Source organism: Gracilibacillus orientalis (genome assembly GCF_900114645.1).
GTDB lineage: Bacteria > Bacillota > Bacilli > Bacillales > Amphibacillaceae > Gracilibacillus > Gracilibacillus orientalis.
Genome location: NZ_FOTR01000002.1, coordinates 57,672 through 115,342 on the forward strand (window position 1 = coordinate 57,672; position 57,671 = coordinate 115,342).

At 37.2% G+C, this 57,671-nt stretch carries 47 protein-coding genes and 2 pseudogenes (2 of these 49 cut by a window edge); 13 read left to right on the forward strand and 36 right to left on the reverse strand.

The features are described 5' to 3' along the window. On the forward strand, positions 1–237 hold the 3' end of the coding sequence (locus BM121_RS03775) for a family 8 glycosyl hydrolase (RefSeq protein ID WP_091481381.1). The gene continues 903 nt to the left of window position 1, outside the view; 237 of the gene's 1,140 nt are visible here — the last part of the coding sequence; the start codon falls outside the window, past its left edge; its stop codon occupies positions 235–237. A gap of 220 nt (positions 238–457) precedes the next feature. Here BM121_RS03775 and xylB read toward each other — a convergent pair whose 3' ends face one another. Both xylB and xylA read right to left on the reverse strand, forming a co-directional pair. Next, on the reverse strand, positions 458–1,957 hold the full coding sequence (gene xylB, locus BM121_RS03780) for a xylulokinase (protein WP_091481383.1): 1,500 nt from the start codon (positions 1,955–1,957) through the stop codon (positions 458–460). A 120-nt stretch (positions 1,958–2,077) separates the two neighbouring features. Continuing rightward, positions 2,078–3,403, reverse strand: coding sequence for a xylose isomerase (gene xylA / locus BM121_RS03785; RefSeq protein ID WP_091481386.1), 1,326 nt, complete (start codon positions 3,401–3,403; stop codon positions 2,078–2,080). A 163-nt stretch (positions 3,404–3,566) separates the two neighbouring features. Between xylA and BM121_RS03790 the strand changes: the two genes are divergently transcribed. Both BM121_RS03790 and BM121_RS03795 read left to right on the forward strand, forming a co-directional pair. Further along, positions 3,567–4,742 (forward strand): ROK family transcriptional regulator, encoded by a 1,176-nt coding sequence (locus BM121_RS03790; protein WP_091481388.1) that lies wholly within the window; start codon positions 3,567–3,569, stop codon positions 4,740–4,742. Between the two features lie 182 nt (positions 4,743–4,924). Further along, on the forward strand, positions 4,925–5,797 hold the full coding sequence (locus BM121_RS03795) for a superoxide dismutase (protein WP_091481391.1): 873 nt from the start codon (positions 4,925–4,927) through the stop codon (positions 5,795–5,797). Between the two features lie 596 nt (positions 5,798–6,393). Here BM121_RS03795 and BM121_RS03805 read toward each other — a convergent pair. From BM121_RS03805 to BM121_RS03840, 8 genes are all read right to left on the reverse strand, one after another. Beyond that, entirely contained in the window at positions 6,394–7,899 is a 1,506-nt protein-coding gene (locus BM121_RS03805; RefSeq protein WP_091481396.1) for a GH39 family glycosyl hydrolase, read from the reverse strand. Further along, complete coding sequence (locus BM121_RS03810) at positions 7,896–8,540, reverse strand: bifunctional 4-hydroxy-2-oxoglutarate aldolase/2-dehydro-3-deoxy-phosphogluconate aldolase (RefSeq protein ID WP_091481398.1); 645 nt, start codon at positions 8,538–8,540, stop codon at positions 7,896–7,898. Before BM121_RS03810 ends, BM121_RS03805 begins: the two co-directional genes overlap by 4 nt. 11 nt (positions 8,541–8,551) lie before the next feature. Continuing rightward, positions 8,552–9,508, reverse strand: a complete 957-nt coding sequence (locus BM121_RS03815; protein ID WP_091481401.1) for a sugar kinase — start codon at positions 9,506–9,508, stop codon at positions 8,552–8,554. A 2-nt stretch (positions 9,509–9,510) separates the two neighbouring features. Next, a complete protein-coding gene (locus tag BM121_RS03820) occupies positions 9,511–10,356 on the reverse strand; it encodes an SDR family oxidoreductase (RefSeq protein ID WP_091481403.1) in 846 nt (281 codons plus the stop codon). Further along, entirely contained in the window at positions 10,325–11,431 is a 1,107-nt protein-coding gene (gene uxuA / locus BM121_RS03825) for a mannonate dehydratase (protein WP_091481406.1), read from the reverse strand. Before uxuA ends, BM121_RS03820 begins: the two co-directional genes overlap by 32 nt. Positions 11,432–11,448: 17 nt before the next feature. After that, positions 11,449–13,494, reverse strand: coding sequence for an alpha-glucuronidase family glycosyl hydrolase (locus BM121_RS03830; RefSeq protein ID WP_091481409.1), 2,046 nt, complete (start codon positions 13,492–13,494; stop codon positions 11,449–11,451). 17 nt (positions 13,495–13,511) lie between these two features. Beyond that, positions 13,512–14,189 carry a GntR family transcriptional regulator gene (locus BM121_RS03835; RefSeq protein ID WP_091481412.1) on the reverse strand — a complete coding sequence of 226 codons (678 nt, stop codon included), beginning with the start codon at positions 14,187–14,189 and terminating at the stop codon, positions 13,512–13,514. A gap of 76 nt (positions 14,190–14,265) precedes the next feature. Continuing rightward, on the reverse strand, positions 14,266–14,751 hold the full coding sequence (locus BM121_RS03840; RefSeq protein WP_091481414.1) for a hypothetical protein: 486 nt from the start codon (positions 14,749–14,751) through the stop codon (positions 14,266–14,268). A gap of 468 nt (positions 14,752–15,219) precedes the next feature. Here BM121_RS03840 and BM121_RS03845 point away from each other — a divergent pair, with 468 nt between their 5' ends. Beyond that, the gene (locus tag BM121_RS03845; RefSeq protein ID WP_091481417.1) at positions 15,220–15,570 is read left to right on the forward strand and encodes a VOC family protein; all 351 of its coding nucleotides are present in this window, start codon (positions 15,220–15,222) and stop codon (positions 15,568–15,570) included. A gap of 149 nt (positions 15,571–15,719) precedes the next feature. On the opposite strand, the pseudogene BM121_RS03850 reads toward BM121_RS03845, so the two are convergent. Together BM121_RS03850 and BM121_RS03855 are read right to left on the reverse strand one after the other, a co-directional pair. Further along, positions 15,720–16,282: pseudogene (locus BM121_RS03850) on the reverse strand (YdeI/OmpD-associated family protein); the annotation flags it as partial. Positions 16,283–16,608: 326 nt separating this feature from the next. After that, positions 16,609–17,127: a DoxX family protein gene (locus tag BM121_RS03855; RefSeq protein WP_091481420.1), complete on the reverse strand. Its 519-nt coding sequence runs from the start codon at positions 17,125–17,127 to the stop codon at positions 16,609–16,611. Positions 17,128–17,371: 244 nt separating this feature from the next. Between BM121_RS03855 and BM121_RS03860 the strand changes: the two are divergent. Beyond that, positions 17,372–18,292 (forward strand): annotated as a pseudogene (locus BM121_RS03860) (aldo/keto reductase). Positions 18,293–18,386: 94 nt separating this feature from the next. Here BM121_RS03860 and BM121_RS03865 read toward each other — a convergent pair. The 5 genes from BM121_RS03865 to BM121_RS03885 all read right to left on the reverse strand — a co-directional run bounded on the left by BM121_RS03865 (position 18,387) and on the right by BM121_RS03885 (position 23,398). Then, a complete protein-coding gene (locus BM121_RS03865) occupies positions 18,387–18,869 on the reverse strand; it encodes a hypothetical protein (RefSeq protein WP_139220244.1) in 483 nt (160 codons plus the stop codon). A 286-nt stretch (positions 18,870–19,155) separates the two neighbouring features. Then, entirely contained in the window at positions 19,156–19,977 is an 822-nt protein-coding gene (locus tag BM121_RS03870) for a sugar phosphate isomerase/epimerase family protein (protein WP_091481425.1), read from the reverse strand. Then, the gene (locus BM121_RS03875; protein ID WP_091481428.1) at positions 19,974–21,152 is read right to left on the reverse strand and encodes a dihydrodipicolinate synthase family protein; all 1,179 of its coding nucleotides are present in this window, start codon (positions 21,150–21,152) and stop codon (positions 19,974–19,976) included. The genes BM121_RS03870 and BM121_RS03875 overlap by 4 nt, the downstream gene beginning before the upstream one ends. Before the next feature lie 12 nt (positions 21,153–21,164). After that, on the reverse strand, positions 21,165–22,316 hold the full coding sequence (locus tag BM121_RS03880; RefSeq protein ID WP_091481430.1) for a Gfo/Idh/MocA family protein: 1,152 nt from the start codon (positions 22,314–22,316) through the stop codon (positions 21,165–21,167). A 248-nt stretch (positions 22,317–22,564) separates the two neighbouring features. Beyond that, positions 22,565–23,398 (reverse strand): helix-turn-helix transcriptional regulator, encoded by an 834-nt coding sequence (locus BM121_RS03885; protein WP_091481432.1) that lies wholly within the window; start codon positions 23,396–23,398, stop codon positions 22,565–22,567. Positions 23,399–23,540: 142 nt separating this feature from the next. Here BM121_RS03885 and BM121_RS03890 point away from each other — a divergent pair, with 142 nt between their 5' ends. Further along, positions 23,541–24,722, forward strand: coding sequence for a Gfo/Idh/MocA family protein (locus BM121_RS03890; RefSeq protein WP_091481433.1), 1,182 nt, complete (start codon positions 23,541–23,543; stop codon positions 24,720–24,722). An 82-nt stretch (positions 24,723–24,804) separates the two neighbouring features. On the opposite strand, the gene dhaM is transcribed toward BM121_RS03890, so the two are convergent. The 11 genes from dhaM to BM121_RS03945 all read right to left on the reverse strand — a co-directional run bounded on the left by dhaM (position 24,805) and on the right by BM121_RS03945 (position 37,522). Next, positions 24,805–25,194, reverse strand: a complete 390-nt coding sequence (dhaM, locus tag BM121_RS03895) for a dihydroxyacetone kinase phosphoryl donor subunit DhaM (protein WP_091481435.1) — start codon at positions 25,192–25,194, stop codon at positions 24,805–24,807. A 2-nt stretch (positions 25,195–25,196) separates the two neighbouring features. Beyond that, a complete protein-coding gene (dhaL, locus tag BM121_RS03900; RefSeq protein WP_091481437.1) occupies positions 25,197–25,817 on the reverse strand; it encodes a dihydroxyacetone kinase subunit DhaL in 621 nt (206 codons plus the stop codon). A 27-nt stretch (positions 25,818–25,844) separates the two neighbouring features. Further along, the gene (gene dhaK, locus BM121_RS03905) at positions 25,845–26,837 is read right to left on the reverse strand and encodes a dihydroxyacetone kinase subunit DhaK (RefSeq protein ID WP_091481438.1); all 993 of its coding nucleotides are present in this window, start codon (positions 26,835–26,837) and stop codon (positions 25,845–25,847) included. A gap of 128 nt (positions 26,838–26,965) precedes the next feature. Further along, positions 26,966–28,618 carry a glycerol-3-phosphate dehydrogenase/oxidase gene (locus BM121_RS03910; RefSeq protein ID WP_091481440.1) on the reverse strand — a complete coding sequence of 551 codons (1,653 nt, stop codon included), beginning with the start codon at positions 28,616–28,618 and terminating at the stop codon, positions 26,966–26,968. Positions 28,619–28,638: 20 nt separating this feature from the next. Further along, positions 28,639–30,132 carry a glycerol kinase GlpK gene (gene glpK, locus BM121_RS03915; protein ID WP_091481441.1) on the reverse strand — a complete coding sequence of 498 codons (1,494 nt, stop codon included), beginning with the start codon at positions 30,130–30,132 and terminating at the stop codon, positions 28,639–28,641. A gap of 27 nt (positions 30,133–30,159) precedes the next feature. Further along, positions 30,160–31,002 (reverse strand): MIP/aquaporin family protein, encoded by an 843-nt coding sequence (locus BM121_RS03920; protein ID WP_091481443.1) that lies wholly within the window; start codon positions 31,000–31,002, stop codon positions 30,160–30,162. 291 nt (positions 31,003–31,293) lie between these two features. Beyond that, complete coding sequence (locus tag BM121_RS03925; RefSeq protein ID WP_091481444.1) at positions 31,294–33,678, reverse strand: glycoside hydrolase family 31 protein; 2,385 nt, start codon at positions 33,676–33,678, stop codon at positions 31,294–31,296. Positions 33,679–33,700: 22 nt separating this feature from the next. Next, a complete protein-coding gene (locus tag BM121_RS03930) occupies positions 33,701–35,005 on the reverse strand; it encodes a TRAP transporter large permease (RefSeq protein WP_091481446.1) in 1,305 nt (434 codons plus the stop codon). A 1-nt stretch (position 35,006) separates the two neighbouring features. After that, complete coding sequence (locus BM121_RS03935) at positions 35,007–35,495, reverse strand: TRAP transporter small permease (protein WP_245780728.1); 489 nt, start codon at positions 35,493–35,495, stop codon at positions 35,007–35,009. A 129-nt stretch (positions 35,496–35,624) separates the two neighbouring features. Further along, entirely contained in the window at positions 35,625–36,635 is a 1,011-nt protein-coding gene (locus tag BM121_RS03940) for a TRAP transporter substrate-binding protein (RefSeq protein ID WP_175495315.1), read from the reverse strand. A 344-nt stretch (positions 36,636–36,979) separates the two neighbouring features. Then, positions 36,980–37,522 carry a glycerol-3-phosphate responsive antiterminator gene (locus tag BM121_RS03945; protein ID WP_091481449.1) on the reverse strand — a complete coding sequence of 181 codons (543 nt, stop codon included), beginning with the start codon at positions 37,520–37,522 and terminating at the stop codon, positions 36,980–36,982. A gap of 370 nt (positions 37,523–37,892) precedes the next feature. Here BM121_RS03945 and ppc point away from each other — a divergent pair, with 370 nt between their 5' ends. The 4 genes from ppc to BM121_RS03965 all read left to right on the forward strand — a co-directional run bounded on the left by ppc (position 37,893) and on the right by BM121_RS03965 (position 43,942). Next, positions 37,893–40,646, forward strand: coding sequence for a phosphoenolpyruvate carboxylase (ppc, locus tag BM121_RS03950; protein WP_091481451.1), 2,754 nt, complete (start codon positions 37,893–37,895; stop codon positions 40,644–40,646). Between the two features lie 198 nt (positions 40,647–40,844). Further along, on the forward strand, positions 40,845–41,126 hold the full coding sequence (locus BM121_RS03955; protein WP_091481453.1) for a spore morphogenesis/germination protein YwcE: 282 nt from the start codon (positions 40,845–40,847) through the stop codon (positions 41,124–41,126). A gap of 670 nt (positions 41,127–41,796) precedes the next feature. After that, positions 41,797–42,927 carry a glycerate kinase gene (locus BM121_RS03960; RefSeq protein WP_091481456.1) on the forward strand — a complete coding sequence of 377 codons (1,131 nt, stop codon included), beginning with the start codon at positions 41,797–41,799 and terminating at the stop codon, positions 42,925–42,927. Between the two features lie 64 nt (positions 42,928–42,991). Further along, positions 42,992–43,942 carry a ribose-phosphate diphosphokinase gene (locus BM121_RS03965; RefSeq protein ID WP_091481458.1) on the forward strand — a complete coding sequence of 317 codons (951 nt, stop codon included), beginning with the start codon at positions 42,992–42,994 and terminating at the stop codon, positions 43,940–43,942. 73 nt (positions 43,943–44,015) lie between these two features. Here the strand turns inward: BM121_RS03965 and BM121_RS03970 are convergent, their stop codons facing one another. Continuing rightward, positions 44,016–44,297: a hypothetical protein gene (locus BM121_RS03970; protein WP_091481460.1), complete on the reverse strand. Its 282-nt coding sequence runs from the start codon at positions 44,295–44,297 to the stop codon at positions 44,016–44,018. Between the two features lie 239 nt (positions 44,298–44,536). On the opposite strand from BM121_RS03970, the gene BM121_RS03975 reads away from it, so the two are divergent. From BM121_RS03975 to BM121_RS03985, 3 genes are read left to right on the forward strand one after another with little or no spacing between them, the layout of a single operon-like run. Continuing rightward, positions 44,537–45,292, forward strand: coding sequence for an ABC transporter permease (locus BM121_RS03975; RefSeq protein WP_091481463.1), 756 nt, complete (start codon positions 44,537–44,539; stop codon positions 45,290–45,292). A 20-nt stretch (positions 45,293–45,312) separates the two neighbouring features. Then, positions 45,313–46,086, forward strand: a complete 774-nt coding sequence (locus BM121_RS03980) for an ABC transporter ATP-binding protein (RefSeq protein ID WP_091481465.1) — start codon at positions 45,313–45,315, stop codon at positions 46,084–46,086. Between the two features lie 23 nt (positions 46,087–46,109). After that, complete coding sequence (locus BM121_RS03985) at positions 46,110–47,180, forward strand: ABC transporter substrate-binding protein (RefSeq protein WP_091481468.1); 1,071 nt, start codon at positions 46,110–46,112, stop codon at positions 47,178–47,180. 278 nt (positions 47,181–47,458) lie between these two features. Here the strand turns inward: BM121_RS03985 and BM121_RS03990 are convergent, their stop codons facing one another. The 7 genes from BM121_RS03990 to BM121_RS04020 form a co-directional block, all read right to left on the reverse strand. Further along, on the reverse strand, positions 47,459–49,252 hold the full coding sequence (locus BM121_RS03990) for a DUF2264 domain-containing protein (protein ID WP_245780729.1): 1,794 nt from the start codon (positions 49,250–49,252) through the stop codon (positions 47,459–47,461). Next, positions 49,252–50,967: a heparinase II/III domain-containing protein gene (locus BM121_RS03995; RefSeq protein ID WP_091481473.1), complete on the reverse strand. Its 1,716-nt coding sequence runs from the start codon at positions 50,965–50,967 to the stop codon at positions 49,252–49,254. Before BM121_RS03995 ends, BM121_RS03990 begins: the two co-directional genes overlap by 1 nt. Continuing rightward, on the reverse strand, positions 50,964–52,571 hold the full coding sequence (locus BM121_RS04000; protein WP_091481476.1) for a response regulator transcription factor: 1,608 nt from the start codon (positions 52,569–52,571) through the stop codon (positions 50,964–50,966). Before BM121_RS04000 ends, BM121_RS03995 begins: the two co-directional genes overlap by 4 nt. After that, entirely contained in the window at positions 52,549–54,369 is a 1,821-nt protein-coding gene (locus tag BM121_RS04005) for a sensor histidine kinase (protein ID WP_091481479.1), read from the reverse strand. The genes BM121_RS04000 and BM121_RS04005 overlap by 23 nt, the downstream gene beginning before the upstream one ends. Before the next feature lie 93 nt (positions 54,370–54,462). Further along, the gene (locus tag BM121_RS04010; RefSeq protein WP_091481483.1) at positions 54,463–55,875 is read right to left on the reverse strand and encodes an ABC transporter substrate-binding protein; all 1,413 of its coding nucleotides are present in this window, start codon (positions 55,873–55,875) and stop codon (positions 54,463–54,465) included. A gap of 195 nt (positions 55,876–56,070) precedes the next feature. Continuing rightward, positions 56,071–56,910, reverse strand: a complete 840-nt coding sequence (locus BM121_RS04015) for a carbohydrate ABC transporter permease (RefSeq protein WP_091481486.1) — start codon at positions 56,908–56,910, stop codon at positions 56,071–56,073. Positions 56,911–56,928: 18 nt separating this feature from the next. After that, positions 56,929–57,671: the 3' portion of a carbohydrate ABC transporter permease gene (locus tag BM121_RS04020; RefSeq protein WP_091482397.1), read on the reverse strand. It continues 157 nt past the right edge of the window; 743 of the gene's 900 nt are visible here — the last part of the coding sequence; its start codon lies off the right edge, out of view — the gene reads right to left on this strand; the stop codon is at positions 56,929–56,931.

The following is a 57,671-nucleotide window of genomic DNA, read 5'->3' on the forward strand; positions in this document are numbered from 1 at the left end:
AGAAGATATACAATTGATGGAGAACCTTTTGACGAAAAAGCTCTTCACCCGGTTGGGCTGATAGCTACCAACGCCATGGCATCTTTAGCTACAAGTGGTAATCATGCAAAAAAATGTGTCGACCTTTTCTGGAACACCCCTGTCAGAACCGGAAAGAGAAGATACTATGATAACTGCTTATACTTTTTCAGTCTATTAGCACTAAGCGGGAACTTCAAAATCTGGTTTCCAGAATAATTAGCTCAGCATGCTCTGTTTACTTCCTGCCCTCTACTTATTAGTAATGCGTTTATGAACATGTAACTTCACTGTGCTGGAAAGAGGTCGGGGGCAGGAGTACTCGATTATGAGACAAAACACGGACATCAAGTTGGATGTCCGTGTTTTGTTCCTTGGAAAAATGAATATATCCAAGGAAGAGAAGTATTACTAATCTCTCTTAAACTATGTTTGTTGTTTATTTTCTAAAGTCCATCAAATCTTGATTTAGTTGCTTCGTTTGTTGGTAGACATCTTTATAGAGTTTAAATAACACTTTATATTGTTCCACGTTTTCTGGATTTGGCTGATATGTTTCGGCATCTTCTAAAATGGTATCAGCACATTCTTTTAACGACGTATACCACCCTGATCCATAGGCAGCAAGCATCGCTGCACCCATTCCAGGACCTTGTTCACTCTTTAATTTTACGATGTTAGCATCAAAAATATCTGCTTGCATTTGAAGCCAATCAGGATTCTTTGCACCACCACCGATAGAATAGATCGTATCGATTTGCTTTCCATTTTCTCTAAAGATCGCAATCGATTCATTTAGAGAGAAGGTAATCCCCTCTAAAACAGAACGAGCAAAATCTTTCAATGTATGAGAACTGTCCATACCAATAAAGCTTCCACGAATTTGCGAATCAGCATGTGGCGTACGTTCACCTACAAGATAAGGCGTAAATAGTAAACCATTAGCACCAGCAGGTACATCGCCTACACCGTCTAACAGCTCTTCGAAACTTTTTTCCGCTGCGAATGTTTGTTTAAACCAGTTTAAGCTATGACCAGCAGCTAAGGTAACCCCCATGGCATAGTACGCATCCTGTTCACCGTGGTTGAAATAGTGTACTTTTCCTTTATAGTCTTTATCACCTGTTGGCTCATAGGAAAGAACAACTCCAGATGTACCAATACTTGCAAAAGTTTTACCTTCAGATAAAATACCTGAACCAATCGCTCCACAGGCATTATCCGCTCCACCAGCAAACACATCTGTATCTGCCGATAACCCTGTCTCACCTGCAACTGCTGACGTGATTTTCCCAACATTTTGATCTGAATCAACTAGTGGCGGGCAAATCGAAACGTCTAAGTCAAGCAGGTCACAAATTTCTTTGCTCCACTCTTTTTTTGCAATGTCTAATAAACTTGTACCTGCAGCATCGGAATAATCCATATGCACTTGCTCTGTTAAACGATAGCGCACGTAATCTTTCGGTAAAACAAAGGTTTTCGCTTTCGCAAAAATTTCAGGCTCATGCTCTTTCACCCATAACATTTTTGGTAAGGTGAAACCTTCCAACGCCATGTTTTTCGTAATATCAATAAACTTTTCTTTTCCAACTTTTTGATAAATTTCTTCACATTGTGCTGTCGTACGCGTATCATTCCAGAGAATCGCGTTGCGTAGCACCTGATTATTCTGATCAAGTAAAACTAATCCATGCATTTGTCCAGAGAAGCTTAAGCCTTCAATGTCGGAAATATTTCCGTCAAATTGTTGGACAAGCTCTTTTAAACCAGCAACTGTTTGTTCTACCCAGTCTTCCGGCTTTTGCTCGGAATAACCGGTTTTCTCTTGAATTAGTGGATAGTCCTTGGAAACTTCCTGAACTACTTCACCAGTTTTATTAACTAATAACAGCTTAACTGCACTCGTGCCAAGATCGACACCGATTACATAACTCACAGCGACACCTCTCTCTTTTACTTTTTTTATCAAAATTCGTAGCCATTTTCATCCTTATAAGCGCAGTTAAAGACTTAGCCATGCATAAGCTTAGCTAAGTCTCCTCCTCACTGCCTTTTCTTATTGATCTGCGTATGCGTTTAACAGATATCTGTTGATGGTTGCTTTGATTACTTCTAAGCGGCCAGATTTGTTTTTGATTTCTTTTAGGTTTAGTGCATGTTCTTCAAGTGATTTGAAGTCTGCTTTACCATCGACGATATCTTTACCGATTCCTTCTTTAAAACTTGCATAACGATCGTCAATGATATTTTCGAATACTTTATCTTCTGCTAATTTGCTAGCTACTTTGTAACCAGCAGCAAAGTGATCCATACCTGCAATATGTGCATGGAACAAGTCGTTTTGTTCGAATGAACCACGACGTACTTTTGCATCAAAGTTTAGACCACCAGCTCCAAGTCCACCATTTTTGATGATTTCATACATAGCTAATGTTATAGAGTAGATATCTGCAGGGAACTCATCTGTATCCCATCCTAATAACGGGTCACCCTGGTTCGCATCAACAGAACCTAATAATCCATTAACACGTGCATAACGAAGCTCGTGTTCGAATGTATGACCAGCAAGTGTTGCATGGTTTGCTTCAATATTTAGCTTGAAGTCATCCTGCAATCCATATTTTAATAAGAATGCATGTGCAGATTGAGAATCAAAATCATATTGATGAGTTGTTGGTTCTTTTGGTTTTGGTTCAATCAAGAATTGTGCATCAAAACCAATTTCTTTCGCGTAATCTACTGCCATGTGGAAGAAACGACCAAGGTTATCTTGCTCTAATCCAAGGTCTGTATTAAGTAGTGTTTCATACCCTTCACGGCCACCCCAGAATACGTAGTTTTCTCCACCAAGCTCTTTACCAATTTCTAATTGTTTCTTAACTTTTGCTGCTGCATATGCAAATACATCTGCATTGCTAGAAGATGCTGCACCATGAACAAAGCGTGGATTTGTAAAATTGTTAGCTGTGTTCCAAAGAAGTTTTACATCACTATCTTTCATGTGATCTTTAATTAGCGCAACAATGGTATCTAGGTTTTGATATGTTTCGCGTAGTGTATTGCCTTCTGGAGCAATATCTACATCGTGGAAACAAAAATATTTAGCACCGATTTTATCAAAGAATTCAAATGCAGCTTCTACTCTTGCTTTAGCACGATCCATTCCATCATACTTGTCCCAATTTCGAATCGCTGTACCTGTACCAAATGGATCTGATAAATCCTCTGTAAATGTGTGCCAGTAAGCTACACCAAAACGAAGAAATTCTTCCATTGTTTGACCGTTAATTTTCTCTTTCGGATTATAAAATTTAAATGCTAGTGGATTAGTTGACTTCGGTCCTTCATATTGAATCTTGCTAACGTTTTCAAACCATGTCATTGATTCATACCTCCAAGTTATATCCATTCAGAATTTTTGATTTCGTGATAATTATAGCAACTCGTTTAAAGTTTGTCTAGTGAATAAACAAAGATCATAGAATTATTTTTGGGATTGTGTTAAAATGAGGTAAATTTATTCGTTGAGGGAAAGAGTGAGCAGATTGAGTCAAACGTGGAATCAGCATGTCGTAAAGAAAGAGAACAAAGCATTAGTTCTTAAAACCATTCAGGGAAAAGCACCAATCTCACGAGCAGCTATTGCTAATGTAACCGGCTTAAACAAAGGAACTGTTTCATCACTTGTAAGTGAACTAATAGATGAAAAATTAATCCATGAATCTGGTACAGGTAAATCCAGCGGTGGCAGACGACCAGTGATGTTACTGTTGAATGAAACTGCTGGGTTTACTATTTCTGTGGACCTCGGTGTTAAAAGCATTTTAGGTGTATTAACAGATCTTCGTGGCAATATTTTATCGGAGAAAAAAATACGTTTCAAAAAGAAAGATTTCGATGACGTTTTGACATTATTATATCAATTAATTGATGAATTAAAAAATGATGCCCCGGAATCTGAATACGGGATTGTCGGTATCGGTATCGGTGTACCAGGTGTTGTTACAACGGAAGGCGAAATTTTATTAGCGCCAAATTTAGGTTGGAAAAAGGTCCCACTCCAACAAATTCTTTTTGACCACTACCATGTCCCTGTTACAGTGGAAAATGAAGCAAATGCTGGGGCATACGGTGAGAAAGTATACGGAGTCGGCCAAATGTCTAATGAGTTAGTCTATGCAAGTATCAGTATCGGTATTGGTGTCGGTTTGATATTGGAAGGTAAATTGTATAAAGGATTAAGAGGTTTCTCTGGTGAGCTCGGTCATATGACAATTGAAAAAGATGGGGCAAATTGCCGTTGTGGAAACAAAGGCTGCTGGGAGCTCTATGCTTCGGAACAAGCCTTATTGGATCAAGCTCAAATAAATGGTTTTGATGACGCTACCGTTGAAAAATTGATCGAAGCTGCTGATCAAGGGGACACTAAAGCAATACAGTTATTAGAAAATGTTGGTGATTATTTAGGTGTTGGTATTACTAATATTATTCATATTTTTAATCCTGAGCAAGTTGTTGTCGGCAACACTTTACGACAAGCAGAAAAATATATTATGCCTGCTATTGAAAAAAGAATTGAGAAAAATGCAATTGGTTTTAACAAGAATGATGTCGTGTTAAACGTGGCAAAACTAAAAAAACATTCTACTGTAATGGGAATCGCTGCCTTTAATATCGAAAAGTTTTTCGAGGAAACTGGAAGAGAGACTGTTCTGACTTAATTTTTCTTGTTATTAGACAGACTTATACATAAGCTGGACACTTAGATTTATTCTCAAGAATCTCAGTTGCTGTATATCAAAAACTCCAAAACACGGTACCATTTCGTTACCACTTTCCATTTAAATGAACGTAGATAATCACCCCATGTAGGCTTTTTACATATGCTACATGGGGTGATGTCATGGATAAAGAATACAAGGAATATCTTGAAGGCATGTTGGATTGGGGAGAAAAGCTCAAACAAACTGTCCAGGGAACTGAGCTTTCAGAAGATGAAAAAATGCATGCAATACAACAGGTGGAAAAATGGCAGGAAAATATTCATCAATTATTTAAGGAAGGGCAAGACGAAGCCTATCAAGATAGAATGTTAGATTTAAGAGCAGCAGGTGAAAATCTGATAACCGAAATCCAAAGTTCGTCCAGTAGGGAGAGTGTGCCGTACGGAAAGCATAAGTTACCACCTTTACCTTATGCATATGATGCACTGGAGCCTTATATTAGTGAACAAATTATGTGGTTACATCATACGAAACATCATCAGTCCTATGTAGATGGATTAAATAAAGCCGAAGAAGCATTATATACCGGCAAAAAAGGCAAAGAACCGATCAAGCATTGGCTAAGAGAACAAGCATTTAACGGTTCTGGCCATTATTTGCATACTATCTTTTGGGATAACATGACACCAAATAGTAAGAAAAAGCCATCTGGTTCATTACTCAAGCAAATCGAAAAAGATTTTGGTTCATGGAATAGTTTTAAAGCGTTATTTACTAAGGTTGCAGAATCAGTGGAAGGTAATGGTTGGGCTGTATTGTTGTGGTCACCGAGAAGTGGCAAACTTGCAATCCAATCATTTGAAAAGCATCAGTTATTTCAAGTACCAGATACCATACCTTTATTAGTATTAGACGTTTGGGAACATGCGTATTACCTGCAGCACTATAATGATAAAGCGTCTTATATAAAGAATTGGTGGAATGTAGTAAATTGGGATAATGTGAATGAGAGATTTAACAAAGCAAAAAATCTTAAATGGCAGTTATTCTAACAAAAAGTCGACGTGATAGCCTTTATTCACGTCGACTTTTTGTTCAAAATAAAAAATATACAATAGTGCATATAAAACATAAACTGCGCAGTAACTTTCATGTGAATTTGCTGCTTTCATTCTGATTAATGGTGAGTGCTAGGAAACGCTACGGCAAGATACTGCGCTTTCCACGGGAACGGCCTCAGCCTCCTCAGAAAACCAAGTACGTTTTCTTGCGGGGTCTTCGGCTCGCGCTGTTCCCGTAGGAGTCTACGTATCTTACCTCCGCTTTGCGTAGTGTTCTGGTTTTTGAAAGAAGTAATACATGGGAATTGGTTTCCGAGTATTTTCACTTTAAAAAGATAGAAACATGTTATCAGCGTAGGCAGAATACGCAGACTCCTGTGGGAACAGCACGGGCTGAAGATCCACTTGGTAAAGTGCTTTTATTTACCAAGTTAGCTGAAGCCTTGCCCACGGAAAGCGCAGTATTCTGCCGGAGCGATGTTCCAGCACTCTCCACGGAAAGATTGGAAGAAAGTCTCACTCCGAAAATTTTTACTATTGCGCAGTTTGTATCTAGTATGAATAAAATTATATTAGATGAACTTCAATTAATACGAATCAATTAAGCTATCATCTAGGCCTAGATATGTTTCTGTTTCATCGTTTACTACTACTATTTCGATTAGCTTCACTTCATTTTTTGTTAATGTAAGATCTAGGGAAAGATCTTCTCCCGTTACATTATGTTGAACTGATTCAAATAAAGGTATAGCGCTTTGCTTTAATGTTTCCACTTGATTTTGGGACGGGAATCGTGGGCGTCCCATCTGCTGCCACACTTTCCATGGATTCGCATACTTTTCACTAATCGAATGACTAGAAACAAAATACTTCCCTTCACCAAGAGGTAAATGAATATCTAATGGACGATTAAACTCTTCCCCTTTCTCCATCACTAAATTCCAGACGATCAATACCATACTCCCATCTTCCTTCTCTGTTACAATCACTTGATCATCTCGATATAACAGTCTACTGCCCAATCGGTTAAAAAAAGCAAATAAATGATAAGTTGGCTTACGTACTTTCCCTAATCCCATCAACCCAAATCCACCATGGAATTGTGCTTTTGGCACATCCGATTCCTCAAAAACATCACTGAATGTCCAATAAGAAAAGGAGTCAACATGGTCTCCGCCTTCACTTAGAATTTTTGCTAAATAAGCAGCATTTAATGTTGTGTCATGGACTGGGTTTATCGGGCTGTACGACGTATTGTATTCTGTTATATGAAAAGGAAGATCCGAAAAATCGGTGTCCATAATCATTTGTCTAACATCTTTAAACTCACGTAACATCTTATCTGGTTCTGTCAGCTCCTGATAATAATGATCCGCTGTTACTTTATGTGGTGGACGTGAAGTATAGGCATGACGTGAAACAAAATCCACTGGCACGTTTTCGTTGTTACAAAATGTAAGAAAGTCTGTAATCCATTCGTCTGAACCACCACAAATAGCAGGTCCACCAACTTGAATGTCACCATGGACAGATTTAATTGCCCTTGCTGTCACTTGATATAACCTAAAGTACTCTTCTTTGTCAGCATCCTTCCAGAAGTTAACAAGGTTCGGTTCGTTCCAGATTTCGAAAGGCCAAGTTAATACTTCCTCCCTACCGTAACGCTCGATGAAGTGCTCAGTTACTGCTTGGATTAAGTCTTCCCATTTGTGATAATCATTTGGTGGTGTTACATTTCCTTCCCAGGCAAAAATAGTTTGATCATCAGAAGCTAATAGCTTGGGCATAAATCCAATTTCAATAAATGGCTTTAATCCGAGTTCCAAGAAAGCATCAAAAATCCGATCAACATATGTAAAGTTATAAAAGGGCTTCTTCTCACCGTCTACTTCGATTTCTCGATAAATCCCGATATCATCATATAACAGCCCGTGACCTCTTATGTAAGAAAAGCCAATATCTTCTTGTACTGTTTTTAAATGATCCAAATATTCCTGTTGTAATGCTAATCCTAAGCGACCTGTCCCGATACACTTTTTCCAATTATCCGGAAATATTTCATCATGTTCTTTGTTCACCTGAATTGTGGTCATACCCCATTCCTCCCTTTTTCCACCGCTTGGACAAATTCTTTTGCTTTATTGGTTAGATCGGATAAATAGCTCTCTGTTATCTGATCCGCCTGCTTTACTAATGTACTTCCTGCTCCTACCGCAACTGCGCCTGCCTGGATATAATCCCTTGTATTATCAATATCAACGCCACCTGTTGGCATTAATGGAATGTGAGGAAGCGGTCCCTTCATATCTTTAAAAAATCCTGGTCCAACGACACTAGCAGGAAAAACTTTAATCATATCAGCCCCTGTTTCATATGCTGTTAAAATTTCGGTCGGCGTAAAAGCACCGGCAACAGACACAGCACCATACCGTTTCGTCATTTCAATCGTTTCTTCTCTTACTGTCGGCGAGAAAATAAACGATGCACCTGCCATTAAGGCTGCACGTGCTGTCACTGCATCCAGTACAGTGCCTGCCCCGACCATTACCTCATCACCTAGTTCATCTTTTACTTTCTCGATAAGCGTTAACACTTTGGGTGTTTCCACTGTAATTTCAAGCGATGTTACTCCTCCATCGCGCAGTGCTTTGGCAATTGGAATAATCGTTTCTGGTGTCGTTTTGCGCATTACTGCTACTACACCACTGTCTAGCATACTTTGTAATACCGTCATTTGTATTCAACCTACCTTTTGACATCGACATTATTTTGTTGGAACATAAACTGATGTAATTCTTCATTATCTGGTAAACCCTCGTAATCACCTTTCACTTGGGTTTGCATGGCTCCAATCGCATTCGCTCGTCGTACTGCATCGGTTAACGACAGATCATTAAGCATACCGGATAAAAATCCAGCCACGAAGCCATCACCAGCTCCAACAGGATCGACTACTTGTTTAACTGGAAAGCCTTCGATATATCCACTTTCATTTTTCGTCTGAAGATATGCTCCCTTTTCCCCGAGCTTAATAATAACTGTTTCACAACCACGAGCTAAAAATTGATCGGCTGCTGGTGCCATATCTGTTTCTTGAAATAAAAAATCAGCTTCCTCTATACCTGGAAGAACAATATCTGATAGCGCCACCATTTCTGTTAAAATGGTTCTTGCTTTTTCTTCAGACCACAGCTTACGGCGTAAATTCGGGTCAAATACCACTTTCACCTTGTGTTTACGGGCTAGCTCCATCATTTTAATCACCGTTTGATAGGCAAAATCACTCAAGGCTGGTGTTATCCCAGTAACATGTAAATACTTTGCATTCTTTAGATAATCTTCATTGATATCATTGGTCTGAATTGTACTTGCTGCAGATCCTTTGCGATAATAACTGACACGGATATCCTCAGGATTACGAATTTCTTTAAAATAAAGACCTGTCGGAAAGTCTGGATCTCGTTTAACTTGGCTGACATCAATTCCTTCCCCACGGACCGTATTTAAAATATACGTTCCAAATTCATCGGTACCGAGCTTACTAATCCAACCTACGTTATGGCCTAGTCGAGCCAGACCAATTGCCACGTTAGTCTCGGCTCCACCTACATTTTTAGCAAAGGTTTCCGCAAAGCGCATCATCGGACTTGATACTGGCGTGAAAACGACCATTGATTCACCTATGGTTATAACATCTTGCATGACTACACCCCACTATATGCCATAAAACCACCATCGACCGGGATACAAGTACCGGTTACAAAGCCACTTGCTTCCTCATCAACTAGCCATAGCAAAGTTCCTAATAAATCTTCCGGCGAGCCTAGTCGTCGCATTGGTGTGTGATCAATTATTTTCTGCATACGTGGTGTTGGCGAGCCATCTTCATTGGTTAGAAGAGGTCTGTTCTGATCTGTTAGAAAGAATCCAGGAGCAATCGCATTGACACGAACATTCGCTTCGGCCATATGAACAGCCAACCATTGCGTAAAGTTGTTGATCGCTGCTTTGGCAGCACTATATGCTGGCACCTTAGTCATTGGACTTGGTGCACTCATCGATGAAATGTTAAGAACGGTTGTTTTTCGTTCCATCATCCGTGTAGAGAAGATCTGCGTCGGAATTAACGAACCGATAAAATTCAAATTAAATACGGAAGAAAAACCTTCTGTCGTCATATCAAAGAAAGTCCGGATCGAGGGATCTGACATTTCTTCTTTTTTAAATTTTTCACTTGCAGTAGTTCCATCTGGATGATTACCACCTGCACCATTTATTAGTACGTCACACGCTCCATATTGTTGGAAAACTTTCTTTTCAGCTGCGAATACCGCATCTCGATCCAGTACATCACAGCCGATCGCCAATGCTTCTCCACCTTGTTCTTTAATATCATCGACTACTTTTTCGGCTTTTTCATAGGTGCGATTTAATACCGCTACTTTCATCCCTTGGCGTGCTAACTCTTTGGCCATTGCTCCACATAACACACCTCCACCTCCGGTAACTACTGCTACTTTATTTTTTAAGTTCGAATGGATTGCTAACATTTGATTCATCCTTTCCTTTGACTAATTGATAGGCATCCCATAATCCCCATATATACATGATGCCAAGTGCTCTGTCGTAAAGTCCATAACCTGGCCTGCTCTGTTCATCCCAAATATGCCGACCATGGTCCGGTCTTGCGTAGCCATTAAAGTCAATAGACCGATAAGCTCTGACAATCTCATCAATACCAATTGAACCCTGATTTGTGCGATGAGATGTCTCAATAAAATCACCGTTTTCAAATAATTTCACATTACGAATATGAGCAAAATGAATGCGATCCTGAAACTCATGAATCATCGAGACGATATCATTATCTCTTCGTACCCCTAATGCACCTGAACATAAGGTAATACCATTATATTTGCTTGGCACCAGGTTCAAAATGTCGCGGAGACGCTGCTGTGTTGTGACAATCCTCGGAAGTCCAAAGATTTCCCATGGTGGATCATCCGGATGAATCGCTAATTTGATATCATATTCCTCACATACTGGAATTACTTTTTGTAAAAAGTATCGTAAATGCTCGATTAAATCATCTTCTGTTACATCTAGATATGCTGCAAATAAATCCTTCAGTTCCTCTAAACGCTCTGGTTCCCATCCTGGCATGGTATAATCATGATTTGCCGATATTTTTTCGACTAATTCAAGTGGATCCATATCAGTAACTTTTGCCTTTTCATAGAAAAGTGCTGTCGATCGATCGGGTAAAGAACCAAATAAATCAGTTCTTACCCAATCAAAAACAGGCATAAAATTATAACAAATCACTTTAACATCTACTGACGCTAAATTTTTGATCGTTTCTATATAATTAGTAATATATTGATCGCGATCCGCTCGCCCTAGTTTAATAGATTCATGAATGTTGACACTCTCCACTACATCTAGATGCAATCCGTAACTCTCTACCTGTTGCTTCACTTCCTGGATACGTGCCTTAGGCCAAATTTCGCCTGGTGGAATATCATGCAATGCCCACACAACGCCTTCCACACCGGGAATTTGTTGAATTTGAGATAAGGTTACACTGTCATTTCCTTCTCCAAACCATCGAAATACCATTCGCATGTTGTCACATCCCTTCTTTAGTAGATGGTTCGTTCATGTTGATCAGAGATACCAGATTTGCGGTAAAAATAGGTATTGATCTGATCACGCCATTCTTTGGCATTTTCCAGTTGCCGCTCTAAACGAGCCTTTACATTCTCAAAACGATCACTATCAACATGTTTACTTAAACCATTCCATTGATCAATAAGCCATTCTACCTGTTCAAAACCTTTGAAATGAGTGTCATAAATATGTTGAATAACCGTCTTCCCACTTTTCAACGTATACTTGTATGGTACATGATGAAAAAATAAAAGAAGTTCGTCTGGAACTTGTTTTAAATCGTTATAAATGGTTTGATGTGGTTCTTGATATTGTTCGATATAACCGGTTCCTGTCTCTTTCGTACGATCAACACCAATACCATCTCGGTCAGCAAAGTGGTAAGTACCCCATTTGGCATATTCATAACCATCAATGTTAGGTCCGTAATGTACGCCAGGTGTTACCATCCAGCCTACTCCAAGTGGTGCGGTATAATTTTCATAGATTTCCCAAGCGTTTAATAGCATATCTTCTATTGTGTTTAGTACTTTTTCGTCCATACCAAATGTCTGTTCAATCCATTCCTGCGCTATTTGTTCTGATGATAACGATGGATTCCAGATCAAACGCCCATACCCGTAGAGGTTGGCTTGTGCTAATGTATTGCCTGTCCAGTTACCATCATCACCAATGTTAGAAACCGCTGCTATCCCACTGTATTTATAATGATGAATATTCCCAGCTACAATTTCTTCTATTGATGTACCTTCTCCCTTTAGATACGTATCGAAGGCAAGGACTTCCTTCCATTGTGGAATTAAATAACATAAATCTATTTGTTGCCCGGTATACTCTTGTGCTACCTGAAATTCGATCATTTGATTCGTATGCGGCATGGCACCCATTAATGGTGATACAGGCTCTCGCACTTGAAAATCCATCGGACCGTTCTTCACTTGTAAAATCACATTTTCATGGAACCGTCCATCCAATGGTTTAAAGTGATCATAAGCTGCTCTTGCCCGATCTGTTGATCGATCACGCCAATCTTGTAAGTGGTTATACACAAAACAGCGCCAGATCACTTTACCTTGAAATGGTTCTAATGCTTCTGCTAACATATTCGAACCATCGGCATGATCACGATCATATGTAAAAGGACCTGGTCTGTTTTCTGAATCGGCCTTAACTACAAAACCACCAAAGTCAGGAATGTAATCATAGATTTCTTTTGCTTTTTCCTTCCACCAATTTTTCACATCCTCTTCAAATGGATCTGCTGTATGTAAATCTCCAATTGTTATCGGACTGGCAAAATTGATACTCAAATAAAGCGTGATACCATATGCACGGAAAATACCAGCTATCGCTTGTATTTCAGGAAGGTATTTTTTCGTAATAAAAAAGGTTTCCTCTTCCCAAACATTTACATTATTTATCGAAATCGCATTGATACCAACCGAAGATAAGAATCTCGCATAATCTTTGATTCTCGTTTTGTCTTCGACGAATTGATTATATTGATAGAAAATCGACCGACCTGAATAACCTCTCTCAATACTGCCATCAAAATTATCCCACTGATTCAACATACGAAATTGATTTTTTGGCTGTTCAACTACACTTAATCGTGTGATATCTTCATGAAGTTGCATCCGTCTTAACAAATGGTGTACCCCATACAACACGGCGACATCAGAATTACCAGCAATGATTAATTGCTTTTCATTTGACACAATGAGGAAGCCTTCATCACTTATATCTGCTAATTTTGATTGCTGATTGTCATCTAAAAGTTGTGCGAGATCACTTTTGTTACCGATTACAATTTTACTATTATTTATATCTTCAGTAATAGTTAAATCCATGTCGAGCATTTGTGGTACAGCTGTATGTACTTCATCTTTTGCAGCCTGTACTTGCAACCCCTCACTTAACACACAAACGTGATCAAACAAATGTTGGTATTGCTCTTTCGTTTTACTGTCTGTTATCGGCTGATACTGTAACCACATATTATATTTTTTGCTATTCATCGCTATTCTCCTTCCCTTTATACAAAAAACTCAGGATTTTGATCTTTGAGCTGATCTTTTTCAATTTCAACTAGCTGTAAATGTTCCATTGCTGCCGTCTCAGCTCTTTCTAGATCTCTATCAGATATTGCTTCAAAAATATTGCGGTGCTGGGCCACAATGATCTTCCAATCATGATTTACAGAAAGACGTAGTAAGCGTAAACGGTCAAATTGAACATTCATTCGCTTGACCATATGCCACGTTCTATGTTTACCACACCCTCTATACATTAACTGATGGAAATCATCATCCAATTCAAATAAGCGTTGATAGGAGCCTTTTTCTAATGAAAATTCTTGTAGTGTTAAATTAGATTCCATTTGCAATAAATCTTCTTTTCCAATTGTTTCAGCTGCTTCTCTTACAATTGCTTTTTCAATATTTTCTCTGACAAATCTCCCTTCCTCAACTAATGCTAGGTCAATTTTAGTCACAATAGTACCAATTTGAGGATAAACACCTAACAATTCTTCTTGATTTAATTGTAGAAAAGCTTCTCTTACTGGTGTTCTGCTTACATTTAGCTTATCAGATATTTCCTTCTCAGATAGCTTTGTTCCCGGGGCGATCTCCCCATTCATAATTTGCGTTTTGATCGTGTTATACACATGATCTCGTGACGATCCTCTTGTTCTTTGTTCTTGAGGGGCCATTTTTACACCTTCTTTATACTAGTATGGTAGTTTTATTATACGCTCATTATTTTTAAATTTCAACATAGAAGACAGATCATTCCTCATATTTCCATAAAATTCTCCATTCTTGATCCTCTTCTGCTAGAATAACTGGTTGATCAATTTCTAAATAACCATATTTACTTTGATAAATATAGGTTGCCGTAAGTTGATAAACAGTTTGGGTATTTGCAAGGTTGGTGTTTAATTGGTAATTTTCTGTTTTTTCCGGATCACTTAACGTAAAATCAAATGTATCAACACCAAAGTGATTGAGAAATACATGGGCCCTATCCTGAATATAGTCACTTTTGTCAAACTTGTTCTTCATTGACGAATGGAACATCTCCCAGGAATTCGAGAAGTCTCCATTCTGTTCGTATTCGTAAAACTGCGTCGCTACTTTTTCCACTTCTCGTTCAGTAGAAAATAAGTATATAATCGCTAAAACAACTAATGTAATGAAAGCTAACGAAAAGATCAAACCTAAAAACAAGATTATTTTTTGGTTTCTTCGAAAATTATAACGGCGGAATTTCATTTAAATCACCCATTTTTTATAATTTAGTATGCCTTAAAAAAACCTTTATTTAAGCATATTCGCCATCATCAAATTTAGTATTGACATTATTTATGAATAAAATAGTTCTATATACCTATTGTAATCGCTTACCAAATTTTATATAATGAAATCGGTTACAATAATAGTTGTTGTGTACATATACTGTTCACATCTTTCTGAGGTGTGGATACATGTACAGTATTTTGAATCAAAATAGATTGTCCCCCTTTGCATCCTATTTTTTATAGGGTGCCTTTTTTTGTCAAAGAAGGAAAATTCATTTTTATCGACCCTTATTACTTCTTAAGACGCTTTGACCAGAACGACTTCTTTTAACAGTTATCTGAATTGATTTTTCAAAATAAGACTTTTCAAAGGAAATTAGATGTTTAACAAGGAGTATATGCAGTGATTGTAGAAATTAATAGTAACTAGGAGGTGATAAGAATGAAAGTCAAAAGGATTGTTGCCAATGTAGAAACACAAGATATTACCAAAGCAAGGTACTTCTACCAGGAAGTACTTGGACTTGATCAATTAATGAGTCTGGACTTTATTGCAACCTACGGCTCACATGAGAAGATGGATACACAAATTAGTTTTCTTTCAGAAGGTGGTTCCGGGACGCCGGTACCTGATTTGTCAATTGAAGTTGATGACCTTGATAATGCACTAACTTGCATAAAAGAAGCTGGAATTCCAATTGAGTATGGACCTGCTAAAGAGCCATGGGGTGTAAGGCGTTTTTACGTTAGAGATCCATTCGGGAAACTTATCAATATCTTAATCCATCTATAATGGGTAAACCTTTGTGTTAGCATGTTTCTTTTTCTTAACTGGTAATTGCGTAACCCTGTTACACGAAATTTTGACTCCTTGATTTTATTATCGAATGTATTTTGCGACCCGTCACATTGGGGGTACCTTTGAGATTGTCCACAAGTACAATCTTTTAATCCCTTACCATTAAGAATTCGCTGCTTATATTTTAACCCTTGACGATTTTTTGGTTTTAGAAAAATAAAGGATGTATTCTCTTTGTCGACCCGGCGTCAATCCTTCAGATGCAGTTTCCAAAGCAGGGATCTCATCGAATTTATTTTGTAGTTCTGCAGGAATAACGAATTCTTTATTCTTTTTAATACTTACTTCCAAACCGGCTTTTTCAACTTCAATGGCTTCATTAATATAGGCTTTTAAGATGGTTTCCATTTCAACTATTTCTTGAACATTGGTAAACCGAATCTGGCGCGCCGCCTGTACATTCTCCGTTTGTTGGATTAGAATCCCATTGGCATCCTTTAACAACGCACCTTTGTGAAACAGAAGCGCACAATATTCTTTAAATCCATGTATTAAAGCTATGTTTTTTTCCTCAAATGTGTAACAAGGTTGCTTCCACTTAAATTCTTCGGTCAGCTCACAATCAAGGACAATATTTCTCAAATTCTTCATTCCATTTTTGGGCTTTGCTTAAAAACTCATCAACCTTAGGATTCATTTTTGTCATCAAGGAACCCCCTCTTCATTCTAAAATGATCATTTACAATCATTAGAGGTACTCTTTTTCGACACACCCCACAACCAAACAAATGTTCTTGTTATTCTATCATATTATACTATTTAATCCCTATTTTCAACCCACTTTTTATTAATAAATCATGGAAAAAGAAAAGGATAGTTAGCCATCATATGGAACCAACTATCCGATAAATAAATATTTGATTATATTTTTTTATGTTTGTACTGCTAAACTAGAATACTTATTTAGCTAGAAATAAGTTTACGCAGGCGCCTCTAGCTAGATGAATCCTTAAGCGGCGATCCTGAGTTTTTTTAGTGTGTTTCTGCTGGCTTAATAAACCTATCTTCATTTTGGTGGAAAACTTTTTCTTTAATGAATGGAATAACATATCTGTCTAATCCAAATCTTCCCGCGTTATAGCCTGCTACAAGTAAGAATAAGGTGAGTAATATCATTTGAGCATTTGTGCTGATTGTGCCACTGAACAAGAATGCGAAGTTCATCATGATTCCCATTAATGCTGCAAAGTTAGTAAATAAACCTAGAATTAACGCGATACCAACTAGAAATTCCCCCCACATGACGAGGAATGTAAATATATCTGCTCCAGGAATTGCAACTGCTTCTAAAAATACTGCCCACCATCCTTGAACAGTTGGATTCTCACCACTTGCATTTGCTACAGCTCCTTGCAAAAAACCACTTGCATCAAATTCCCCACCAGTAATTTTACCCCAGCCACCTGTCATCCATTGATACCCGAGATAGACTCTAATGAAAGTTAATATTCCGGCTACTAATTTATTATTTCTTAATAAGTTTACAAACATTTCATCCACTCCTTTTATTGTTCAATACTTCACATTAAATAGTGTTTTGTTATCCTTATTACACTTAAATCATAACATATTTAAATTTTTATTCAATATCTTTGTTCATCATTTCACATTATAGACAAACCATTGTGTCAAAGTTGTGACATTGCATCCTTTTTGAGTTATGCTAAAGATACATGCTTTCATTATCAAGGGCAAAACTATAATTTATATCCAAAAAAGAGATGAGGTGCAGAGAATGAAATATCGTCGACTCGGAAAAACAAATTTAGATGTTTCGGTTGTAGGGATAGGCACTTGGCAATTCGGTGGTGAATGGGGAAAAGACTTTACTCAAGCGGAAGTTGATCAAATTCTCGATCAGGCTAAACAAGAAGGAATCAACCTGATTGACACTGCTGAATGCTATGGTGATCATCTATCCGAACAATTTATTGGAGATTATTTGCGTAGAAAAAATCGTGAAGATTGGATTGTTGCAACCAAATTCGGCCACCATTTCCATCGTAATTTTGAACGGACGCGCCAATGGTCTGCTGAAGATGTGTTAAAACAATTAGATGATTCCTTGAGGTCTTTAAAAACGGATTACATCGATGTTTATCAAGCCCATTCTTGTACTGATGAAGAATTTAACAATGATGATTTATGGACAATGCTGGATAAACAGAAACAGGCGGGTAAAATATGACACTTGGCAGTTTCATTAGCAGGAAATGAAGATAACTATCAGACTGATAAAGCAACAGAGGTCGGAGCTGAAGCGATTCAAGTTGTTTATAATCGTCTAGACCGTGCTCCAGAAGAGAAGATATATCCTTCCACCCTCAAACAGGATATGGGCGTTTTGGCGCGAGTTCCTTTAGCTAGTGGTTATTTAAGTGGTAAATATAAACCAGGGTCTACATTTGATCAAAATGATGTACGTTCCAGACACGATAGCGAAAAAACAGACCGCTTACTAAGAATGGTAGAAGAAATTGCACGTCATGAAGTTCCTGAAGGGATAAATATGGCAAGTTGGGCGCTTGCTTGGTGTTTAAAGCATGATGCAGTAACAACCGTTATACCTGGTTGTAAAAATCCGGAACAAGTCATTTCTAATGCGAGAGCAGCTGATTTAGAAATTGTTTCTGAAAATCATCCACAAGCAAGATAAAGTAAGACTTCCATAAATTATATAAAGCATATCTGTCGCATAATAAAAAAACAACTACTTCATTTTTTAGAAGCTGTTGTTTTTTTATTTGTAGTTATCCGCCATATACATCATCACGAACTGTACCATTGTCACTGTTATTACTACTATTGTTACTACTGTAATCGCTGCTAGAAGCTTCATTATTATCTTGATAATAATAACTATTATTATTGCCTAATTCTACTTGTTCGGTTCCTTGATATAGATCCTCTTCACTTTCTTGTACAGCTATCTCAGGACTTTCTTCCTCATCTTCCATTACTTCATCTTCTTCGCTTTCGTCTTCATCGTCTTCATCATCTTCTTGACTTAATACCTCTAATCCCTTAGGTAAATATATATTTAGCGAGCTTAATGCTTTTGGCTGATGAAGATCATAGGCATATTGTTGAATCGAATTGTTATTAAAGACTGTTTTGCCATCAAAATAACTCTTAACAAACCAACCTATGCCAATTAGTAAGGTAATTCCTATTGCGATTGTGATGTATACGGCCATTGAATCTTGATTATTTCTCAGGGCTCTCCCCTCCAAGCATACGACATTCTTAATACTAAATTACCATTGAATGATAAAAATGTAAATATATCTAATTCAATCCATTCAAAATATGTAGTATTATTAGTTTTTAAGTCGAATGTAATGTCAGACTTTTATCCCAGTGATAAGTGGGTATTCCTTTTAAATCTCTAATACAAATTACAATTGGATCGGCAACATCATAATGATACTGGAGCTTTTTATTGCAATGTCGAGATTTTTTATATGAAAGGAGTGTACCTCCAAGAGATACACTCCTTCTCCCCATCCTTATCTGCTGTTATACATGTTTAGCAAAGCTTTGCTTGATCTCTTGTACTACATCGTCCCCGTCTCGATCCCATATCGATTGATTAATGATTTCTACTTCAATCGGACCATGATAACCTGCTGCTTCTACTGCCTTTCTCATTCTGTTAATTTCGATTACACCGTCTCCCATCATGAAACGGCCTTTAAACATATCGTCCATAGGTACTTTCCAATCAGACACGTGAAATCCTAATATTCTGCCTTTTGCCCGTTCGATTTCCACATAGAGATTTGGATCCCACCAAACATGGTAGACATCGACAATGACACCTACCTCACTTGGATCATATTTTTCAGCGATGGTTGTCGCTTGATTCATCGTGTTAATCACCGATCTGTCTGCTGCAAACATCGGATGCAATGGTTCAATTGCAAGTTTTACACCATAATCTTTTGCAAAAGGGACTAATTGGTCAATACCCTCTGCTACTTGTTCTCTTGCCGAATCAATATTTTTATCGGCACTTGGTCCACAAACTAATACTAATGTATCCGTCCCTAACTCAGCAGCTTCTTCTACTGCTCGTTTATTGTCATCAATTCTTTCTGCTCTTTCTTTTGCAGTAGCTGCTGGAAACATACCACCACGGCACACACTAGATACTTGTAAACCAGCATCCTTGATCAATTGCTTAGATTTATTCAAACCAATTTCCTTCATTTTATGACGCCAAACCGAAATCCATGGTACATCATGACGCACACAACCTTCAACCGCTTCCTCTAGATTCCATTGTTCCGTTGTGATTTGGTTCAAACTGAGACGACTCATTAATTTCTCATCTGTCATCGTGCACCCTCCTGCTTCACACCTGCTAATTCTAACGTCAGACGCATTCTTTCTGTTGCTAATTCCGGATTTCTTAATAAGCCTGCTTCATCTGCCATCACGAATAAATCGGAAAAATGAATGACTGAACGCGCACTTTCCTTTCCACCGATCATACGGAAATGGTCCTGATGCCCATTGAGATATGCCATAAAGACCACACCTGTTTTGTAAGAAAAAGTTGGTGATTGGAAAATATGACGAGATAATGGTACCGTTTTTTCTAATAACTGATCATATGTTGCCAGATCATCCGCATCCAAAGCATGTATTGCAGCTGCCGCCGCCGGGGCAATCGCATCAAAGATTCCTAACAAGGCATGGCTGTACCCTTGTTCATCTCCCTTGATTAACTCAGGATAGTTAAAGTCATCCCCGGTATACATTCTTACACTGTCGGGTAAAAGGCGACGCATTTGAATTTCTTTTTGGTCATCTAAAAGGGAAATTTTAATTCCATCTACTTTTGATTCATTGTCACGAATAATTTGTAGGCAAACTTCCATCGCCTCTTCCAAATCTTCATGTCCCCAGTATCCTTTCAAAGCTGGATCGAACATATCTCCTAACCAGTGTAAAATAACCGGTTGCGAAACATTTTGCAAAATTTTATTATAGACACGTTGATAATCCTCCGGTCCTTTTGCACAAGCAGCAAGCGCTCTACTCGCCATTAAAATAATCTTTCCGCCTTCACCTTCAACAAAAGAGACCTGCTCTTCATATGCTCTTTCCACGTCTTCCAATGTCACGGAAGGAGAAGGTTTCAAATGATCCGTCCCTACTCCGTTGGCAATATTTCCGCCAACCGATTTTGCTTCTTTCATTGAGCGTGAAATTAATTCTTTTGCACCTTCCCAGCTTAATCCCATTCCACGCTGTGCGGTATCCATTGCTTCTGCGACCGATAATCCCATTGACCATAAATAATGGCGATACTCCATCGTTTTATCCCAATCAATTTGAGAGTTAAGAGTTGGATCAACGTCAGCTAATGGATCGGCTACCACATGGGCAGCCGAGTATGCAGTTCTTTTTTCAAAGGGTTGATCTGTCGGAATATCAAAAGGTGTATAATTACTAGCTTGATAAGTATATAGTTTGCGTTCCTTGTTCGGCAAAATTAGCTTTGTCATTTGTGTACCTCCTTACAGTTTAATTTCTGGTACCTCTAACCAACGTCTTTCTTCCCATGATTGTAAGCCAAGGTCAGAAAGTTGCGTTCCTTTCGCTCCTTCAAGCAGATCCCAAGGGAATTCCTCGTCGGCAAAAACATGCTTTAGGAATAACTCCCACTGAACTTTGAAACCATTGTCAAACACATCATTTGCTGGTACTTCCTGCCATTGCTCTTGGAAATCAAACGGATTATCAATATCTGGATTCCATGTTGGCTTCGGTGTATTTACACGGTGTTGTGCTTTACAGTCACGAAGACCTGCCACCGCACTGCCTTCTGTCCCATCTACTTGAATTGTTAATAAATCATCACGGTTCACACGTACTGCCCATGAAGAGTTCGCTTGTACGATGACACCATTATCTAATTCAAACGTTCCATAAGCTGCATCATCTGCAGTTGCTTTGTATGTTTCACCATTTTCATCGACACGCTCTGGGATATGCGTAGCACCTAGGCATGACACTGATTGCACATTGCCAAAAAGATTGTCAATTACATAGCGCCAGTGAGCAAACATATCGACGATAATACCACCGCCATCTTCTTTACGGTAGTTCCAAGATGGACGTTGCCCTTCTTGCCAATCCCCTTCAAATACCCAATAACCAAATTCCATTCTTACCGATAGCATTTTTCCAAAGAAACCGGAGTCGATAAGTCGCTTCAATTTTAATAAACCGGGCAAGAATAATTTGTCTTGTACCACACCATTTTTTACCCCTGCTTCATTTGCTAGTTTTGCTAACTCAACGGATCCTTCCAGGTTAGTAGCAGTTGGCTTTTCACAATAAATATGTTTTCCAGCCGCTATCGCTTGTTTAATGTTCTCAGCACGTCTAACGGTTGTTTGTGAGTCAAAATAGATCTCATTATAATCATCTGCAAGTGCTGCCTCTAAATCTGTGGAATAACGCTCAACGCCATGCGCTTCTGCTAGCGTTTTCAATTTCTTTTCATTGCGACCTACTAAAATAGGATCCGGCATTAACGTATCATCATTTTGTAACAAAACGCCACCTTGTTCTCTTATTGCTTTAATAGAACGAATTAAGTGTTGATTCGTCCCCATCCTTCCTGTAACCCCATTCATAATAATACCAATTTTATGCTCTGCCATTTTCTGTTCCCCTTTCAGTTGCTTGATTACCTTTAGTTTATCGCAATAAAAAAAATTCGTCTTATTAATCTAAGAACGAATTTCTTAAAATCGGAAATGAATTTGCAAGATTACTAGTATTTTGGTGGTTACTGGCAACTTTTCATGATTTACTGGCAACTTCGGCTAGTTCTCTGGCAACTTTCATGGGTTACTGGCAACTTCAGCTAGTTCTCTGGCAACTTCCCATGATTTACTGGCAACTTCGGCTAGTTTTCTGGCAACTTCCACTTTTGATAGTTCTGTTCTGTTGTGCGATATTTGTTTGGTGAAAGCGAGGTATTATTTTTGAATGATCGATAAAAAGTAGATATTGACTCAAAACCTACTTCAAAACAGATCGAGGCAATGTCTTTATCTGTCTCGACTAGCATTTTCTTTGCTAAACCAATCCTTATCTCAGTTAAGTATTGCATCGGTGTCATTTTGTATGTATCTTTGAAAATAGTATTTATATGTCGTGTACTGATTCCCAGCCGTAATGCTAAATCTTCTGCCTGGATCCAGTCAAAATAATGAGAATCAATATAATCCTTTAATCGCTCTGCTCTCAACGTATTTGCATCGACTTTTTCATTGTTCTCCTCGCCACGTGCAATTAACAATAGAAGCTGTGATAAATACGTTCGTAGCGCCGTCTCCTGATGAAGGCTATGATGAGCTTGTTCATATAGCATTGTACGCAACAACTGACGAATTTCACTGCTATTAAAGGGGGTTAAACCTATAAATTTAGATTCATATAATGTTTTCTCAAATAAATTTGTATTTGTACCATCTTTGATTCGTCCATCAAAGGCGAGCACCAAGACAGTTAATTTGTGATCTGAGATAATCGCATGTGGTGTTAATGGTGTAATAAATGTTACATGATCCTGTTCAAGAAGATATTCTTTGCCATCTAAGTTGATTTTACCTGTTCCTTCAAGCGCATAAAGTAGTTGATAAAATTGATGATGATGCTCTTCAATACGGTCACCAGCGTGGTGCTTACTTTCATATAATTGTATACCGAATGGCTCGATTCTAATATCTTTTAGCATGAAACTTCCTCCACATTTCAGATTTTTTTGTTTAATTTTCCAGTAATTTATAATCATATACTGCGAAAATCAGGAAGTTGTGATATATTGCTATTATATCGTATCTATAAAAAAAAAAGCAAAAAGTGAGGAGATTTTCCCTATGGTTAACCAGATTTCCATTTTATTAGTTGGTATTGGTGGTTATGGTAATGTATATGTAAGAAACCTTTTTCAAAGGAACGATGAAAGCGCATTCGTTAAAGGTGTAGTCGATGTCGCACCTGAACGGTCTAATTCCTATCAGGAAATCAAAGATAAAAATATACCAATCTATGATTCAATGGACCAATTCTATCAAGAAAATCAAGCTGATCTTGCGATTATTTCAACACCTATCCATTTACATAAAGAACAAGCATGCCTCGCAATGGAAAATGGCAGCCATGTACTTTGTGAAAAGCCAGCCACAGCTAATCCAGACCATCTGCAGCAAATGATTGAAACAAGAGATCGTACAAATAAAAAATTAGCAATTGGCTTTAACTGGTCATTCACTGATTCTATTCAGTCTTTAAAACAAGATATTTTAGCTGGAGAATTCGGCCGACCAATCAGGATGAAAAGTCTTGTACTGTGGCCAAGAAACGCTGATTATTTTAACCGGACTGGATGGGCTGGGAAAAAATATAGTCCGGATGGAGAAATGATTTTTGATAGTGTAGCAAATAATGCAACTGCTCACTTCCTGCATCACCTTCTCTATTTATCCGGTGATTCTATCGAAACAAGTGCGGAACTGGATCAAATATCGGCTGAATTGTACAAAGCAAATCCAGTAGAAACATTTGATACCTGTGCGATTCATCTTCATACAAAGAATGATGTAGAAATTGTTTATCTCGCTTCACATGCGGTGGCTGATAAACATGAGCCTAAGTATACATTAGAGTTTGAAGATGCGACAATCACTTATCACCCTGAAGGCGAGCAAGGGGATATCGTAGCCAAATGGCATGATGGCCGGGAAAAGGTATATGAATATCCTGAAAATATTCATGCTGTAAAATTGGAAGTAATGATTGAAGCAGTACGGAATGAAAAGCAAAGTATCTTATGTGGACCCGAAGCTGCAAGTGCTCATGTTCATGCTATTCACGGTATACACCAGTCTGTTAAGGACATACCAAAATTCCCTAAACATTGGATTGCCTATGATGAAGAAAGTAAACTAACAACTGTTCAAGGATTAGATGAAACGTTAAAGCAATGCTATCAACAATTCTGTCTGCCAAATGATTTAGGTGTCGAATGGAGCAAATCAGGAGAAATTGTAAAACTGTAAAAGGCCAATTTGTCGCTTTTTAAGTCGCAGTTAACATAAACTGCGACTTCTTCATTTCTGTTAGAGATAGGTGCTAGTCCAACTACATCTGCTCTAATTGAATTTTGGCTAAACTGGTAATGATTTCATCGAGGGATTTGCCCATATTTGCTTCTACAGCTGCTATGTAAGAACCCTCAACCAATGGAATACGGTCTGCTATTTTCACATCTGATTTTCCTGAAAATTCAATTGCCATTTCTGCATTCATCTTTGCACTTCCTAAATCATACAGTAGCAATACCCCATTGCCATGATCTGCTCTTTCAATAGCTGTCATAATTTTCTCCATACTGGTACCAATATCTTCTTGATCCGTTCCTGCTGCTACTTCAATCGGTACATCTGATATTACCTGGTCAATTAATTCGACTACTCCTTGACCTATCTTGGCACTATGAGAAATAATGACAACCCCTGTCTTTTCTGCCATTTTTAAACCTCCAGTTCTAAAACTGAGACTAATGCTTCAAACATATAAAAAGATGACATCGAACCTGGGTCGACATGACCGATGGCACGTTCTTTCAAATACGAAGCTCGCCCTTTTGTAGCAATCAGTGCTCTTGTATCTTCAATGGTTGCTTGGCATGCTTCGATCAATTCTTGCCAATCTTCCACCTTTTCTGAATCAAGAAATGCTGCAGCCTGATACCAGACATCATACATCGTCTTTTCACCAAATTCAGCTTTGCCTCGCATCTTAATACCTTCTAAGGCCTCATCTATTGCTACTTTAAAGTTTTGCTGGTTTACTTCTTTATCCTGTAAGGCTGTGGCCATTTTTAAAAATGCCGTTCCATACAATGGTCCGGAAGCACCACCAACCTTCGCAGTTAACGTCATGGCAGCAGATTTCAGCACATCAGCAACCGTATCGTAATCTGTGTTATTTATTTTATCAACTACCTCAGCAAACCCCCGTTCCATATTAATCCCGTGGTCACCATCTCCTATGGCTTGATCTAAAGTTGTCAACTGCTCTTTGTTGACTTCCATTCGTTTGTGAATTTCCTTCATCCATTGTATCGTTTGTTCAACTGTTAAAATGATCATAAAATACTCCTTCATATTACAATTTAGTTAGAGTCGAAAAGCAATTGCATCTGATTGTCCATCTAATGCTTCTTTTAACTGGTCGTCCAATTTTAATAAACTAATAGAGAATCCTGTCATTTCAAGAGATGTCATATATTCTCCTACCCATGTTTTATATATATTAATCCCTTTCTCTCCTAGCATCTTAGCTACTTGACGATGTACAATAAAAAGCTCCATTTCTGGGGTCGCACCCATACCATTGACTAATACAGCTACCTCACTGTTCGTATAATCAATGTCTGCTAAAATTTTAGCTACTAAAGTGGATGTGATCTCATTAGCGGATTGCAGTGGTACACGCTCAATTCCTGGTTCGCCATGGATACCAATGCCGATTTCCACTTCGTCTTCTTTCAACGTAAAGCTCGGTTTTCCCGCCGCAGGAACAGTACACGATTCTAAAGCAACTCCCATCGATCGGACATTTTTTATAACCTTTTCGGCAGCAGCTTTAACCTCTGCTAAACTGGCTCCTGATTCTGCAATCGCTCCTGCTATCTTATGAACAAAAACTGTACCAGCAATACCGCGGCGGCCAGTAGTAAAAGTACTATCCTCTACTGCTACATCGTCATTTACAATTACTTTTTCAACGGTGATACCTTCCGCTTCTGCTAACTCAGCGGCCATATCGAAGTTCATCACATCACCAGTATAATTTTTGATAATAAGTAATACACCTGAACCACTATCTGTTGCTTTAATTCCTTCCAAAACTTGATCTGGTGTTGGTGAAGTAAATACTTCACCGACTACTGCTGCATCCAACATGCCTTTCCCTACATATCCACCGTGAGCTGGTTCATGTCCGCTGCCCCCACCACTAACTAAACCTACTTTACCTGATACAGGGGCATCTTTTCTCGCTATTACTGTTGTATCGGGTATTCTTTTAACTGAATCAGCATGTGCTGTAACAAAACCATCCAGCATTTCTTCTACTACTTGGTCTGTACTGTTTAACACCTTTTTCACAACAGATCACCTCTTCATTTAGTGTATAGTTTCATAGTAAACAAAAATGAGCAATATTTCCAAAAATAAGAGAAGCTTTTTGCAATTATCTACTTATCTTGGTACAACAAAGCCGTGAGGCTAAGACCTCACGACTTTGTTGGATGTACTGCTTCATACATCAATTGCTCTAATTCTTCTGTATATTGTTCAGTATCTTCATTTGACCAATTGAACAATTGTGCCATTTCCTTAATAACAGCATCTTTTTCTTGCTTTACCCAATTAATATCAAAGAACAGTGCTCCTGTTCTGCGAATAAAAAAGTCAATCGGTTTACATGTTGCTTCATGCTCAATACTATAGTGAAGCATTGCATATGTCACCGGAGAAAGGGGATTTTCATTACCTAATGCTTCCTGGTAGTAATCATAGACAACCGGAATATTGGAACCATAACGTTGCACAAGAATTGCAGCTTTTTCTTCCGATAAACCTAATTCTACCCCTTTTGCGATTTGTTCTTTCTTATATTCTTTAAAGCCTTTTGATCCACCAACATCACCGCCTGAAATCGGTAAATGTTTTGTATCACTTGGATAAAAGACTCTTTTCTCTGCCTGAACCAATTTATCATGTATTACTTTAACGACATCTTCTGCCATTTTACGGTATCCTGTCAGTTTACCACCAGCAATAGAAATCAGCCCTGAATCCGATTCAAAAATTTCATCCTTACGTGAAATTTCAGAAGGATCCTTTCCATCTTCATGAATTAATGGTCGTAAACCTGACCAACTGGACTCGACATCGTCTACTGTAATTTTCTGACCAGGAAACATAAACTCAATCGCATCCAACACATAATCCCGATCAGACTCTGTCATGGTTGGGTGTGCGATATTTCCTTCGTAAACGGTATCTGTTGTTCCTACATATGTCTTACCATCTCTTGGTATCGCAAATACCATTCGACCATCTGGTGTATCAAAATAGATCGCTTGTTTTAAAGGAAAACGAGATTGATCAAAAACAAGATGAATTCCTTTAGTAAGTTTTAATGTTTTTCCTTTTTTCGACTTATCTTTCTCACGGATAGTATCTACCCATGGTCCAGCAGCATTAACAATATATTTTGCCTTGATTTCATGGACTTCATTTGTTAATTGATCGACTACTTCGACACCATTGACACGATCGTTCTCATAAAGCAGTTCTGAAACTTTTGCATAGTTTAAAGCAAGTGCTCCGTTCTCAACAGCTTTTTTCATTACTTCCATCGTAAGCCTTGCATCATCTGTACGATATTCTACATAATATCCTGCACCTTTTAAACCTTCATCTTTCAATAAAGGTTCACGTCTTACAGCTTCTTCACTACTAAGCATTTTGCGACGTTCAGATTTTTTGACACCGGCAAGGAAATCGTACACTCGTAATCCGATATTAGTTGAAAAAGGACCGAAGTTACCATCTTGATAAAATGGAAGCATCATCCACTCAGGTGTTGTCACATGAGGACCATTTTCATAAACAATTTCTCTTTCTTTTCCTACTTCAGCGACCATTTTTACTTCAAATTGTTTTAAGTAGCGTAAACCACCATGAACAAGCTTAGTAGACCTGCTTGAAGTACCTGCAGCAAAATCCTGCATTTCAATAACTGCCACTTTTAATCCTCGTAAGACAGCGTCAAGTGCAATACCTGCACCTGTAATACCGCCGCCAATGATAATCATATCTACTTGATCTGTTTTTATTTGTTGATATGTCTCTATACGTTTTTTACTTGAGAATGTCATAGATTTGTCCCCCATAACTTTTACTTAAATACTCTAGTTGCTTCTACTGCCTTTTGCCAGCCAGCATATAATTCTTTTCTTTCTTGATCATCCATTTCACTTTCGAAACGTTTATTTACTTTCCATTGGTTCGTTATCTCTTCTTTATTATCCCAATAACCAACAGCTATGCCTGCCAAATATGCTGCACCTGATGCCGTTGTTTCGATTACTTCCGGTCTTTCAACAGGTACATCTAATATGTCACTTTGAAACTGCATTAATAGGTTATTTTCTACAGCACCGCCATCCACTCTTAGTGATTTCACTTCAATTCCGGAATCTTCAATCATAGCACCAAGTACATCTTTTGTTTGATATGCTATAGATTCCAAGGTAGCACGGATGAAATGCTCTTTTGTCGTTCCACGTGTTAAACCGAATACAGCTCCGCGTGCATCACTATCCCAGTATGGAGTACCTAATCCGACAAATGCCGGAACTAAGTATACACCATCTGCAGATTCTACTTTAGATGCATAGTTTTCGGATTCGCCAGCATTTTGAAGGATTCGCAAACCGTCTCTTAGCCATTGTACCGATGAACCGGCAACGAAAATACTGCCTTCTAATGCATACTTCACTTTTCCATCAACACTACAAACTAATGTGGTCAGCAAGCCATGATCAGATTGAACTGGTTCTTCACCAGTGTGCATTAACATGAAGCATCCTGTACCGTAAGTATTTTTAACCATTCCTTTGTCAAAACATGCTTGCCCGAACAATGCTGCTTGCTGGTCTCCTGCAGCTCCGGCAATTGGCACATTTTGACCAAAGAAATGATAATCAACTGTTTCACCATACACTTCTGATGATGATTTAACTTCTGGCAGCATACTCTTCGGCACCCCTAGAATATCTAATAGTTCTTCATCCCATTTTAAATCATAGATGTTATACATTAAGGTTCTTGATGCATTGGAATAGTCTGTTACATGGACTTTACCACCTGTGAGTTTATGAATTAACCATGTATCAATCGTACCGAATAAAAGTTTGCCTTGGTCTGCTTTTTCTCTGGCTCCATCGACATTGTCCAGAATCCATTTCACTTTTGTACCTGAGAAGTAGGCGTCGATTAACAAACCTGTTTTATTTCTAAACTTATCTTGATAACCCGCTTCTCGCAATTCCTTGCAAATACCTTCTGTCTGTCTAGACTGCCAAACAATTGCTTTATATATTGGTTTCCCTGTTTCTTTATCCCAAACTACTGCCGTTTCACGTTGATTGGTAATACCAATGCCGGCAATTTGAGATGGTTCAATATCGGCCTTTCTGAGAACTTCTGCAATACAAGATAAAACGGAAGTCCAGATTTCATTGGCATCGTGTTCTACCCAACCAGATTTTGGAAAAAATTGTTCAAACTCTCGTTGTCCTACTTCAACAATTTCACCTTTCTGATTAAAAATGATCGCTCTTGAACTTGTTGTTCCCTGATCTATAGATAAAATATACTTTTCCATGATACTTCCTCCCCAAATGTATTTATTTTTTTAAACAGCTTCTTTTTCATTAGAGCTATTAGATGATTTGATTGGTCCGTTATGTTTTTTTAATTCGGTAGTTAACGCTGTTGCAAATATTACTGCTATCACTGCGGACATCACCCAAAACAATCCATCAACCTCACCAACAAACATGGTGTTATAGAACACTGCTCCATAAACACCACCGATAATCGGACCTAATACCGGTATCCAAGCATATTTCCAATTGGAATCTCCTTTTCCAATAATCGGCAAAATAGCATGAGCAATTCGAGGTCCTAAGTCTCTGGCTGGATTAATAGCATAGCCTGTTGTTCCACCCAGTGATACCCCGATTGCTAGAATTAATAAACCTACAATTGCAGGGTTTAAACCTTCTGTAAATTGATTGGCACCGATAAATAGAAGTCCCATAACTAATACAAACGTACCAATTATTTCACTGACTAAATTGGAAGGTGCGCTCTTTACTGCAGGGTCTGTAGAAAATACCCCTAACTTTGCACCTTTATCTTCTGTTTCCTTCCAGTGAGGCAGGTATTGGAAAAAGACAATAACCGCACCAACAAACGCCCCAATCAGTTGAGCTCCTAGATACATTGGAACCTTTGCCCATGGAAATTCACCAATAGAAGCAAAACCAATAGTCACCGCAGGATTAAGATGTGCTCCTGAAACACTTCCTACAGCATAAACCCCCATTGCAACACCTAACCCCCAACCTATTGAGATAACGATCCAACCTGCACCTTCTGCTTTTGATTTCTTTAAAACTACACCACCGATAACACCGCCTCCTAAGATAATCAGTATCATCGTTCCTATGATCTCAGCTAAAAACTCAGACATTTTGTTCCACCCCGCATCTAATAATAAGTTCCACTTTTAACAAGAGATGCACGTGCAATGTCAGAAAAAAAAAGTCCACACAGCCAGTACGTACCACTTCCTAGGAAGGTACGTAGCTTGCTGTGTGGACTCCTTGTCTCCGACACGTTCTTAACTTGTTATCTATAATAATAAACATAATGTAAAGCGCTGTCAATGATTTTCTTCTATTTTTTTCACTAAGACCGTATGGAGCATACTTTAAATCATTTATTAGATCAGGATGGAAAAATCCACCGGTTTCCGATACGATTAAACATTCAGTACGAATGGATGGAGGTTCGTGATGATTTGACCATTTACTTTCACTTTTCTCTGTTCTAGTTTCGGTAAGTAACAGGTTATTTTTTCGTAAGGGAGTTTATATTCCCCCTCTACTTCCGTGTTAATATCAATGAGTTCATCATTACATTCCATCTTAATTTTGATATACGTATATTCTCCATCTTTATAATGAATGGTTTGCCCATCATCTTCATAAATATATTCTTCTGTAACCCCATTATTTTTATAAGGGAAAAGAAGCACACCTCTCTCCTCTATATTATTGTGGAAGGCTATTTCTCCATCTCTAATTGGAAGGATAGACCCTGCTTGAGCATACATAGGAATGGTATCCAGTGGTGCATCAGTTTTTAAGTTTGTTCTACCTGGATAGAATTTGTCTGAATTAATATCGTACCATCCATGTTTATTATCAGGCAAATAAACGTCACGGTGACGTGCACCCTCTTCTACCACATTACAAATCAACAATTGATCACCTACGATAAAATCATCATTTTCTTCGAAGGTTTGTTTATCGTGATCAAACTGATAGAAAGTAGGAGTTAAAATTGGTTTATAATCTTTATGAGCCTTATGCAATGCTTGGTATAGAAATGGAATCCATTTGACACGTTCTTTCATTAATCCTCTGATAAGATCGAGATACTCCGGATACATCCAAGGAACATTTACTGTTTTATCTTCATTCCAAGAATGAATGGTAAATCGCGGGTGGAAAATGCCATTTTGTATCCAACGAATAAATAATTCAGGATCAGGAGCTTTACCTGAAAAACCTCCCACATCATGTCCAAAATTATAAACACCACTCATACTGAGACTTAATCCCATTTTAATATTGAAACGGATAGTCTTCCATTCTGTAAAATTGTCCCCAGACCATGTTTGTACATATTTCTGCATGCCAGCTGCTCCGGATCGGGAAATTAGATAAGGACGTACATCAGGGAAAAATTCACGTTGTGCTTCATAAGAAGCTTTCATCATTAGCATTGTTTGAATTGGTTTAATATAACTAACTGAAATAGGGTCTCCAAATCCTAAGGCCTTCGCATTCTCATCCCATATTTCATATTCATTGTTGTCGTTCCATGTCGAGTCAATGCCATATGACAGCAGCTGTGTTTTTATTTTATCTTTCCACCAGTCAAATGTTTGATCATTAGTAAAATCCAGGTAAGAGCCAATATCATCCCAGAATTGAGAAACTTCAGGTTCATCAAGATCTTTAGACATAATAAAATAATTGTTCTCTGCTAATTCATTATATAATGGGTGCCCTTTTAGTAATACTGGTTTAATATTTGCGCATAATTTAATGCCATTATTCTGGAAGTTTTCGATCATTTCATCTGGTGATGGAATTTTGGAATAATCCCAATTAAAAACATAACGTTTATCACCTATACTAGTATAACCAGATGACAGTTGAAATGAATCACAAGGTATATCATATTCTCTGCAAGACTCAACAAATTTTTTCAACTGCTCTTGTGCGTCTGGTGCATCGGTATAAGTCATCGTAGAACCTGAATATCCTAAACTCCATTTTGGTGGCATGATCGTTTTTCCAGTTAATCTTGAAAAAGTCTCCACGACATTTTTTATTCGTGGACCTAACATAAAGTAATAATCTAAATTACCTTTAGTCGCATGATAATATCGATATAAACCATGGTAATTATCCAGTTCATTACCTAAGTCGAAAATAGCGTCACTGTAATTATCATAGTATAAACCGTAAGCAATTTCTGTATCATCATTATAGGTTATATAGTAAGGGATATGTTTGTACAATGGATCTGTATGCTCTGCATCGTATCCCATCGCATCTATTGTCTTCATTCGATACCGTTTACCAACTTTATTTAAAGGACCGCCTTTTTCACCGAGTCCGTAATAATGATCATTTGTGTTTCTTTCCAAATAATGATAAACACCTGTACCTAAACTTTTATTAAAGTTATAATTTTGCGTTTGTCTATCATTGGCAATATTAATCCATTGTTCATTAACTTTTGCAAACCAATGAAATTTTAAACCGTTTAATTCAATCACAATCCTTAATTTATCTGTAAAAATCTCTATCTCATTTTTAGACTCATGAAGTTGAAAATGAGGTAAAGTAAATGGTGATAAATCTGATTTTTCTCTCCCTTCTTTAGCTACATCCTCCGCTTCTGGTGTAATTGTCCATGTTCTATTTAATAATGGATGCTGCTCCTCAGGGATATATACTCTAAAAACATCTTCTTCTAAAATGTACACATGAGCAATCGTATCCCCTCCACGTAAAATAATCGTATTATTTTCAACTGCATTTATACTAAATTTAATATCTTTTATCATAACTAAACCTCGCTTCTGAAATTTACATCAAACCAAATAACCTAGGTATAAATAAACTGATCCATTCAAAATAAGTTACTAGTAATAATGCAATAACTAGTGGTATATACAATTTTAATAATGGTTTTGTAATCGATTCAATTGAAACGTTGGCTACACTACTACCAACAAATAGCGCACTTCCTACCGGTGGAGTAGTAATACCGATACAAAGATTAAAAACTAAAATAACCCCAAAGTGAACCGGATCTACACCTATGTTTGTAACAATAGGAAGAAATATTGGTGTAAAGATTAGAATAGCAGGTGTAATATCCATAAAAATCCCCACTGCAAGTAAAATAATATTCATTAATAGAAGAATGATAATTGGATTATCAGAAATTGATAATAAAATACTAGTAATTTGCTGTGGAATTCCAGCATATGCCATTACCCAAGACATAATAGAAGAAGCTCCAACCAAAAACAATACAATCCCTGTCATCACAATAGCCTCTTTTAAAATCCCCGGGACCTCTGAGATCTTTATCTCCCGGTAGATAGCTGCCAGAATAGCAGAATATAATACCGCAACTGCTGCACCTTCTGTAGCAGTAAAAATCCCTGCTACAATCCCGCCAATTACAACTACTATTAAAGAAAGACTTGGAAGGGCATCTAATACAACACGGACTCCTTGTTTAAAGGTAACCTTTTCAGAGATAGGATAATTTTCTTTTTTGGCAATAAAATATGCCACAACCATAATTGATAATCCCATTAAAATACCTGGTAAGTAACCAGCCATAAACAAGGCAGATATCGACGTACCACCACTAACTAAAGAATAAACAATAAAAGCAGTGGTAGGAGGAATTAATAAACCAGTAGGTGCTGAAGCTATATTTACTGCTGCAGAGAAAGAAGGATCATATTTTTCCTTTTTTTGCAATGGATTCATTACACTTCCTATAGCTGCAGCGGATGCAACCGCTGAACCGGAAATAGATCCGAATAACATGTTACCTACAACATTAGTATGTGCTAATGCTCCTGGCATTCTACCAACAAAAAGCTTTGCTAAATTAATCAAACGGATAGCAATTCCACCATTATTCATAATACTGCCAGATAGCATAAAAAAGATGATGGCTAGTAATGTAAAGCTATCTATACCTTGAAAAAGTTTTTGGGCTGCCGTAAAAGCAATCATGTCTAAAGGAACTAAGGTTAATGCAGCTAATACGGAAGAAATTCCAATTCCTACTGGTATTGGTAAACCTATGACTAATAAAATTAAAAAGGAACCAAATAAAACGATTGTTGCCAGTAAACTAGCATCCACCTTATCCACCTTCTTCCTGACTGATTTTTTTATACTCTTTAATACCTAGTAATTTATATATAATAATGATCACACCACTGATTGGCAAAATGGAATATACAATCCCTTTTGGGACTCCTAAGATAGGTGTGGTTTGTGACATTGTCATACTAACAGCTTCCATACCACCATTTAATAAAATAACAACGGCGAAAAGAATGACAAAGATATCGTTAATAACAGTGATAATCATTCCTCTCATTCCTGTTAATTTATTTGTGATAAAAGTTAATGCTAAATGTTTATTTGCACCAAAAGCATAGCTAGCTCCTAATAAGGAAGTCCACACTAATAAGAATCCTAATAATTCATTGGTGAATGTACTTGGATTCTTTAATACATAGCGTGTAAAAACCTGCCAAAGGGCCCCTAGTACTAATATGATCAGCAATGAGGAAGCTACAAATAAAATGCTCCGGTCCAACAACTTTTTTATTTTATCTACCATCATAGCGTAACTTCTCCTTCTTTATCATGACTTATAAACGTATGAATGGGAATGGCCTGTCTCATAAGCTGAATTTATACGATATCACTAGACTTGCGAGTATTCGCTTATGAGACAGTCTTTCATAAAATTCTATTCATCTAGTTCGTTGATTGCATTCATAATCTCAGCTAATCTTTCGTCTTTTTTATATTCTTCATGTAATGGTTGTACTAGTTCGATAAATGGCTCTTTATCTACTTCGTTAAATTCTACACCCATTTCTTTAGCCTCTGATACAGATTCTTCAATTGCTTGATTCCATAACTCTGTATGCTCTTTTCTCGTTTCATCCGCTGCTTCTTTAAATATTTCTCGTTCTTCATCTGAAAGACTATTCCATAAGTCAGTACTCACAACTAAAATATCCGGAATATTTGTATGTTCAGAATAAGAGAAATTCTTAGCTACTTCTCCGTGCTGACCTGTTGTTAAAGCAGTCGGGTTACTCTCGGCACCATCAATAACTCCTTGCTGTAAGGAAGTATAAATTTCATTGTATCCTAATGGTGTAGGAGTTCCACCTAAAAGATCCACCATATCAATGGCTGTTTGACTGTCCATAACTCGAACATTTAAGCCTTGCAGATCTTCAGGGGTTTTAATCGGCGTATCTACAGTATAGAAACTGCGAGCACCTGAATCAAAATAGGAAATACCTACAAAACCTTTATCTTCAGTAGATTGGTATATTTCTTCTACAACATCTGATTCCATTACATTTCTATAATGTGTATCACTTGTGAAAATGTAAGGTATTGAAAATACAGCGTATTCATCGGAGAAAGACTCTAACGCTCCGGCACTTACCTTAGTCATATCAACACTGCCGTTCTGTACTTGCTCTAATACATCAGATTCACTCCCTAACACACCATTCGGGAATATTTTGAAAGTAATACTGCCATCTGTTTTTTCTTCAACACTATCAACAAACGTTGTTAATGCCTGATGGATTGGGTGATCCTCACTTAAGTTATGCGCTAATCTTAATTCTTTTGAATCGTTGGTTGTTGCAGAATCAGTATCACCTGATTCATTGTTGCCACAAGCTACTAGTACTCCTAATATTAAAAACAAAATTCCAATTTTAAGCCCTTTCATAATTTATCCTCCCCAATTGTTTTGTTTATGCTACAAAAACTTAATTAAATGACTTAATAAACTAATTATTGAAACGATATCCCTCCATTCATCTTTAACACAATAAAAAAAGAGAACCATCACTAAAATTAGGTACGCGTTTTCAAAAATGTTACGCTCTACCGAATATAGATTGGATCTCCATTTCTCCACAATAATATTATTAACTTATGGTAAATAATATATCATTACTAAAACGCTGTCAACGATATTTAAACTGTTAATATTTGAAACTATTAACTGAATACTATAATAACGGGATTTGTCAATAAAACTCGTTTTTTGTCAAAGTTGACTTTTCCTATTTACAAATCAAATAGTTCTTTATTGGATGTTGTAATAGCAACCGCACCACTACTTAAGGCATTTCTGATATGTTCTTCTTTTTTAATTAAACCACCTGCTATCACTGGAATGCCGGTTCGTTCTGTAATTTCACTAATCACAGATGGAATAATTCCCGGTAGTACTTCGATATAATCCGGTTTTGTTTTTTTTATGAGTTCAATGTTTTTTTCAATTGCTGAACTATCAATAGCAAATAGACGTTGAATAGCGACAATATTACTTTTCTTAGCCATGGAAATCACATTTGCTCTAGTAGAAATAATGCCATCTACTCTTACATGACGCACTAAAAACTCCATTCCATATTGATCAACTTTCAAGCCATTTATTAAATCAGCGTGAACTAGAATCTTTTTATTAGATTTTCTTGCGTACTGAGCTATTTGCGGTAATTGCGCAATTCTTGATTCTAATATAATAAATAATGGATGATTACTTTCTAAGATAAATTCAAAATCTTTCATATTACGGATTGCTGGCAGAACCCCTTCTAGCCTCATTTACTTACACCCTTTTCGTGAAAAAATTTGCGATATTCTTTCATATAGCATAAACTTATTATAGGAATAGACACAACTATTTTACATATACATGCATGATTTTCAGATAATTAAGATAATAAAGCGAAATCATTATTCAATTTACAAAATTCATGGTATTATAATAAATGTGTCTATTTTTATGTCGTATTTTCATTTATTATTTATGACGATTCTAAGGTAGCGTAGGATCGTTTGTCCAGTTTAAGTCCTCTAACCAATTCCAGCCAACTATCAATTGCAAGCTATTCAAAGCACGACACTTTGAATGCATACTTAAAATTCAAACCATCTTATATTGAATGAAAAACTTGAAAGGAAGTGGGACAATATGACAACAACATCTGATGAGAAAATTAATGTATCGTTGTTAAAAGATGTCGAATACTTAACGAAGATTTTAGATGACGTATTGCTTCATGAAGGTGGCGATACACTGTTAGTTACAGTTAAAGAGATTCGTGCGCTTTCCACAGAATTTAGAGAGACACAAGATGCAGTGACACAAGATAAAATCAAACAAAAAATTAACGAGCTGGAACCTGGATTGAGAAAAAATGTAATTCGTGCTTTCTCTATTCACTTGCATTTGTTAAACATTGCCGAGCAAAATTACCGTTCAAGAAGACGTCGTGAATATCAGGCACAGGATGCAAATATTATCCAACCTGGTTCACTGGAAGCTGGTGTAAAAACGTTAATTGATAACAATGTAAGTCCAGATCAGATTACAGACTTACTTGGGAAACTTTCATTAGAATTGATTATGACAGCACACCCAACAGAGGCAACGAGAAGAAGTATCTTACAAATTCATAAGAGAATCGCTCGTTTATTAACACAGTGGGATTATTCCTATACAAGATATGAGAAAAAAATGATTAAAGAGCGTATTGCCAATGAAATTACTTTCTTATGGCAGACTCAAGAAATCAGACAAAAGAAGCCATCTGTTATGAAAGAGGTTTCTAACGGATTATACTACTTTGACCGTGTGTTATTTGATGTTTTACCTAAAATCCATGACGATCTTGAAGATTTATTATTTGAAAAATATAATCAACGTTGGCACATTCCTTCCTTCTTACGATTTGGATCCTGGATCGGTGGTGACCGTGACGGTAACCCGAATGTAAAAGCTACGACAACATTCGAAACGTTAAAACGCCAGCGTGAATTAGTATTGAGAAAATATAAAGATGCACTTATTACATTACAAGACCGTCTAAGTCATTCTGATTCCAAAATAGAAGTAAGTGAAGAGTTAAGAGCATCTATTGAACAAGATCGTAAGGTATTAGCTATTAATGGCTGGTATAAAGAAGATGAAGTATATCGACTTAAGCTTTCACTCATGCTGAAAAAACTTGAATATACAGAGCAAGATGATGAACGCGGTTATGCGAAAGCAGAAGAATTACTAGAAGATTTATATATTATCCGTGAAAGCATGAAAGTACATCATCCAAATCACAATCCTGTAAAGCTTTTACGTAAGGTAATTCGCCAAGTTGATTTATTCGGTTTCCACCTTGCATCATTAGATATTCGAAATCATAGTGGTGAGCACGAATCAGCGCTTACAGAAGTTTTCCATGAAGTAGGTATAACTAATGAATATGCAGCATTAGATGAAAAAGACAAAGTGGAGACACTTGTTTCTGTTCTGGAAAATCCTCGTCCACTAATTTCTATTTATGATGAGTACAGTCCTGAAACATTAGAAGTAATCGATACTTTCCGCATGATTAAGCGTGCACAGGACACATTCGGTTTACGTGCGATTGAAGTTTACTTAATTAGTATGACCGACAACGTAAGTGACCTTTTAGAAGTTTTAGTACTAGCAAAAGAAGCTGGACTTTATCGTGTATATCCAGATGGAAAAGTAGTCAGTCGCATTCATGCGGCACCACTTCTGGAAACAATTGATGACTTAAAGAACGGTCCTGAAATGATTAAAAAATTATTCGATATTCCTTTATATCGTAAACATCTTGAAGCACGTGGTAACTTGCAGGAAGTAATGCTTGGATACTCTGACAGTAGTAAAGATGGTGGTAACATCACAGCAAACTGGGAGTTATATCAAGCACAACAAGAAATTCATGACATTGCATCCACCTATGGAGTGAAATTAAAATACTTCCACGGCCGCGGTGGTTCACTGGGACGTGGTGGCGGACCATTATATTCTAGTCTACTATCACAACCGGCTGTAACTCTTGGTGATGGTGTTAAAATTACAGAGCAAGGGGAAGTATTATCTTCTCGTTATCTACTGGAAGATATCGCGTACCGTAGTTTAGAACAAGCTACTTCTACCCTACTTACTGGTATCATGGGATTAAATGATGACAATACCAATATGAAGCCATCACAAGAAGAAGTAGATGCAATGAGTGTTATTTCTGAATACGCGTTGAAAAAATATCAATCATTAGTTTTTGAAGACTCTGGATTTATTAAATACTTTAACCAGGCAACACCTTTACATGAATTAGGTGACTTAAATATTGGTTCTCGTCCAATGAAACGTAAAGGTAGTGACCGCTTTGAGGACTTACGAGCGATCCCTTGGGTATTTGCTTGGACCCAAAGTCGTCAATTACTACCAGCTTGGTATGCTGCAGGTACTGGCTTTAAGAAATATCTTGATGAAACAGGTAACCTGAAATTATTGAAAAAAATGTATGAAAAATGGCCGTTCTTTAACGCAACAATCAATAACTTACAAATGGCCTTAACGAAAGCGGATATTCAAACGGCACAAGAATATGCCAATATGATGCAAGATAATGAAATTAGTTCCCGTATCTTTAACTCTATTAAAGAAGAACATGCGCAAACAAAAGAAATCGTCTTAAAAATCACAGGACAAGATGCGTTACTAGATAACCGTCAGAACATTAAAGATTCCGTGAGACTGCGTAATCCTTTAGTAGATCCGTTGAATTTATTACAAGTTCAACTCGTTTCACAACTACGCAACCAAGAAGAAGAAAGCCATCAATATGATGAACTGTTAATCGAAGCTCTGCTTACCATTAATGGTGTTGCTGCTGGTCTTCGTAATACAGGTTAATGCAATAATCGAAAAGCCTTTAAGCAAATTCAAATTGCTTAAAGGCTTTTTTATCTGGAGAATAATATAAATTAGTCGACTGCCTGATAGCACTTACAAATTTGTGTCTAAAAAATGAACTAATTGTTACAAAAATATGAACTTTATGTTATAATATTACTGAAAACACTTACAAATTAAAACTTGAGGTGACTCGGTATGAGCATATTGTTAATTTTCTTGCTAATTTTTAGTTTTACTCCTTTTTTATTATGGGGAGATAAATGGAAAAAAACTGCAATCGGACAAATTCCTTTTGTTATTGGTGCTTGGTTTACCTTCACAAAATTCGTAACAGTCGGCATTGGACCTGGAGAAGTTTATTTATGGGGTCTATTTATTGCAAATCTCGTATACGGTCATATTGCCTTTACGATCGTATTACTTGAAATGAGAAAGTCTATCAAAATACGTCAGCCAATGGTAGGACAAAATAATTAAGCAAAAGATGATGTCAATAATACATCATCTTTTTTTTGATACAAAAGAAAGCAACAAATGATCCATAAAAAACATAAACTGCGCAGTAACTCTATAAAGGATTTGCTTGCTTCCTTCTTTCTTGTAGAGATTGTTATGTCACCGCTGCGGCAGAATACTTCGCTTTCCGTGGGCACGGCATCAGCTAACTTGGTAAAGAAAATCACTTTACCAAGTGGATCTTCAGCCCGTGCTGTTCCCACAGGAGTCTGCGTATTCTGCCTACGCTGGTAAGGATTCATTGATGATTGAAAGGATAAAATCCATGGAATATATCTTTTGACTTTCTTCTCACTTCATTAAAAAAACTACTCTAGGCTGCGGAAAAATGCGAGACTCCTGTGGGAAAGGAACAGTCAGAAGACCCCACAGGAAGCGGTTTTTGGCTTCCGAGGAGGCTGAAGCGTTCCCCACGGAAAGCGAGTGTTTTTCCGCAGCTGGCGAATTAGCAGTCAACCATAATTAGAACGGAAGAAAGCAAATCTTAACTTTCACTATTGCGCAGTTTATATCTACTTTTAATCAGATAACAGACCAGGTGCGGGTGTCTTTGTTCGGTTTATTTATTGATTGTAAGCGATATCTACATTATAATTTACTGAAAAGTATATTGTTCATTGGAGGAAATGTCATGAAAATTGTTGTAGCACCTGATTCTTATAAAGGAAGCCTTTCCGCTACCGAAGTGGCACATACGATAAAGATAGCAATCCAGACAAGCGGAGATCACGAAGTTATCACAAAACCAATGGCAGATGGTGGTGAGGGAACGATCGAAGCGATATTATCAGCTACTTCGGGGGAACGAGTTCAACTTTCCACAGTCGGTCCATTAGGTAATTCGATAGAAACCAGTTATGCCATCGTTAATCAGACTATTGCAGTAATTGAAACGGCAATGCATGCTGGCTTGTATCAAGTCCCCGATGAAAAGCGAAATCCGGACTTAACTACGACTTACGGAATGGGACAAGCTATTGTCGATGCATTGGATAGAGGCTGTCAGCAAATCATTATTGGTCTCGGTGGTAGTGCTACGAATGATGGTGGATTAGGGTTATTGCAAGCTCTTGGTTTAAAAGCATTTGATACAAATGGTAATCGATTAGATAAATTTGGTGATGACCTATTACATACCGACTCTGTTCAGCTTGATGATTTAGATCCTCGCTTACAAGATGTTGACTTCCGAATTGCTTGTGATGTAGACAATCCTTTATGTGGGGAACTTGGCGCAAGTACTATATACGGTCCACAAAAAGGAGCATCCTCTGAGCAAATTCGTTTATACGATGAAGCTTTACACAAATTTGCTAACTTGATTGAAGCTCAATTAAGCAACAATTGGCAACAGACTGCTGGAGCCGGGGCTGCTGGTGGTTTGGGATTCGCTTTCTTAACACTCGGGGCAAAATTGGAATCTGGAGCCTCTCTAATTGCTGAAGCTATTCATCTTGAGCAAAGCATTGAAACAGCTGACCTTATTTTTACTGGTGAAGGACAAAGTGACGAACAAACCTTATATGGAAAAGCACCAGGTTTTGTGGCAGATACCGGAAATAAATATAATAAGCCAACTATTTTGTTATCCGGTAGTTTAGGAGGTAATACTGCAAGATTAAGGGAACAATTTGCAGGCTGTTTTTCAATTGTTAACAAGCCTCTAAGTCTGGCTGAATGCATGGAAAATACCTCCACACTTTTAAAAGAACAAACGATGCAAATTATGACACTAATTCAAGCAATGAAAGAAGATAGATAACTTGTTTCATTTGTCGCTTTTTGCGATAATAAAAGAAACATACATCTATTAGGAGGGCTTTTGCTTGAGCAACACATATAATAATAGCAAATTAAAAGTTTTTTCATTAAACTCCAACCTATCACTCGCTGAAGAAATCGTACATCATATTGGTATTGATTTAGGACAGTCTTCAGTTAAAACATTCAGTGATGGAGAAATACAAATTAATATTGAAGAAAGCATCAGAGGTTGTGATGTATTTGTCATTCAATCTACCTATGATCCAGTAGAAGATCATATTATGGAGTTATTAATTATGATTGATGCTTTAAAAAGGGCTTCTGCAGCATCAATAAATGTCGTGATTCCCTATTATGGTTATGCACGTCAAGATCGAAAATCTCGTGCACGGGAACCAATTACAGCGAAACTAATTGCTGATTTAATACAAAAAGCTGGTGCAAACCGGATTATTTCCATCGATTTGCATGCACCTCAAGCACAGGGATTTTTCAATATTCCCGTAGATCCTATTTCAGCTGTTCCTATCATCGGAAGCTATTTGGATGCAAAACAACTAGAAGATATCGTTGTAGTGGCACCTGACCATAGTAGTGTATCACGCGCTAGACATTTGGCTGATCAGTTAAAAGCAACGATAGCTATAGTAGATCGACGTGGTCCAAAAGATAATGCCTCAACTATTAATATCGTTGGTGAAGTAGAAAACAAAACAGCTATTATTATTGATGATATAATTGATACTGGGCGACGTATTACTTCAAGTGCAGAGGCGTTAAAAATTCACGGAACAAAGCAGATTTATGCATGTACTACTCACCCTGTACTTTCAGGTATTGCCGTCGAAAAAATCGCTGAATCCGATATAAAAGAATTAATTGTTACCAATACGATCCCATTATCAGAAGAAAAACAAATCGATAAAATTACTCAATTGACTGTCGGTCCTGTTGTTGCAGAAGGTATTATCCGCTTATATGAACATCAATCTGTCAGCTCATTGTATAACTAAAAGCATCCTTTAATGATGGTAACTGGAATATAGGAACGTTCTTTATCCCAGTTACCTGAATTTTTTCTACCCTTCATTGTATCCAAAGCGCTCCCCTTCCCAATTCAATTGCTTCCAATTTAGTAAGTGTTTCTTGGCCTAATTCAATCACAAATGTCCTCATGATCCCTACGTCATTACAATTGGTACCTCGCCTTTTTGTTTCAATTTGAAATACTCCCTCTTCTGTTATAGTAGTTTGTTCAATACTTTTCTCACAAGAGTTTTCCATTGTATAAGCAACAATCATTGCTTCACCATCATTTATCGTAGGTGCGGATTTTTGAAAATCCACTTCTTCCCATACTTCATTCAATGCATCTTGATCCGTAATAACTTGAACATCTTTTTCTCCATCTATGCCTGCTTACTCACTAAGATATAACTCTCCTTCTCCCACATCTGAAAGACAACTGATTAGCAAAATAACAAGAAGAAAAGCCATTATTTTTCTCATCGTCCTCCTCCTTTTTTGTCAGTTTAGCATACACACTTTTTTTGCACACCTTTTGGGCGAATACATATGATAGCCATATAAAGAGAGGAAGAGATGTCATGCAAAAAAAAGTATCTATACCACAATTAATTACCATCTTCTCCCCCATCTGTTTACTACTATTATGGGAATTTTGTTCTCAATTCGCGATACTAGATCCGCGTTTTTTTCCGGCACCAACTTTAATTATACAAACACTAGTGCAGATGGGAGAGTCTGGGGAGCTTTTTACACACATCACAGTCAGTTTAACTCGGATTATAATTGGGTTTTTACTCGGGGTTATTCCTGCGATCTGTATTGGGCTGTTAATGGGGATGTATCGGTATTTTCGACATTTTTTCTCGCCTATCATTATGATTTTTATGCCGATTCCAACAATAGCGATGCTTCCTATTATCTTGATTTTATTTGGTATCGGAGAATTCTCGAAAGTAATTACGATTGCGATAAGCGTCTTTTTTCCAGTAGCTATTAATACCGCAGCAGGTGTTGCCAATATCGATAAAATCTACTTGGAAGTAGCAAAAAATTATCAAGCCAATGCGAAAGACTTCTTTTTCAAAATTGCTCTGCCAGGTTCATTACCAGTTATGTTGGAAGGTATCCAAATGGGCCAGGCGATTGCATTATTGACGATAGTAGCGGCGGAAATGATTGGTGCATCTTCCGGGATCGGTTATTTAATTTGGATGAATTACAAAGCTTTTTTACTGCCACAGATGTATGTTGGATTACTACTTATTTCGTTTTTTGGTTACTTTTTCTCCTTATCGCTAAGAGGAATAGAACGAAAATTATTGCCCTGGAAATAATGTAGAAAAGAGGGATAAAGTTGTCAAAAATTGAGATTAATCAATTATCAAAAAAATTCATCAAACGAGATAAGTTTATAGATGCTTTACAAGATATCACATTATCGATTCAACAAGGTGAATTCGTTTGTTTATTAGGGCCGAGTGGCTGTGGAAAAACAACGTTACTTAGAATTTTAGCTAATTTAGAAAAAACGACTACTGGTGATGTATTCATTCAACAATTAGATAAAGAAAAGCCATTACAATCAATGGTTTTTCAGGAAAATGGTATCATTCCTTGGCTCACTGTCGAAGAAAATGTTGCGTTCGGATTAAAAATGAGACATTTACCAAGAGCTTACATTAAGGAGCGGACAGAGTTTTATTTATCCAAAGTTGGGTTAACCAATTTTAAACGTCTGTACCCTAAAGAACTTTCAGGCGGAATGAAACAACGCGTCAGTATTGCGCGTGCTTTCGCTAATGACCCGGAAATTCTATTAATGGATGAACCATTTGCTGCCCTGGATGAACAAAATAAATTTATTTTACAAGAAGAATTACTTTCGATTTGGCAGGAAACAAAGAAAACTGTTCTTTTTATTACGCACAGTATTGATGAAGCATTGTTGCTAAGTGATCGAATTTTACTGATGAGCTCACAGCCAGGAACAATTGTCAAAGACATTACGATTGAGATGGAACGGCCACGGTCTATCGAAAAAGTGCGGTCAGATTCAACCATGACAGACATTTTCTTAGATGTATGGGAGCACCTACAAAGTGAAGTAAAGCAAGCTAGGCTAAAGTGAGTAATATTAATGGAGGAATATCGATGAAAAAGTTTCTATTTTTTATAATAACAGTTGTCGCGTTTTTGATTGTAAGTGGTTGTCAATCATCTGATTCTAGTCAACAAGATGGCGAAGAAAATACCGATTCATTATCTCCACTTGAAGAAACCTCCAAAGTCATCATTGCAGAAGATGGATCTGCTTCTGGAGCAGGTTTTTACATCGCAAAGGATAAAGGTTACTTTGAAGAATATAACATCGAAGTAGAATTTGCGACTTTTGGCAACAGTGATGAAATGCTACCTGCTGTTGCAGCGGGTGAAGTAGATGTAGCTGGTGGGATATCTTCCGCCTCTTTCTTCAATTCGATCGCACAAGGTATCGACGTACGCTTTATTGCCGACAAAGGTCATAACAATGACGGTAGCTCTTATTTTACCTTTGTCGTAAGAGATGATTTGAAAAATGAAATGACAGATTATCCAGATGTGAAGGGTAAGAAAATTGCCGTATCAACTGAAAATGGTGTGGATCATTATATTTACAATGAAATGCTAAAACATGCTGGAGTTTCTACAGACGAAGTTGAATTTGTCTTAATGAGTGACTTTAGTAATATGATGGCAGCAATGGGAAATAAACAAATTGACCTTGCTTTGCAGATTGAACCACTGATTACACAAGGGGAAAATCAAGACATTCACCAACGGTTCCTGGATGCAACAGATTATGCTCCTGAAGCACAAATAGCAATGGTTTTAGGTTCACCTAAGTTTTTAACAGAACGTCGGGATGTAGCAGTTCGTTTTATGGCAGCATATTTAAGAGGCGTACGTGATTACCATGATATCTTTATGAAGGAAGTCGATGACGAAGGTGAGGTTGTCTCCATCATGGCCAATCACACGGCATTAAAAGATGAAGAGTTGTGGACGGAAGTTGGGGTGACTGGCTTAAATCCTAATGGATACATTTTTGAAGAAGATGTAGAAAACCAATATCAATTCTATCAAGAAAATGGTGCGATTCAAGGTGAGCTAGATTTTGACAAAATTATAGATATGTCACTCGTTGAAGAAGCGCTAGATTTAATTGGAACATATGAAGAATAACGAACTCCTTCCTATTTTGATCTAATGAATCGATATCCCAAATTGTAACAATGCAGGAAGTGGAAATAGGAGGGGATGAATGTACTTGATATTCCTTTTATGATAGACCATTTTTGTGGTTTTCCGCATCATTTGTCCTTCATTTGCTCTATGAAGGACAATTCTTCTTCTATTCCACTTCTTTTGTCCTTCATTCTTCCTATGAAGGACAAATTTTTCAATGTTGCCCCTTTTTTGTCCTTCATTCTATCAATCATTCAAAAACAACAACTGCAAAGTTACTGTTGCAACAATTCTTCGACTACCCATTTTTTGCTTCTGTAGTAAATAACACCATTTTCTAAAACAGGTGCTTTTTCCTCATCTGTAGCAGGTGAACCATAAAACATATGAATAAATTGATGCTCACCTGGTTCAATTCTTGCTTTTATGGTCGGGATAACTGTTCTTTTTGTCATTATATTAGTATTGGCATTTGGAAATATGTGTGTCCCCTCACCTTTTCCAGCTAAGGATTGTGCCACAACACTACCATAAGGTGTTTGAGCATTAGTTAGTGTCATTTTATTGTGCTGATCTTGGTTTGCTAAACCTAGTGCAAATCCGCCATCGGCAATATCCAAAGGTCTGGCTGTGTCGATTTGATGAATGCGAACATGCCACGGAACTCCGGGAATAATCCATGTTTTAATCGTCACATCGTGCCATGGTTTCCATTTAAAATAAATCACATCTTCGATCCATGCTTTCTCTGTCACTGATCGCTTCACTCGATAAAGTTCGTCCTGTTCACTAACCGCAAGCATACAATCATATGCTCCTTGGTCTAATCCCCACTCTGCTCTGGGTACACTAAACCCGAAATGGTTGGAATAAGCAAATTTTTCATATTTAGCTGAGGTGTGTGTATGGCCATTCGTATGCTGGTAGCCTGGTGTAAAAGCAACTACATGATCAGATTTTTGATCACGTTCTAGTATAAATGACGCTTTTTCCTGAAATGATGTCGATGGCAAGGTTGGGAAACTATCTTCTTTCACTTGCCAAAAAGGATGTTCATCTGACAATGCTAAAATAAGAAACGTTTTAAACGCCCAATATGGAGAACCTGGTGCATTATAATTTTCAGCCATTAGTAGATTCGGATATTGATAGCCAATCGATAATGTGCCATCTGGCAAAAGAATGTCCTGCTTACTCCAATAACGAAGATGTCTGAGAATGATCCCCTTGATAGTACGTAAAGGAATGTCATCAAGTCCTGCATAGACATAAGCACTCCAAAATGAACACTGAGCAAAGCGATAAGTTAGACTGCGTCCGTATGGAAGTGCACGACCATCTTCACTAAACCAGTGGAGAAAATCTTTGGCAAACAAAGTAGCCCTGTCTTTATATACTTTCGAACGTTGTGGATCATCCTTTTCCATCATGGCAGCATAGAACAACCCATAATAATGGAGTGCAAAAGGGGTGTAATAATCTACATGAGCTATTTCGCCATCCTTGTACCAGCCATCACCTAAATAAAAGTCTTCGAATCTATTTAAGTTTCGTTCGATGGTTGCCTGATCGTAAGGAGCATCAACTTTTTTCAATCCGATGTTGACGATTACAGCAAAAAATAACCAGTTACAATCATGTGCAGAATGTTTATTTATTTGAGATAACCAGTTTACCAGATTTTCTTTCTGTTCTTCGGTGAGTGGTTCCCAAACGTGTTCTGGTGCTAAACACAACGTGTAACCAAATGCCGCCATCTCCACAATTCGTTGATCATAGTCTTGAATTTGACCCCAGTACCCCTTGCTTTGCGGATCAGTACCATTGATAATACCTTGCAAATGTTTAGACCATAAACCTGTACTGCCATTAGAAGCAAGTAAAGGTGCGGCTCCCCATAAAACTCTTGAAAAACATTCCAGACCTGCTACGTCCTCCGAATAAGCTGCAGCAGTCTGGCCAACGCGTATTCGTGAACTCGTTTCATCATAATATGGTGTGAGCGGTTCCCACATATCTGTTAATAATTTCTCGATATCTTGTTTCGTCTCTAAAGGATTCTGCTTCATTATTTCCCTCCTAAAAGGTTACATTCAAATCTAAGCGAAACCTGTTTATTCAGGCTTACCACTTCACATAAAATATGTAAATAACATTCGATTTCTCCCTGGTGATTTCGAAAGCTTTTTCTTTTCACAGTCGGAAGTACTATATCTTTTTCATATGAGATTTCCAACGTTTCTTTATCGCCTTCTAAATAAAGCTTATTATCTTGCAAGTCAAAAGGAAGATCTTCTGCAATAAAAGATTCGACCAAGGACGATGGGGATTCATTAAATAAAAAATTATCGATGATCACTAATTTAGGATGTTCTGTTTTATAGTACTGAAAACTGCGGGTAAATTGCAGTTGACCCGGGTATGCTCTGCTTAAATCCAGTTCAATTTCATCATAATTATTGTTTTGCTCCGCATGGATTATTTCACCATAAAATCTCGCACCTTCTTGCTGATAGAACCCATTAACGACAGGAACTGAATGCCCTTCTGCACTATTGCAAATAAACTGATATCGTTTGTCACTAAAATAATCTTTATGATATTGGCCAGACCCTAAATCTCGCAAAAAAACATTTCCACGACTGTAAAGGATAAATTGACCAATATCATTATGATTGTGTGGTTCATGATTGTGTCCTGCCTTCACAGCAAATGCGTGTTGTTCGATACGCGATAGAAAGATAGACGAATCTTCCATCAGGCAGCTCCCTGTAGGCCAATTTCTTCCTTTTAGCTTTGGATCATACCAGCATAATTCGCGTATTGCAGGAGCCCATCTTCCACAGTGATCGACAATGGATGTCGTTGCCAAACTCTCGGTTGGTACATGTACCTCAGAGAATTTTTTATGCAAATAATGTGTAAATCCAATCATCGGTGCCGCAGTTGGTGCTGCATCTGAGAAATTAACCACGGTATTGTCCGCTAAAAAGACTTTTTGCTGAAACAGTGCAACCGCTTTAACTTTCGGATATTCAAATAAATCGATATTCCGATAACGTTTTAAAAGATCAGCAAAATAGACAAAATAACCAAACCCATATTGCCAGTAACCATAGCCTTCAGTACAAGCTCCATCTTCTTCAAATCCTGCTAAATAATAATTCATCGTTTGTATCACTCGGTCGATAATTAGACTTTGTTTACGGTCTCCGTTCATCAAGTATAAAGCAGCTGCGCCGATCGATCCTCCACACACAGAAGCCCAATTATGTGTCGCCTTTTCCCAATGAAAAGAACCATCTAAAAAAGGAATGAACACACGACGATCAATTTCAATTTTTACTTTCTCCACAAGGAAATCGTCCAAATGCTCCCCGAAGAAATGGATCATTTCCGCTAAAGTAAATGCTGTCTCTGCCGCAAAAAGGTCAACAGTGTATTGCAGTTGATTAGTTTGTTGATAGGTTTTATAGTCTTGCTCCTCGAATTGCCTATCCAAATGTGCAGGAAGACACCATGTAAATTCATTACAAACCTGCCATATTTCATTTTCTAACGCTTCTGTGTACGCTTGCCTTTCTGGATAAAGGAATTGGAGTAAACCAAATGTCGTTAACCTTTTTCGCTGCAAAAAATATAGTGCTTCGTAACTTTGACGATCACCGTTACGCATAAATTTTCGGTACGTATCAAAGCTAATGCTAACAGTAGATGTCTGCAGAAACTGCTCCGCCTCTTTCTCCAGTTGTGCTATAACGCTACTTCTCCAATCTGTCTTCATTTAGCATTAGCTCCATTCCATTTTCGTCCTCTATATTCTAGCGGCGTACACCCTGCCTGCTTTTTAAATATTTTAATAAAATAACTTTGATTATCATATCCGAGTTGTTCACATATTTGTCCAACGGAGTCACTTGTTAATTCTAGTAATTCTTTGGCTCTTTCTACTTTTCTTTGTTTGACATATTCTACAAAAGTAATGTCCATCTCTTTTTTAAAAAGCCTGCTAAAATAACTAGCATTTAAATATAAATATTCCGCCACATCATCTAAAGATAGTTTTTTTTGTATATTATCTGCAACATAGTAACATGCTTGAACAACATCTTTATGATAATTGTTTTTCAATTGTTGTGTTGTTTCTTTCAAGCATTTTTCGGCATAGTGATTAAACCATCCGTGTAGTTCATATATGGTATCTAACAGAAAAACCTCTTCTTGTATAGATTCCGCATGATAATTAGATTGAAAATACGGGATCGTTCGCAATCGCATATTTACATCTAAAATCATTCGAAGAAACCATTCTTTGACTACCTTTGGTTCATACTGCTTCGATATACAAAAACCTATCCATTTGGTCAGGTTTTCTTTAAATGACAAAAGATTGCGTTGAAACATCGCTTTTTTTAGTTCGTTCGTTACATCCTGATAATAATTAAAAATCTCTTGTCCATGATAGGTTGGAGCTGTTTTCTCTAGAGTAGCAATCGAATTATTATCAGTGAAAAAAATCTGTTTTTCACTATTTATTAACGACAGGATTTCTGATTTTAATAAGGATAGATCACTTTTATTTCCTATCAAAAAGCTTACTTGTATATTTAAATAATGATTCAGAGATTGTTGCAGTTCTTTCAATAAATCACGTAATTCAGCAAAAATATCATACTTAATGGTTAAATAATCAGGATAAAATAGAAAACCTTTGTTTTGCTCATAATGAATGCAGAATACCTTATCCATTTCTTTTTCATCAATTATTTCTCTCATAATATTATAGATTGCGAATTGTAATGTATCATCAGAAATAAAGTTTTTCTTCACCTGATAATAATCATTTATAAAAAAATAAGCCGGAATATAAGGCATACTCTGATCCAATATATCCAATAATTTATTGGATGAGTCTTGAACAAACTGACGCAAATGCTTTTGATTTTCCATATCATAATTCATTTTTATTTTATGTCGTAATTGTTTTACTTCTACCACTTTTGAAGTGTCATTATCTAATCGTCTTTTACAGGCAATTAAAATCTCTTCTAAATCTTCCGGGTTAAGTGATTCCTTTAATATATAGTCTTTTACATCTAATTTAATCGCTTGCTGGGCATATGAGAATTCATTATGACAGGAGATGATCGCTACTTGTATATTGGACTTCTTTTTTTTCAGTGCTTTTGTAAGCTCAATTCCATCCATTTTAGGCATACCTATATCCGTAATTAGAATGTCTGGCATCTCTTCTTTTGCATAATGGAAGGCTTGCAATCCATTCTCATGTGTACTCACTAATTCTAAACCTAGCTGCTCCCAATTAATTGTTTCAGATAAAAACTCAATCGTTGGATAATCATCATCAACTAACATGACTTTGTACATGACCTTCACCACCTAAAGGAATCTTTATTGTTACGGTTGTACCCACATTCGGATCACTTTCTATGACCATTCCCGGACTAACGCGATAAGAAAGTTGCAATCGTTCATACACATTGGTCATACCAATACTGGAAAATCCTTTATTCGAACGTTTAGTAGTTTTGGATGAACATAATGCTTCATTTAATTTATCTAATTGATGCCTGCTGATACCTTCTCCATTATCAGATATGCTAAGTTGAAACGCTTCATTATTTACATCCGCTTTTATAATAATATTTCCTGACCCCTGGTTCAGACCATGGATAATCGAATTCTCGATCAAAGGCTGTAACAAAAACCTTGGTACTAATTGTTGATAGGCTTCTGTAGTCACATCTACCTCTAACACCACGTTATTTTTTTGCCTCATATTCATCAAGTTAATATAATCTTTCATTAAGCTTATTTCATCAAATAAAGGGATTTGATCCTCTTTAAATTCAATGGTCCAACGTAACAGCTTTGAAAGTGACTGAATCATGCTAGCACTTTCCCTATCACCAAACTTAAAAACTTTCATTCTTATTGAATTCAATACATTGAATAAAAAATGGGGGTTAATCTGCGCCTGAAGCATAGCTAATTCTGCTTTCCTTTTTCTTTTATGCGTTTGATTTACTTCATCAATCATGGTATTTACTCGATCGAGCATATGATTTAATGAATGTGAGAATTGACCAACCTCATCATTACTGTTTACGTTTGATCGAACACTTAAATCTCCTGTTTGCACCTTCTTCACAACTTTATCCAAATGTCTTAACGGTTTTGTGATTCTGTTCATTAAATATGCTAAGATAACAAAAAATATCGCAAAAGATACAGCTAATAACAAAAACACTTCGGAAAAGATCGAATTAATATTAGAAGTTGCTGCTTTATATGGAATAACGGACAGAAGTATCCAATCATTAAAGCTTAATGATTTATGCGTAATGACATATTTTTGTCCATTCCATTCTGCTATTTGAGAACTATTAGATAAAGGAATATCAGCCAAAATTGGTGCTTTTTCACCGATCAGTTCCGGATCTTTATGTGATAACACCTGATTCTGACCATCGACTAGCATGATTTCTTCTGATGGGTTTCGATTATTTAGGATGTTGCGAATCTTTGTTTCCAGTAAGGTGACAATAACATATCCGTAAATTCCGCTATTACTGTCACGTAAAGTCCTTGCGACAGAGAATTGGTAGGGACTCTGGATCCGTTCATACGTCAACATCGTCGGTTCCACACCAGACCAGTAGGATTCAAATCCATTTAACGAATCCAATTCCTTAAACCATTGCTCTTGATAAAGCGAATTAGGATCATATTGACCAGTAGAATAATTCGTATAATACTGGCCATTCTTCAACAATATCGTTACATAGGATTTTTCACCTAACAGCGTAATATTTTCGATGATTTTCCTAACTTGACGGTCTTCTAAATATTCCGTATAACTCTGATTATCGATTTCATTTAGTGCCAGATTTGATTTATTTTTCAGTATTGTATTGAGTTCCGAGTCAATCTGAACAAAATTAGATGCGTTGATGACATCATCTATTACTCTAGCAACGTTTTCTTCGGTTAGATCAAGTTCTTTCTTGGCATTCTGCATCGCTTGTTCTTCTACCGCATCTCTAGTTAAATAGCTATATATAGATAATGTCAATAAAACTGGAATTCCAATACATATAAAAGATGCAAGGAAGACTTTGGAACGAAAAGAAGGAGACGTTAATCTCCGGTATTTAGTCCTCATATTCATCCTCCTTTTTCACAAGAATGTCAGGGGACAACGGAAATAACGTCCCTTACTTTAATTGTAAACGCTTCAACTCAATCAATTCAAGATTTATTGATTATTTTCGATAATTTCCCCCGCTTGTTTATGCATCGCTTCAATCGTTTCATCGATATTTTGTTCTTCGTAAATTAGTTTTTCATATTCGTCATTTGCCATTTGATAAATTTCTGCTTGATAAGGTGCTGGTGTAATTAATTTCGATGCTTTTGAGTTTTTTAACACAGAAATCAATGCATCCGTATCTACTTTTTCTGGATTATTGGTATCCTCTAGAATAGTATTAACAATATTCTCAAGTTCGTCATCACCTACACCATTCCAAGAAGGAATATTTTTACCTTGAACAACCTGACCTTCCGTTGTATACCAACGAATGAACTCGTAGGCTGCTTCTTTATGTTCCGAATTAGAAGCCACTGCCATATAGTCTGTTGTAACTGGTGTATAACCACCTTCATCATCTGAATTATTTTTCGGATACGGCGCTACACCTACATTAAAATCTAATGGGAATTGATCAGTACCACCAAGTTCTGTGTTCATCCAGCTTCCAATCATAACGAGACTGGCATCTTGATTAAAGAAAGTATCACGATAATGTAATTGTTGTGACATAATGTCTGTGTATGGTGTGGCAGATTTATCTTCTTTCTCCATTTGCCAGCGAAGTTCTAATGTTTTCTTGAACATTGGATCCTTAAAATTTGAGCTTCCATCCTCTTTTAATAACTCGGTTTCTTCCGGTTGACTTGCTAATGCTAATTTTAAGTACTCCATCCATCCACCATTTTGTGGTCCGTGAAAGAACGTTCCATAATGTTCGTCTGTTGTTAATTGTTTGGCATAGTCAGCATATTCATCCCAAGTCCAATCCGTAGGCATCTCTAATCCAGTTTCATCTAAATGGTCTTTATTGACCAGTACATACCATGGATTAAATTTACCCGGAAGTGCATAATAGTGATCTCCCAATTGTGTATTTACTTTGTACTCTTCAGTCAGTTCATATCCGTCTTCTTCAATAAATTCATCAATTGGTGCAACCATTCCTAAATCTACACGTTGCGCATAGGAAGCTGGGTCACTAAACATCAAAACATCTAATTGCTCACCAGAGGAGGCTGCCAGATCTAATTTTTGTAACGCTTCGTTCGTATCTCCTTTTTCACTTAAAATGACCAGCTCCACCTCAATATTTGGATGTTCTTCTTCAAATGCTGGAATGGTTTCAGACCAGTTATATGATGCTTCATTTCCATGCGTATGGAACTTAAGCTTAACAGGTTCATCAGAACTCGCTTCTTCTTCCCCATCATTTTCACTTTGTTGTTCGGTATTATCTCCTTCTTCTGAATCGGAACCTGCAGCAGATTCGTCATCACCACTACTACAAGCTACCAACATACTAAGAAATAATGTCATACTTAATAATAAGAGCAACAACTTAAGCTTGCTTTTCATTTTCATACCCCCTCATTTTTTGAAAACCCTTACACTTTGATGCTAACAAATTAATATCATGAATACATATCACTATTTTTACCTTTGACAACACTTTTTTTACTTTATACTATCAGAAAGTAAAATCATTTAATGTAGATAGTATAAGAAAACTGAAGACTTTCGCCAATACTTGACGATAAGCCTAGTTTTACTTTATCCTTTCACACCTCCTAAAGCAATACCATCGATAACATGTTTTTGACCTAATATAAAGACAATTAAGAGTGGTAAGATAGCTGATACCGCTGCTGCCATAATTAAGGTGTAAAAACTGCCATTAATCGTTGTGAATTTTTGCATCGCTAATTGAATCGTATACAATGCATCGGTACGCAAGAAAATTAACGGATTTTGATAATCATTCCATGTCCATATAAACCGAAGGATTGCATACGTAGCGACTGCTGGTCGTACAACCGGCAATGCGATTTGCCAAAAAATTCGCCAATGTCCTGCACCATCTATCTTTGCTGCATCAATAAAGTCATTGTGAATACCTATAAAAAATTGACGAAGCATGAATGTCCCTAGCACACTAAAACTTCCTAATAAAATTAAACCGATATGTGTATCAAATAAACCTAAATAACGATATAAGATAAACTGTGGTACCAGACTTGCTTGTGGTGGGACCATATAGGTTGCTAATACAATAATAAACAACCAAGCACCTGCCGGAAATCGTACCTTTGAAAATCCATAAGCAGCTAATGAAGATACGACTACAGAAATAGCGGTGGTACATATGGCAACCTTAATCGAATTCCAATAATATAAATAAAAAGGATGATCACCAAACCATACTTCCTGATAGTTACTGGCAGCATTCCATCTTGTTGGAATCCATTCAATTGGATATTTAAAAACATCCGCTTCAATTTTTAATGACGTTGATAGCATCCAGACAAACGGTAATAAGAATGCAATACTACAAAAGAATAAAATAATGGTAGTGATGATTTTTTTTACATTCCAATTTCTTTGTTTTTGCATCAAAACACACCCTTTCTCTTAGTAATTCACCCATTTTTTCTGTCCGATCCACTGAATAATCGTGATCGAAAACACGAATAAGAATAATACGACAGCTATTGCCGAAGCATAACCTACATCTAGATCAAGGAAGGCTCTTTCATATAAATGCCAAACAAGCATCGTTGTTGAATTTAATGGCCCACCTTCTGTTAATACAGCTATAAGATCAAACACTTTAAATGAAGCAATGATCCCTGTTATTAACAAAAAGAATGATGTTGGTGATATTAATGGAAACGTGATATTTCTAAATTTATACCAACTATTAGCGCCATCAATATCAGCAGCTTCATAAAGTTCCTTAGGGATAGACTGTAATCCTGCAATATAGACAATTAAACTAAAGCCTATTGAAATCCAAGTATGAATAATCATTAATGAAATTAAGGCAAAATTCGGATCGGAAATCCATGTTGGCGGATTCTCAATTCCGAATGTCATTAACACCTGATTAATCGGCCCCTGAGATGGATGGAAAAGCACCTGCCATACAACAGCAATTGCTACAACACTTGATATATATGGCATAAAAAAAGCTACTTTAAAATAACTTTTTAAATAGACATTTTTATCAATAATAACCGCTAAGAAAAGGGCACAGAACATGGTAATCGGAACGGTAAAAATAAAGATTGCATTATTGATTACCGATTTAGTAAATTTCTCATCACTGGTTAATGCGATAAAGTTATCAAATCCTACCCATTGTAACTGATCAA

Bases quoted from the DNA above. Each gene is read 5' to 3' on its own strand.
- BM121_RS04010 (WP_091481483.1), bottom strand. From the start codon at position 55,875: ATGAAAAGCAAGCTTAAGTTGTTGCTCTTATTATTAAGTATGACATTA.
- xylA (WP_091481386.1), bottom strand. From the start codon at position 3,403: ATGACATGGTTTGAAAACGTTAGCAAGATTCAATATGAAGGACCGAAG.
- BM121_RS03885 (WP_091481432.1), bottom strand. From the start codon at position 23,398: ATGCTAAAAGATATTAGAATCGAGCCATTCGGTATACAATTATATGAA.
- dhaL (WP_091481437.1), bottom strand. From the start codon at position 25,817: ATGATCATTTTAACAGTTGAACAAACGATACAATGGATGAAGGAAATT.
- BM121_RS03855 (WP_091481420.1), bottom strand. From the start codon at position 17,127: ATGTTTGTAAACTTATTAAGAAATAATAAATTAGTAGCCGGAATATTA.
- BM121_RS03910 (WP_091481440.1), bottom strand. From the start codon at position 28,618: ATGACATTCTCAAGTAAAAAACGTATAGAGACATATCAACAAATAAAA.
- BM121_RS03870 (WP_091481425.1), bottom strand. From the start codon at position 19,977: ATGACAGATGAGAAATTAATGAGTCGTCTCAGTTTGAACCAAATCACA.
- BM121_RS03835 (WP_091481412.1), bottom strand. From the start codon at position 14,189: ATGGCCCCTCAAGAACAAAGAACAAGAGGATCGTCACGAGATCATGTG.
- BM121_RS03815 (WP_091481401.1), bottom strand. From the start codon at position 9,508: ATGCAAGATGTTATAACCATAGGTGAATCAATGGTCGTTTTCACGCCA.
- BM121_RS03880 (WP_091481430.1), bottom strand. From the start codon at position 22,316: ATGGCAGAGCATAAAATTGGTATTATTATGAATGGGGTTACAGGAAGG.
- BM121_RS03990 (WP_245780729.1), bottom strand. From the start codon at position 49,252: ATGAAGCAGAATCCTTTAGAGACGAAACAAGATATCGAGAAATTATTA.
- BM121_RS03945 (WP_091481449.1), bottom strand. From the start codon at position 37,522: ATGAGGCTAGAAGGGGTTCTGCCAGCAATCCGTAATATGAAAGATTTT.
- BM121_RS03830 (WP_091481409.1), bottom strand. From the start codon at position 13,494: ATGAATAGCAAAAAATATAATATGTGGTTACAGTATCAGCCGATAACA.
- BM121_RS03810 (WP_091481398.1), bottom strand. From the start codon at position 8,540: ATGACGGTATTACAAAGTATGCTAGACAGTGGTGTAGTAGCAGTAATG.
- BM121_RS04005 (WP_091481479.1), bottom strand. From the start codon at position 54,369: ATGAGGACTAAATACCGGAGATTAACGTCTCCTTCTTTTCGTTCCAAA.
- BM121_RS03995 (WP_091481473.1), bottom strand. From the start codon at position 50,967: ATGAAGACAGATTGGAGAAGTAGCGTTATAGCACAACTGGAGAAAGAG.
- BM121_RS04000 (WP_091481476.1), bottom strand. From the start codon at position 52,571: ATGTACAAAGTCATGTTAGTTGATGATGATTATCCAACGATTGAGTTT.
- BM121_RS03985 (WP_091481468.1), top strand. From the start codon at position 46,110: ATGAAAAAGTTTCTATTTTTTATAATAACAGTTGTCGCGTTTTTGATT.
- dhaM (WP_091481435.1), bottom strand. From the start codon at position 25,194: ATGGCAGAAAAGACAGGGGTTGTCATTATTTCTCATAGTGCCAAGATA.
- ppc (WP_091481451.1), top strand. From the start codon at position 37,893: ATGACAACAACATCTGATGAGAAAATTAATGTATCGTTGTTAAAAGAT.
- BM121_RS04015 (WP_091481486.1), bottom strand. From the start codon at position 56,910: ATGCAAAAACAAAGAAATTGGAATGTAAAAAAAATCATCACTACCATT.
- BM121_RS03805 (WP_091481396.1), bottom strand. From the start codon at position 7,899: ATGACCACAATTCAGGTGAACAAAGAACATGATGAAATATTTCCGGAT.
- BM121_RS03940 (WP_175495315.1), bottom strand. From the start codon at position 36,635: ATGAAAGGGCTTAAAATTGGAATTTTGTTTTTAATATTAGGAGTACTA.
- BM121_RS03935 (WP_245780728.1), bottom strand. From the start codon at position 35,495: ATGATGGTAGATAAAATAAAAAAGTTGTTGGACCGGAGCATTTTATTT.
- BM121_RS03875 (WP_091481428.1), bottom strand. From the start codon at position 21,152: ATGACAAAGCTAATTTTGCCGAACAAGGAACGCAAACTATATACTTAT.
- BM121_RS03845 (WP_091481417.1), top strand. From the start codon at position 15,220: ATGAAAGTCAAAAGGATTGTTGCCAATGTAGAAACACAAGATATTACC.
- BM121_RS03960 (WP_091481456.1), top strand. From the start codon at position 41,797: ATGAAAATTGTTGTAGCACCTGATTCTTATAAAGGAAGCCTTTCCGCT.
- BM121_RS03920 (WP_091481443.1), bottom strand. From the start codon at position 31,002: ATGTCTGAGTTTTTAGCTGAGATCATAGGAACGATGATACTGATTATC.
- BM121_RS03820 (WP_091481403.1), bottom strand. From the start codon at position 10,356: ATGTTAGCAATCCATTCGAACTTAAAAAATAAAGTAGCAGTAGTTACC.
- BM121_RS03795 (WP_091481391.1), top strand. From the start codon at position 4,925: ATGGATAAAGAATACAAGGAATATCTTGAAGGCATGTTGGATTGGGGA.
- BM121_RS03890 (WP_091481433.1), top strand. From the start codon at position 23,541: ATGGTTAACCAGATTTCCATTTTATTAGTTGGTATTGGTGGTTATGGT.
- BM121_RS03840 (WP_091481414.1), bottom strand. From the start codon at position 14,751: ATGAAATTCCGCCGTTATAATTTTCGAAGAAACCAAAAAATAATCTTG.
- BM121_RS03955 (WP_091481453.1), top strand. From the start codon at position 40,845: ATGAGCATATTGTTAATTTTCTTGCTAATTTTTAGTTTTACTCCTTTT.
- uxuA (WP_091481406.1), bottom strand. From the start codon at position 11,431: ATGCGAATGGTATTTCGATGGTTTGGAGAAGGAAATGACAGTGTAACC.
- BM121_RS03975 (WP_091481463.1), top strand. From the start codon at position 44,537: ATGCAAAAAAAAGTATCTATACCACAATTAATTACCATCTTCTCCCCC.
- BM121_RS03925 (WP_091481444.1), bottom strand. From the start codon at position 33,678: ATGATAAAAGATATTAAATTTAGTATAAATGCAGTTGAAAATAATACG.